Genomic DNA, 45,250 nt, shown 5'->3' with positions numbered 1-45,250 from the left:
GCGGAGCCGCTGTACACCCGCGCCGACGGGCGCGAGGCGGCCCCCGGTTCCGGTGGGGCCGGCGGCGGGGGCTGACCGGCGGGGCGGCCGCCNNGTGGGGGCGACGCGCGGCGTCGCCCCCACCACTCGTTTGGCGGGCTGCGGGTCGGGCCGCGCTCCCCTGCCGCCTGTGCCCCGGGGCGGCGGCGACGGCGCTCGGCCTAGGCCTCGTGGCCCATCGGCCTGTCGGCCGCTCCCGCCTTCGGGGCCTCAGTCCTGGGCGCCCTCGGCGAACAGCTCCAGGAACTCCTGCTTGTCGAACATGCGGGCCGCCTCGATGGCCGAGGGGGTTCCCGCGGCCGCGTCGGCGCCGTGGCGGACCAGGGTGCGCACCACCTGGTCCTCGCCCTTGAAGACGGCCCCGGCCAGCGGCGACTGGCCGCGGTCGTTGAGGCGGTCGACGTCGGCGCCCCGCTCGCACAGGGCCTGCACCGCTTCGTGGTGGCCGTGGTAGGCGGCCAGCATCACCAGGGTGTCGCCCTTGTCGTTGGTCAGGTCCACCGGCACGCCCGCGTCCAGGTAGGCGCGCAGGGAGCCGCTGTCGCCGGTGCGCGCGAAGTTGAACACGCGGGTGGCCAGTTCGATCACGTCGGGGTCGTCGGTGGGGTCCGGGCCGGACCGCTGCGGGTCGTTGCTCACGCCCACCAGCCTAAAGGGCGCGGGGCCGGTGGCCGCTCAGGCGGTCCAGGGGGCGGGGCGGCCGTGTTCGAGGTAGACGGTGGTGCCGGCGTCCTGGGCCTGCAGTGCGCGGGCGGTGCGGCGGGCCAGGTCGGCGGGCAGGCGGTCGGCGGCCTGTTCGGGGGTGAGGAGTTCGGCGGCGGCCAGCTCGTCGGGCGGGAGGCGCAGCCGGTCCAGGGCGCGGGGCGGGAGCAGGCCGCCGAAGACGTGGATGAGGGCGGGGCGCCGGTTGGGGGTGGTGTGCGGGGGGATCCAGTCGACGGCCACGAGCGTGTCCAGCCGGGGGTGCAGGCCCAGTTCCTCGGCGCATTCGCGGATGCAGGCGGCCAGTGGGGACTCCCCCTCTTCGACGACGCCGCCTGGCAGGCCCCAGCCGGGGCGGTAGACCGGGTCGACGAGCAGGACGCGGCCGCCGGGGGCCTCGCGCAGCAGGGCGGTGGCGGCGCCGCGCACCCGCGGCAGGCTCTCGTAGAAGGCGGTCTCGGCGGCGGGGTCGGCGCCGGGGGCCGGGTCGGTCTCCCGGGGCGGAGCGTCGGGGGCGTCACCCATGGGGGCAGGCTACCGGTCGGAGGGGCTCTGGGGTGTTGCGGGCCGGGGGCCCGCGCCGGGGCGGGGTTGGTGCGGGGTTCGTCGGGATGGGGATTTTCGGCGCTCGAAGTCGGGACTTGGGGCCCGGGGCGGGGCCCGTTGGCGGTCGGTGCGGGCGGGGCGGAGGCGGCAGGGGGTCGTCGTACAGGCGGCAGCGCGGGTTCGGCGGGTTCGGCAGCCCCGGGTGGCGGTTACCGTGCGTGGTGCGGGCCTCGGCGCGCTCAGGGGCGACAGCGTCGGCTGAGCGGGCGATCGGGGCCGCGGCGGGACTCGTTCGCGGTCGGTCTGCTGGTCACTCCCGGTGTCTGAGATGCCCAAGACGCCGCGAATGTCGCTATGGTGCAGGCTCGACTTCGAGAGGAGCTGTTCCGTGCGCCACTTCGTCGGATTCTTCGTCGGCCTCCTCCTCGCCCCGCTGGTCGTGTTCGGCGTCGGGTGGGCCCAGCCCCGCCTGGCCGCGCTCAACGGGGCCGGAGGGACCTTCGCCGGCCCTGCGGGCGCGGTCACCGCCGGCGGCCTGTGCGCGCTGGCGCTGGTGGTGGCCGTGGTCCTGGTCGGGCCCCGGCTGACGCCCCTGCTGCCGGGGATCGCGGGGCTGACCCTGATGGCCGCCAGCGCCACCGCGGTGCTGCGCCCGGGGCTGGCCGACCGGGTCCCCGGGTGGGTGCCGGGCCAGGAGGGCGCGCTGTCCCTGCTGGAGCTGGGCGTGTTCCTTCCGCTGGCGGTGCTGCTGGTGGCGCCCCTGATGGTGCCCTCCCGGTGGGTGCGCGAGGAGCACGGCGGGGTCAGCCCGGACGAGTACTTCGACGGCCTCTACGACGAGGACTACGAGGACGGGGGCGCCGCCGGCGCCCAGCGCCGCCCCGCCGTCTGAGGGGCCTGCCCGCACCCGGCGCGGCCGCCCACCGCCCCAGGGCGGGCGGTGGGCCCTCCCCTTCGCCGGACAGGGCCGACCTGCCACGGCCGGCCGCTCACCCCGCGGGCGGCCGCCGATCGGCGCGGCCGCCATCGGCACGCCGGCACCGGGCGGAGGCGGACGAGTCACGCCTGACCCCGTAATCACCGCTGGTCCGAGTGGTTCTTCGGTGTCCGGGTGAGAGGCGTTTCAGTGTCTCCGGTCGCGATTCAGCGAAGCCTCGCGCGCACCGCCTGTATCCCCGGCTCAGGAAGCTCACCTCGGCGCGAACCCTCCACCGGACGGCTGCGTGCTCCCCCTCGGCCGATGAGGGCGCCCGAGGTCGCGGTTCGACCACGTGCGGCGCCGCCCGGAGCCCGGAGCTGTCCGAGCACCGGCGCGCGGCTCAGGCGGGCCCTCAGCGCCAGGTGGGGCCCCAGCCGGACTTGTTGGAGACGCCCGGGGGCAGCGGCGGCATGATGCGCTTGCCGGGCGGTCCCTGCTCGGGCTCCTCCCGGGAGGCGCGGGACTCGTCGTAGGCGCGCAGCATCTCCTCGGTCAGCACCGGGATCTGCTCGGTGGCCGCGGCATGGGGCTCGGGAGCGGGCTCGGGCTCCTGCCGCCCCTCCTCCCGGCCGTCCCGGGCCTCCGCATCGCCCTCGGGCTCGGGGGCGGGCTGCTCGGCGGCCGGGCCCTCCCCGTGCCGGTCGTGCCGCCCGGTGTCCTGCCCGTCCGCGGGCTCCTCTCCCCCGTCGGCGCCGGCCTCCCCGGGCTCGGGCGCTGGGGGCACCGGAACCGGGTCGGGCACCTGGTCCCCTGTGGGGTCCTCGGCCCCGGCGCCGGTCGCCTCGCCGTAGCCGGGCCAGGGGCCCAGCCCCGATTCGACGGGCCCGGTTCCCGGCAGCGGCGCCTCGGGGACGCGCTCGGGCCCGGGGGCCTGCTCCTCGGGTACTGCGGGGCCGGAGGCCTGCTCCTCCCCTCCCCCGGGGACGGGTGCGGGGACGGCCGGCTCCGCCGGCTCGGGCGCTGGCGGGCGGCCGAAGGCGTCGAAGGAGCCCGAGGCGGTGTCGGAGGGCGCGGAGGCGCGGGCCCACCACTGCTCGGCCTCCTGGGCGTCGAGCTCGGTGTCGACCTCCAGCCAGCCGTTGACCTGGGGGTGGCGTCTGCGGGCGTTCCAGGAGCGCGGGAAGGGCTGGGGGTCCAGGACCAGCACGTGCTCGCCGTCGTGGGTGGGGATGTCGGCGGGGACGCCCTCGTTCCACACCCAGGAGCCGTCCAGGGCCACCATGTTCCACCAGCCCTTGACCGGGCCGGCCGCGGGGTCGGGTTCGGCGTCTCGGAAGGCCGCGGTCCAGCGGGGGTCGGGGCGGTGCCCGGGAAGTCCCTGGCCCTGCTCGCCCACCAGGGCGTCGGCCAGCAGGGTGTGCAGCTGGAAGTTGTCGCCGATGCCCTCGAAGAACACCCGGAAGCCGCGTCCGGTGGCCCGGTCCAGGACCAGGGCCGAGGTGGCGCCGGTCATCCGCAGCAGCGCCCGCATTTCGGCGAACTCCTCCAGGACCGCCGAGAGCTGGTTGGAGATGGCGATCAGCTCGGCGCTCAGGGCGGTGTCGGCGCGCACGGCGGCGCGCACGCGGTGGTCGGCCATCATGGTGGCCGCGGCCAGCACGTGGCGGCGCACGGTCCACCAGCAGATGGTGGCGGTGGCGGCGGTCTCGCCCAGCTCTGCGGCCACGGCCTGCTCGGCCAGGGCGGTGACCTCGTCGGGGTCGGGGACCGCTCCGGCGCCGGCGGAGTTCCAGGCGTGCAGGAACACGGCCGCGCCCTGGCCCATGGTGCGCAGCAGGCGCACCACGGTGGTGCCGGTCTCGCCGGGGAGGGCGCCCGACTCCACCAGGGCGCCGGCCACCACGCACAGGTCGGCGGTGATGCCCGGGCCGGTGTGGCCGCCGGAGAGCAGGGTGCCCAGGGCCTCCAGGGCCAGCTCCTGCTCTTCGGTGGGGACGTGGTGGGCCAGGTTGTAGACGCGGTGCACGGCTTCGGGGAAGCGCTCGGTGTCGGATGCGACGGAGGCGTCGATCAGCTCCTGGAATGCCGCGCGAAACTCATCGATCACCCCGGCATCCTTGCACATAACAGACACGGGGAGATCACAGTCCGAGGCGGGTCACGGCGTTGTCTTCCAGCGGATTCGCGGTGCGGATGTAGGCGTGGACGGTGCGGGGGTTGGTCCAGCGGCCCTGGCGCATGATCTCGCGGTCGGCGGCCCCGGACAGGGCGGCCTGGGTGGCGAATCCGGCGCGCAGGGAGTGGCCGCCGAAGGCCTGGGGGTCCAGTCCGGCGCGGTGGGCGTAGCGCTTGACGAGTTCGGCCACGGCGCGCCCGGAGACGGGGCGGTCGCCGATGCGGCCGTGCCGGTCCACGGGCGGGAAGAGGGGGCGGGCGGTGCCGTCGGCCAGGTCGGTGCCGGTCCAGGTGTGGCAGCGGTGGGCGGGGCGGGGGTCCTGTTCGCGTTCGGCGCACCCCTCCAGGGCCCGGCGCAGGGCCGCAGGGCCGCCGTCGCGCAGGGCGGTACGCAGCTCGGCCCAGTCGGCGAAGGCGCACACCGGGCAGGTGGCCCGGTGGCGGCCGCGGGGCAGGGCGACCTGCTGGTCGCGGCGGGCCTCCTGGTCGGTCTTGGTGGCCTGCAGGCGCAGCACCAGCAGGGGGTCGCCGGTGCGCGGGTCGGTGTCCACGGCCGCGTCGTCGAAGGTCAGGGCGGCCAGTTCGCTGCGGCGCAGGGCGCCGGCGAATCCGGTGAGCAGCAGCAGGGTGTCGCGGGCGCGGGCGGCGCCGGTGGGGTGTCCGGGCTCGGGGCGGTGGTCGAGCAGGGTGGCCAGGGTGTGCAGCAGGACGGGGCGTTTGCGGCTGGGGGCGGCGCGGCGCCGGCGGCGGATGCCGCGCAGGGTCAGGCGCACCACTTCGGACCGGGTGGGCGAGGGCAGGCCGTGGGCGCCGTGCACGGCGGCGATGGCGGCGGCCTTGCGCTCCAGGGTGGAGGGGGACAGCGCCCAGCGCGCGGGGTCGTCCCGGCGGACGGTGTCGGCGGCGGCGGCCAGGTAGACGGCGACGTCGACGGGGTCGGCGGGCAGGCTGGTGCGGTGCTCGGCCATGCACCAGGCGGTGAAGGCGACCCAGTCGGTGCGGTAGGCGCGCAGGGTGTTGGGCGACTGGGCCGAGGCCAGGTAGCGGGCCAGGGCCCCGGCCTGGTCGGCGTCGAAGCGGCGGCGGACCTCGTCCAGGGCGCGGGTGTCGACCAGGACGCTGTGGGCGACCTGGTCGAGGCGGTGGCGGACCTCGGCGGGCACGGGCAGCGCCTCGGGCTCTGGTCCCGGTTCGGCGCCGGGGCCGTGGTCGTCGGGTTCGGGGGGGTTCTGGTCCGGTGTCGTTGCGCCCACGGTGGTCCATGATGGCGTATTCGCGGCGCGCGGTGTCCCGGGCGCGCCGCGGGCGGGGCGGGTGCGGATCAGGCGCCTCCCAGGCCGCCGCGCAGGGCCTGGAACAGCTCGGCCGGGGAGGCCAGGGTGAACAGGGCGATGGCCGATGCGGCGGTGGCCAGGACGAACAGGCCCGCGGCGATCTTGCGGCGGATCAGGGCGGCGGTGGCGGCGCCGGCGAGGGGGACGGCCAGGGCGCACACGAGCATGCCGGTCAGGTACCAGGCGGTGGAGCGCAGGGAGGCGTCGGCCACCTCGGGGTCGTCCATCATGGCCAGGCCTTCGGCCAGGACGAGGATGAAGAACAGGGCGGTGCCGCCGAGCCAGGCCAGGGTCAGCAGGGTCCACAGGGCGACGGGCCAGCGGGCCTTGGGCTCGTCCAGGGGCACGGGGGTGCGGCGCCGGGAGGCGGCGGCGGTGCCGGCGGGCGTGCGGGGGGCCTGCTCGGCGGTCTTGCGCTTGTTCTTGTTCTTCTTCTTGGGCGACATGCCCCTCCCCCGCTGCCCCGTGGTGTGCGCCTGGTCGGCGCCCACCCTAGTGGCCGGTCGGGCCTGGTCGGGCCGTGTGGAGAGCGGCCCCGGGGTGCGACGGGCCGGGGGTCAGGCGGGGCCGGGGGCCAGGTGGACGGCGGCGATGTAGACCGGCGGCCAGGCCAGCAGGGCGATGCTGCACAGGGCGGCGCGGCGGTCGCCGGCCACGGTGGTGATGGCCGCGGCGAGCAGGGGCAGTCCGGCCGAGGCGGCGAAGCCCAGGGTGTACCACTCGGCGGCCGAGTGGGCGCCGGCCGAGACGCCGTTGACATAGCCGACGGGGCCCAGGACCAGGGCTGCCACGGCCAGGACCGCGGCGACGATGCGGATTCCGGCGGGGTGGCGTGTGTTGGTGCCGGTGGGCAGGCGGCGCGGGCGGTCGCCGTTGTCTGTGGGACGCACGGTGTCGCGGGTGCCTTTCAGGCGGTGCGGCGGGCGAGGGAGGCAGACGGAGGCGGGCTCGGTCGGCCCGCCTGGCGCTGGTAACGCATGGTACCCCTGCCGCGCGGCCCTTCCGCCCGCTGCGCCCGCCGGACGGGGGCCGCCGCGGTGAGCGGACGGTGGCCGAGGGGGCCGCGGCCGCCCGCCGCACCTGGCGGGGGAACGGGCCGCGCCGGTCGGCCCCGTTCCGGGACCGATCGCCCTCAGGGCATCCCGGACGGCTCGCCCACCGTCGCCGGGCAAAGGATGTGCGTCCGGGCAGGGCCCGCCCTTCGGCGACGCTGCGCGTTCGGGCATGTCACCGGCTTTGAGGCGGCGGGTGCGGAGGGGGTGGGGCGCTCGTCGGCCCGATCACGCGTGACCGGGGGGCACGAGGGCGGTCGGGGACGGTGCGGGGAGCACCTGAAGTAAAACACCCCTGGGTAGGCGATGCATCACGTAGAGTGCATGGCGTGGGCGCCCGGGATGACGGCTCCCCCTCCATCCCGGGGCCCGCTCTTCGGCACGGCCGCAGGCGCGGGCGCTCGTTCACCGGCCGTGCGCCTCGGGGTCGTGTGCCGACACGGTGCGCCCACCGCCCGGGGGCCGTGGCGCCGGGCGAGAGCAGGTGCACGATGGCCGCCGCCGGGGACCGCGAACGCCCCGTCCGTCCGGGCCGCGCCGGTCACCCGGCCCTGTCCGGCGGCGCGGTGAAGGCGACCTCTGCGCCGGGGAGCACGCGCACGCCTTCGGCGCGCAGGTCCTGCTCCGTGGCCCGGGAGATGGCGTGGGCGTCCTCGTCCTCGTCGTAGGTGGCGTGCGCTCCGGCGACCAGCACGGTGTCCAGGCCCTGCCCCAGGGCGCCGCGGGCGGTGGCGGCGACGCAGTACTGGCTCTGCATCCCGGCCAGGACCGCGGTGCGCACGCCGGCCCGGGACAGCAGGCCGGCCAGGTCGGTCCCGGCGAAGGCGTCGCACTCGCCCTTGCGCACCACGTGCTCACCGGGCTCGGGGGCGTGCACCAGTTCCCAGCCGGGGGTGTGGGGTTCGTCGGGCTCGTCGGGGCCGCCGTCGTTCTGGACGTGGACCACCACCGCCCCGGCGGCGCGCGCCCGGGCGAGCAGGTCGGCCAGTGCCGGGCCGACATCGGGTGCCGAGGGGACCGCTTCGTCGCCCACCAGCATGTTCTGCTGGGCGTCGATGAGGACGAGGGCGGTGGTCACTGCTGCCTCCCAGGGGGTCGGCCGCCGGTGCGGGCGCGGGTCTCGAGGGGAAACGTTCCTATCAGAGGGAGCCGACAGGAGGGCGGGGGAACGGGCAGGCCGGATGCGGCCGCTCTGCCCGCTGGGCCCTTCTGCCCCTCGCCGGGGCGCGTGAGCTGGTGTGTTAGCGCGCGGGAAGCCGAACGAAACCGGCGCCGCCGATGCTGGGGGCGGCCGGCGATCCTTCGAGGGTGGACGCGCCGGGGCGCGGAAAGGGCGGGGGATCGTTGGGGATCCCCCGCCCTCTCATGTGCATGCCGGGGCGGACGGCGTCGGACGGGTGCGGACCTCCTCTCCGGGCGTTCCCGGGGGTCTCCGGCGGCCTGACGGAGGCCGGGGCACCTGTTCCCTGAGGCGGGAAGGCGAAGGGCGGACACCGCGCCGATCGAGGCCGGCGCGGCCGTGATCCTCAACGATGGGCGGCCGCCCCTTGGATCGTTGTCGGGGGCTGCTGAAGCGCGTGCGGCCGCTTCCGAGGTCCTTTGTCCCCCGGGCACGGGCGGACCCATGGCAGGAACGGTGGCCGGGCCGAGGCCGGCCGGCGCGCTATTCGGCGGGCGGCGGCCAGGGGTCGGCCTGGGCGCACAGGCCTGCGAAGCCCGACAGCACCCGCAGCTCCTCCACGGTGCGCGGCGCCGCCTGGGGCAGGCGCGGGGAGTACACCAGCACCGCCACCACCTGGGCGCGCGAGAGCGCCACGTTCAGCCGGTTGCGGGAGAGCACGAAGTCCAGGCCGCGGGCCAGGTCGGCGCCGCTGGAGGCGGTCATCGAGCAGATCACCGCGGGGGCCTCCTGGCCCTGGAAGCGGTCGACGGTGCCCACCCGCACCTGCTCCAGCCCCGCCTCGGCCAGGGCCCGGCGCAGGGCGCGCACCTGCATGTTGTAGGGCGCCACGACCAGCACGTCCTCCCCGGCCAGCTCGCGTTCGGCGCTGGCGCCGGGCTCGCGGACCGTGCGTCCCACCAGGTGGGCGGCGGCCTCCACCACCGCCTCGACCTCTTCGGGGCTGTGGCTGGTGCGGCCCTGGTGCTCCACCGTTCGGGCGTACAGGCCCGGGCGCACCCCGGCCACGGTGCGCTCGGCGGCGCTGGGGTGGGCGTGCAGCAGGCCGCGGTAGGCCAGGCGGGAGACGGGGGCGCACACGGCGGGGTGCATGCGCCGGGTCTGGTCCAGGAAGTAGCCCAGGGCGGGGTCGAGGATCTCGGCCCCGCCCACCAGGTGCTCCAGGGCCGAGGCGGCCGCGCCCTCGCCGTGGGAGCCCTGGACGACCTGGGGCAGCTGCTGGGGGTCGCCCAGCAGCACCAGGTTGCGGGCGGCGGTGGACACGGCGAGGGTGTCGGCCAGGGCGAACTGCCCGGCCTCGTCGATGACGAGCACGTCGAAGGGGTCGGCGGCCAGGGCCTCGTTGGCGAAGTTCCAGGCGGTGCCGCCGACCAGGTGCGCCCCGGGGTTGGCGGCGCGCCAGGCGGCCAGGGCCTTGACGGTGGCCGGCTGCTCCCAGCGGGCGTCGGGGTCGGGTTTGCCGGAGGGGCGTTTGGCGCACGGCAGGTCCAGGCCCTGGCCGCGGGCGGCGTGCAGGGCGGCGGTCAGGACGTTCTCCACGGCCTTGTGGCTGGTGGAGCACACGCCCACGGTGCGGCCGGTGGCGATGAGGTGGGCGATCAGCCGGGCGGCCAGGTAGGTCTTGCCGGCCCCGGGCGGGCCCTGCACGGCCAGGTAGGAGTCCTCCAGGGCGTCGACGGCGGCGATGGCGGCGGCCACGGTGTCGCCGCCGGTGTCGGCGGGGCGGGGCAGTGCGGCGCCGCCGGCCAGCCGCGGGGGGCGGCGGCGCAGCAGGTCCGGGCCGGGGCCGGCGGGCAGGTCGGGCAGCTCGGGCAGGACCTGTTCGGTCAGCGACCACAGGGCGGCGTCCTTGGGGGCCGAGCGCACGGGCGGCCCGGGCAGGACGGCGGCGGGGGCGCGGGAGTAGGTCTGCTGGGGGTCGCTGGTCTCCTCCAGGGTGAGCGATCCGGCGTCGGCGGCGGTGACCTGGGCGTCCACGGCGTCGGCGGGGCGTCCGGGGGCGGCGGGGTAGAGCAGGCGCACCCGTTCGCCGGGGGTGAAGGGGTGGGGGCGGGCGGGGTCGGCGCGGGCGTGGATCTCGCGGCGGGACTTGCGCCGGCGCCCGGTGGGCTCGACCCATGCGCCGGTGCGCACGCGCAGGGGCACCAGGCAGTCGCCGTCGGCCTCCAGCTCCTCGATGGGGGCGGACAGCCGGCGGAAGAAGTCCCACCAGGCGGGGTTCTCCTCGCGGCGGTAGTAGCCGGCCAGGGCGGCGAGCAGGGCGCGGGCGTCGTGGTGCTCTCGGCGTTCGCGGGGGTCCTGGGGCACGTCCTGCAGGAGGGGGGCGGTCAGGGCGCGCAGGCGCTCCTCGGCCTCTTCGCGGCGGCGCCGGTTCTCCTGGGCGCGTTCGTCGGCGTCGTCGGGGGCCAGTTCGCCCTGGGCGCCGGGGCGCTGGTCGATGCCGTGCTCGCGGCGCAGGTCCTCCAGCCAGTCGCGCAGGCGGGCGGTGGAGGCGCAGTCGTCGTGGTTGTAGTCGGCGATGTCGGCCAGGACCTTGGCGGCGCGGTCGGCGTCGCCCTCCTGGGCGGCCAGGGCGTAGTCGGCGTAGGCGTCGATGCTGGAGACGGCGCTGGTGACGTCGCCGCTGCGGGCCTGGGGCAGGTAGAGGGGTTCGAGGTACTTGATGGAGTAGGAGCGCTGGGAGACGCGCAGGCTCTTCTTGACCACGGTGTACAGGTCGATCAGGCGGCGGTCGCGCAGGAGTTCGTCGACCTGGGCCTCGCGGGTGCCGAAGGCGGCGGCCAGGAGTTTGAGGCGGTCGGCCTCGTAGGAGGCGTAGTGGTAGACGTGGGCGCCGGGGTCGCGGTCGATGCGCTCGCACACGAAGTCGACGAAGTCCTCGAAGGCGCGTTTCTCCTGGGCGCGGTCGTGGGCCCAGAAGGCGTGGAAGCGCTCGGGGCCGGGGGCCGCGTCGGCGGGGTCGGCGGGGTGGTCGGGCAGGTCGCGGGCCACGGCGCCGAACAGGTACTCCAGTCCCCTGCCCTGGGGGCCTTCGTAGTAGGGGTAGCCCTCCATGTCGAAGAAGACGTCGCCGGGGCTGGGGGCGGGCAGTGAGGCCAGGCCCTCGGGGGCGTGGACCTCGGCCAGGACGGTGCCGCGGGGGTCGTCGCCGGTGCGGGTGGCGTCCTGGCGGACCTGGAGGGCGGCCTGGGCGCGCAGGCGTTCGAAGGTGTGCGGGGGCAGGGCGGCCGGGCGGTTCTCGGGTTCGGCGGCGGCCAGGGCGTCGATGGTGGTGATGCCGGTGTCGGCGAGTTTGCGCGCCTGGTCGGTGCGGATGCCGGCGACCAGGGTGAGGTGGCGGGCCTCCTCTCGGCCGCGGGTGCACAGGGCGGCGTAGCCGCAGCCGTCGCAGGCGGGCTGGGGCGGGCCCCACAGGGGGTCGGGCAGGGCCACCGAGGCGGGGTCGAGGGGGCCGCCGCCGGGGGCGGTGAGGCGGTCGGCCATGCGGGTGCGCACCTGGTGCAGGACGGGCAGGTACTCGGCGGTGCGGTGGCGGTGGGCGGCGCCGTCTCCGGTGAGCAGGTGCATGTTCTCGGGTTCGGGGGCGCCGGTCTCGGCGACGGAGGCGGCGTAGGCGGCCAGCTGCAGGACGGCGCCGGGGCCGGGGCGGCGGGCGAGCTTGGTGTCCCAGGGTTCGTGGGTGTGCGGGCCCGGGGCGCCGGCGGTGCGGCCGGTGGCGGGGTCCACGGCGGTGCTGACCAGGAAGTCGGCGCGGCCGTGGAAGGCGACGCCGGGGCGCAGGGGGTGGTAGAAGGCGGCCTGGTAGACCACGGGCGCCCCCTGCTCCATGGCGGCGCGGGTGGCCTGGGCGGCGCGCAGCATGTCCTGGTGGGTGGGGCGGGGGTCGTCGATCTCGACCAGGTCGTCGCCGAAGAGGGCGCGCAGGCGTTCGAGCTCGGCGCGCTCGTGCTCGTGCCCCTGGCGGGCGATGAGGGGGTCGATGTCGGCGGGGGCGGGTGCGCCGGGGGCGCCGGCGGCCAGGGCGGCCTTGAGGGCGCTGCGGTGGTCGCACTCCATGGCGTCGACCAGGTCGGTGGGCGAGATGACCCACCCGTTCTCGTTGCGGAACACCTGGCCGCTCCCTCCCCGCTGGTTCTTCGCGGGGCATTGTGCCACGTCGGTGCGCCGTTCGACCGGTGTTCGCGCCGGGGCGGGCGGGGTGGGGGCGCCGCGGGCGGTCACGGTGGGGTGCGCGGGGCTCACGGGGCGTCGACGGCGCGGGTGACATGTTCCACAAACCGGGGTTTTCTGTTCTCGTTACCTCCTCGTGATGGTTAGGGTCGGTCCCCGTTGGTCCAGACCCCCTTTGCGTACACGTGACCAGCTCTTTTCGGTCGCCCCCGGATCCCGGGCGGCCCACCGCTGCGCCGGCGCGCCCCTCGGTCGCGGGAGGCGCCGGGCCCCAAGTCCCGGCGGTTCCAGGCCTTGCGCAGCCGACTTTCGTGTTCCCGTTCAAAGGACGATCAGCCGTGGGCGATCACCAGCCCGAAAGCACCTCCCTTCTCCAGCGCATGAAGACCAAGCGCGCCCTGGTGGCCGTGGCCGCCTCGGGTGCGGTCCTGGCCGCCGGCGGCGTGGCCGGCGCCGCGGTCGTCGGGGGCGCCCAGCCCCAGGACCTCAACAGCGCGGCGAAGGTGCCCCAGGCCCAGACCTCCGAGCAGGCCGCCGACGAGCAGGCCCCCGACCAGGAGCAGGTCGACAAGGAGCGCGAGCAGGCCCAGCAGGAGCGCGAGGAGGCCGCCTCCCAGGCCGAGGGTTCGGCCAGCGGCACCGCCGCCCAGGCCGAGGAGGAGAAGGAGGAGGAGCCCGAGCAGGAGTCCTCCTCCCAGGACGACTCCTCCGGCTCCGAGTCCGGCTCGGGCGAGTCCTCGGGGCTGACGCCCACCGGCCAGGGCGGCACCTGCGAGGCCTCGATGTACAGCGACCCCCAGCCCACCGCCAGCGGCGGTACCTTCGACCCCTCGGCGATGACCGCGGCGCACAAGGAGCTGCCCTTCGGCACCAAGGTGGAGGTGACCAACCCCTCCAACGGCAAGTCGGTGGTGGTGAGCATCAACGACCGCGGCCCCTACATCGCCGGGCGGTGCCTGGACCTGTCCACGGCCTCCTTCGAGACCATCGCCAGCGCCAGCCAGGGCGTGGTGGACGTGGAGTGGCAGGTCGTCGGCTAAGGCCGCCTCCCCTCCCCTGTTCTGCGCCGTGCGTGCGGCCCCGGCTCCGGCCGGGGCCGCACGTGTGCGCGGGGGCGGGGGCGCTCACTGCGGCCCGCCGGGCTCGGCGTCTCCGGGCGCGCCCGCTGCTGCGGCGCCGCCCGTCGGGGCGGGGGCCGTCTCGAAGCGCAGGAGGGCCGCCGTGCCGTCCTGTACGTCGGTCCCCTCGGGGAGCATCGTCAGCGCGGCGTCCTGGGCCTGGGCTGCGCGCAGGAGCAGGGCACCGGCGGGCGCGGTGAACGGCTCGCCCTCGCCCGCCAGGTCTTGGGGGGCCCAGGCCACCTGGGCGTGGTGGCCGGGCAGGGCCCACAGGAGGCGTTCGGCCGCCGCCGTGCGCTCCAGCAGCAGCCGGCCCACCTGTCCGCGCGAGAGCGCGCGGCACACGGCGTCGGTCCCGGCCACCGCCGTGCCGCGGGCCGCCTGCTCGGGCAGGTCCTCCAGTACCCGGGCGCGCAGCGCCCCGGCGGTCCGGTTCAGGGCGTCGTCGACGCGGGTGCGCAGGCGCTGCAGGTCGTCGGGGTCGGAGCGGCCGCCGCCCTCCAGCTCCACCAGCAGGCCGCGGGTGCGCGTGCTCAGGGCCCGGCGGATGAGGCCGACCGCGCGCTCGTCGCCGCCGATGAACACCGCGGCGGCGCCCACCGACTCCACGGCCTGCTCGATCTCGTGGGCGGAGTTCCCGGCGTTGATGCGCCAGATGTTCTCGGTGTTCTCCTGGTAGCGGCGCTGGCTCCACCCGCCGGCGGGGACCTTGGAGATGTGCAGGGAGGCGCCGGTGTAGTGGCGTTCGTCGACGGGGGCGCCGGTGGCCGGGTAGGCGTAGACGTCGGCGCCCAGCCGGTCGGCGGCCACCAGGGCGTAGGCGACCGTGCCGTCGGTGTCGGCGGCCAGGTCCAGGGGGTCGGGGACCGGGAGCCAGGCGCCCCGGTCCTGCGGGGGCGGCGCGGTCAGGGTGTAGGCGCCCAGCAGGCGGCCGCCGGCGGCGAACAGCGCCTCGCCCTGCGGGCCGGGCACGCCCTTGGCGCCGCCGGCGGCGGCGTCCAGGGCCTCGACGGTGGCCGGGTCGGCGCCCTGGGCCTGCAGCTGCTCGCACACCGAGCGGCGGCGCAGGCGGATGTGGTCGGGCGCGTCCTCTTCGGCCAGGGTGGTGTCCAAGTAGGCCGTGGCCACCGGGCCCGGCGCGGCGTACAGGTGCTCCAGGAAGCGCAGGTCCATGGTGCGCGGGCCCGCCCGGCCCGCCTCACCTCCCCCGGGTGCGCAGGGACGTCGTGGTCGGTCCCCTCCCGCTGACCGCGCCCGTCCCCGGCCATGCGTGCGCGCGGGGTCAGTCCCCCTGGTGCTCGCGCGGCGCGGGCGCGCCGTCGGGGAACAGGGCGGCGGTGGGGTCGGCGAGGTCGACGCCGTTGAGGGCGGCCGCGGCCCTGGACAGGGCGGGGGTCTTCAGGTGGCCGCCGGTGGCGCGGATGATCAGGCGCAGCGCCTCCACCACGTCGGCGCCGCAGGCCAGGGTGGCGTAGTGGGCGGCCACGGCGGGGGTGCGGGACTGCCCGGCCGCGCAGTGCAGCAGGACCCGCTTGCCCTCGGCGCGCAGGGCGGCCACCGCCCCGGCGGCCTCGTCGAGCACGAAGTGCAGGTTGGGGTTGACGCCCTCGCCCTGGGCGTCGGCCAGCCACACCTCGATGCGGTCGCGGGCGGGCAGGTGGGCGGGGGCGTCGGCCGGGCCGATCCGGTTGAGGGAGACCACCGCGTCCACGTCGGGGCCCGAGCGCAGGTGGGCCACGTTGCCCAGGAGCACTCCGGGGTCGTGGGGGTGGGGGGTGCAGAAGGGGGTGTTGACCGAGGGGGCCGCCCCGGTGGGCTGGGCGGGCGCCTCGGGCCAGGCGGCGGGGTCGGTGCCGCGGGCCAGGACGACGGCGCGCCGGACGAGGGCGCGGGGGGCGACGATGTCGGCCAGGCGCCGCTGCGCCTCAAGGGGGATGCCCGAGGCCCCCCACCGTGCTCCGGCCATGGCCCCTGCGTACATGGCCGCTTCGTCGCCCCCCGCGGCATAGGCCCGCCAGACCGCCTCCACCAGCTGGGAGCAGGGGAAGACCGCGCGGGCCGGCTCCAGGGCGGGCGCGGGCGCCTCGGCGGCGGCGCGCCAGCCGGCGCCCATGGGGCTGTGCGGGGGGACCACCGGTTCGGGCGCGGGGATGCGCCCTTCGGCGGCGGTGGCGCGCAGGGCCAGGGCCCAGGCGCGGTCGGGGAGGGTGTCGACGGCCTTGTGGACGGTGGCGGGGTCGGCCATGCCCTCCAGGGCGGTGGAGATGAGCCAGGAGAGCAGGGCGGGCCCGGCGCCGTCGCCGTCGGGGTGGGTGGCCTCTTCGGCCATGGCGGGCGGGGCGCCCACGATGCACGCGGCGGCGGCCGCACCGGTCCAGGCGCCGGCGCAGCGGTCGTAGCGGGGGTCGTCGCGGGGCCAGGAAGGGGGGTCGGTCCGGTCGTCGGCGGGCATGGAGGGGCTCCTCGGGGTCACTGCCGCGGCACGTTGTGTCTATGCCCTCTAGAGAGGCCTCTCGCCCGTGATAGCCGCATCCGGCCACGGATCCCCCAAGACGCCCCAATCCGGAAATCGATGATGTCCGAAAGCGGAACGGCGGGGGCGGGGCCGGCGGCGCGCGCAGCGGGACGACAGGGCAGGGGCGGGGGCGGGCCCCGACCGCCCTTCGGAGCACGGCGCCACGGCCCTTGGTCCCCGGCCCCGGACCCGTCCTTCCGCTCCGGGGATGTGGTCGGATCGGGGCCCATGGGTTGGTCTTCGGTCACCGCGGCGCTCGAAGGGGCCGTGCTTGTGTCCCCGGTGTGGGTCCTGCTGTTCGCCGTCCTGGTCCGGATCGGCAGGCGCCGGCGCGCCGATCGGCTCCCGGCCGTGCTCGACAGCGCGGCCGACGTGCTCTGTGCGGTGTCGGTGCTGGGGATCGTCTCGCTGACACTGCTCAACCCCGGGACCGTGGGCGGGCTGGTGCTGGTCCCCTTCAGCGTCACGGCCTCCTCCGGTCCGGGAGTGACCGGCCTCTGCCAGAACGGCGGGAACGCTGCCCTGTTCCTGCCCCTGGGAGCCTTCCTCCCGCCGGCCCTGGGGCGCCGGCCCGCGGACGGCGCCGGTGGCCGATCCGGGCCCCGGGCCCTGAGCGGCGGGCCCCTCCGGCTGACCACGGCGCTGTGACCGAGCGCGCCTCGCGGTGGTGCTCACAGCCGTCGGCGAGCTGCCGTCCCGGCAAGGGAGTGCTTTCACGTCGGCCTGCACCACGCGCCGACGGGAGTGCGGACGGCCGCCCGGGAACTGTTCGCGCAAGAGCGCGGCGACGAGGCCCGACCGGGCCGACCGACCCCGCACGGGGTGCGCTCCTGCGCAGCGCGGCCGCGTCGTGCAGCGATTCCGCGCCCGCCGATCGAGGAATGGAGGAGTGCCGTGGGCCTGCGAGACCTGCTCCGTCCACAGGAACGGGCACGCCGCGCCGAAGCCGCGCGAGCGCGCCGCGAACGCCAGATCCGTATCACCCGCGAGGACGTGGAAGAAGTGAAGGGCGTCTGCGACTCGGCGCTCAAAGCCGCCCGCTCGGCCGTCCCCGTCGAGGAGTCGCGCACCGGCGTCACCGAGACACGGATGACCCGCGGCGGCCTCATCGTCCGCGGTCAGGTCGTCGACGTCCACGGCCGCTCCAGATCGGGGAAGCGAACGATGCGCGCCCAGCTCGGGGCGGTGGGCTATGTGGCCGACGAGGACTTCGGTGCCGACGGGGTCGTGGTCACCGGCTGGGATCCGGAGCACTATCAGGGCCCGCAGCTGACCGTCGAGCGCATCGACGCCCGCATGGAAGAGCTCCTCGACGTCCGCCGGCGCCTGCTGGAGGAGCAGCAGCAAGGCGGATGAGCGCGGCCGTCCGTCCCAGGCCGGGATCACCGAGCGTGGTGTCCTCTCCCCCGCGGCCGGTGCCGGCCGCGACCCGACCCGGCGGCCACCGCCTCGACCGCGGAGTCGACGCCGTCGCTCGGCATCCGACCCCCGACCAGGATGCCCGGGGTGCCGACGGGCGCGGTCAGCGCGTCGCCGACGCCGCCAGGGGGCGTTCCTGCGCGGTGGACACGGTCCGGACGTAGCGGTCGGCCAGGACCCGGGCCACGGCCGGGTGCGGGCACAGCGGGCCGGCGACCGTGTCGGCGCCCGCCTCGGACAGGCGCGCCTGGAACAGGCCCGGGGCCAGCAGCCAGGAGGCCACCGCCACCCGGGCGGCGCCGCGTGCACGCAGGGCCGCGACGGCCTCGGCGACGGTGGGGGCGGCCGTGGCCGCGTATCCGGTCACCACCGGTGCGCCCACCATCGGCGACAGCATCCGGGCGGCCCGCTCGACCTCGCCCAGGGCGCGCCGGTCCGAGGACCCGGCCCCGGCCAGCACCACCGGCTCCCCCGCGCGGTGCCCGGCCCGGGCCAGCCGGGCGGCCGCGGCCGCCACCAGGCGCCGGTCGGCGCCCAGGGCCGGCGCGACGGGCACCTCCGCGCGCCCGGCCCGGGCCAGCTGCTCGGGGATGTCCACCCGGACGTGGTAGCCCGAGGCCAGGAAGGCCGGGACCACCACCAGGGGGCCTGCGACGCCGGCGGCGACCTGGCCCACGTCGGGTTCGAGCACGTCGGCGAAGGCCAGCCGGACCGGGGCTCCGGAGGCGGCGGCGGTGGCGCGGGCCAGGGCGCGGGCGGTGCGCGCCCCCTCGGAGTCGCGCGTGCCGTGGACGGCCAGCAGCAGGGTGGGGGTGGGCGGGACGCTCATCGGGGCCTCCTATGCCAGTGGGCGGACCGGAAGGGGTCGGCCGGGCCCCATTGCCCGGGAGGGAAGCGGTGGTTCAGAGGTCGTGGCCGGTGCCGCCGGTCATGCCGCCGGCGGGTGGGGGCCGCGCTGCGCGGCCCGGGTCCGCGGCGCCCCGGCGGCGGATCCGCCGGTGCGGCTCACTCGCACGGTTGGGCGTCCAGGGCGAGGCGGTAGCCGCGCTTGACCACGGTCTGGATCATCCGCGCGTCCCCCAGGGCCGCGCGCAGGCGGGCCACCGCCGTCTCCACCGCGTGGGCGTCGGCGTCCGGGCCCAGGGCCGCCAGCAGCTCCGAGCGGTGGCGCACTCGCCCCGGGCGGGCGGCCAGCTCGCGCAGCAGCCGCATCGGCGCCGGGGTGAGCGGGCGCAGCTCGCCGTCGACCTCGGCGGCCCGCCCGCNCCCAGCCGCAGCCGCCTGCCGGCCACCGGCAGCTCCGGGCAGGTGCGCGGCAGCTCCTCGGCCAGGCGCCGCACCAGCGCCCCGATGCGCCCGCGCGCCGGCCAGACCGTGGGCACGTCGTCGGCGGCCAGCGGCGCCGCCGTCACCGGGCCCACGCACATCGCCATCGGCCGCCCCGCGCGCAGCGCCCGCACCAGCGGCCGGTAGGCGCCGGTGGTGCGGGACCGCTGCAGCAGACCGGCCGCCGCCGGGGCGCTGGTGAAGGTCAGCGCGTCGATGCCGCCGCCCACCGCCGCCTCGATCAGCCGGTCCAGCACCGCCGGGTCCTCGGGCCCGGTCCACCGGTAGACCGGCACCTGCACCACCTCGGCCCCGGCCATGCGCAGCGCCGCGCAGAAGTCGGGCAGCGGCTCGCCGTGCAGCTGCACCGCCACGCGCAGCCCGCTCACCCCGCCCTCCAGCAGCCGGTCCAGCACCTCGGCCGAGGACTCCGAGGGCGGCGACCACTCCTCGGTCAGGCCGGCGGCGCGGATGGCGCCCTTGGCCTTGGGCCCGCGGGCCAGCAGCCGCGAGGAGCGCAGCGAGGCGGTCAGCGGCTCGGCCAGCCCCCAGGTCTCGCAGGCCTCCAGCCAGCCGCGGAAGCCGATGCCGGTGGTGGCCACCACCACGTCGGCGGGGCGGTCGATGAGCGCGCGGGAGACGTCGGTCAGGCGCTCGTCGTCGCTGAGGGGCACGATGCGCAGCGCCGGGGCGCACACCACCTCGGCCCCCTTGCGGCGCAGCATGGCCGCCAGCTCCTCGGCGCGGCGGCTGGCGGTCACCCCGACGGTGAAGCCCTCCAGCGGCGCCGGGTCGGAGGGGCCCGGGCCGGGCTCCGGCGGGGCCTGGGGCCGGGAGGAGGCGGTCGCGGCGGGCGGGCTCATCGCAGCGCCCCGGCGTCGATCTCGACCCGCCCGTCGCTCTCGCGCACCGGGTAGCAGGCCAGGCCCGGCCCCTCGGCGTCCAGGGGGCGGCCCGTGCGCAGGCTGAACACGTGCTTGAGCAGCGGGGAGGCCACGGTCGGCTCCCCGGCGCGGTCGCCCATGATGCCGCGGGCGATGACCGCGGCCCCGGTGTAGGGGTCGATGTTGGAGACGGCGTACAGGCCGCCGGCGGCCGAGCGGAACACGGCGGCCTGGGCGCCGCCGGGCAGCAGCACCGCCGCGCCGCGCTCGGCGGCCAGCAGCGCCGAGGCGCACACGGGGGTCCAGGTGTCCGGGGCGGCCGGGGCCGGGGTCTCGGTGATGGCGGTCATGGTCAGGCCTCCACTGCGGTCGCGGTCTCGGGCATCCCCAGCAGCACGGGCTCGGCCGGCACCGGCTGGTCGCGCACCGTGTCGAAGGAGATGGTGGGGTCGGGGGTGTGGGGGGCGTTGGCGAAGGAGACGAACCGGGCGAGCTTGTCGGGGTCCTCCAGCACCCCGCGCCACTCGTCGGTGTAGGCGCCGATGTGCGCGGCCATGTCGGCCTCCAGGTCGGCGGCGATGCCCAGGGCGTCGTCGACGACCACCTCGCGCAGCCGGTCCAGCCCGCCGTCCAGGGACTCGATCCAGGCGGAGGTGCGCTGGAGCCGGTCGGCGGTGCGGATGTAGTACATGAGGAAGCGGTCCAGGTAGCGCACCAGGTCCGCCGAGTCCACATCGCCGGCGAGCAGTTCGGCGTGGCGGGGGGGGAAGCCGCCGTTGCCGCCCACGTAGAGGTTCCAGCCCTTGTCGGTGGCGATCACCCCGAAGTCCTTGCCGCGGGCCTCGGCGCACTCGCGGGCGCATCCGGAGACCGCGCCCTTGAGCTTGTGCGGGGAGCGCAGGCCCCGGTAGCGCAGCTCCAGGTCGATGGCCATGGTCACCGAGTCCTGGACCCCGTAGCGGCACCAGGTCGAGCCGACGCAGGACTTGACGGTGCGCAGCGCCTTGCCGTAGGCGTGGCCGGACTCGAACCCGGCCTCCACCAGGCGGCCCCAGATCGCCGGGAGCTGTTCGACGCGGGCGCCGAGCAGGTCGATGCGCTGGGCGCCGGTGATCTTGGTGTAGAGCCCGAACTCGCGGGCCACCTCGCCGATGACGATGAGCCGCTCGGGGGTGATCTCGCCGCCGGGGATGCGCGGCACCACCGAGTAGGTGCCGTTGCGCTGCATGTTGGCCAGGAAGTGGTCGTTGGTGTCCTGCAGCCCGGCCTGCTCGCCGGAGAGGATGTGGCCGTTGCCCAGGGAGGCCAGGATGGAGGCGACGGCGGGCTTGCACACGTCGCAGCCGGCGCCGGTGCCGTGCCGGGCGATCAGCTCGGAGAAGGTGGTGATGCCGGTGGCGCGCACGATCTGCATCAGGTCGGCGCGCGAGTGCGCGAAGTGCTCGCACAGTGCCCGGGACTGCTCCACCCCCGCCTCGGCCAGCAGGGTCTTGAGCATGGGCACGCAGCTGCCGCAGCTGGTGCCGGCGCAGGTGGCCGCCTTCAGGGCGGGCACGTCCGCGGCGCCGCCGTCGATGGCCGAGCCGATGTCGCCCTTGGTGACGGCGTTGCACGAGCAGATCTGGGCCTCGTCGGGCAGGGCGCCGGGGCCGGCGGCCGCGCCCGGGGAGGCCGGGGAGATCATCTCCAGCGGGTCGCCGGGCAGCTCGCGCCCCACCAGGGCGCGCAGCGTGCCGTAGGAGGAGGCGTCGCCCACCAGCACCCCGCCCAGCAGGCGGGAGGCGTCGTCGGAGACCACGAGCTTGGCGTAGCGGCGTGAGGCGGCGTCGTTGACCACCACCTCCAGGGCGCCTTCGGCGCGGGCGTGGGCGTCGCCGAAGCTGGCCACGTCCACCCCCATGAGCTTGAGCTTGGTGGAGGTGTCGGCGCCGGTGAAGGCGGCGGTGCCGCCCAGCAGGGCCTGGGCGGCGGTGTCGGCCATGGCGTTGGCGGGGGCGACCAGGCCGTAGACGGTGCCGTCGTGGCTGGCGCACTCGCCCACGGCGTAGATGTCCGGGTCGCTGGTGCGGCAGGCGTCGTCGACGGCGGCGCCGCCGCGCGGGCCGATCTCCAGCCCGGCGGCGCGGGCCAGGTCGTCGCGGGGGCGGATGCCGGCGGAGAAGACCACCACGTCGGCGGGAAGGACGCGCTCGCCCAGGTCCAGCCCGTCGGCGCGGCCGTCGGGGCCCGAGCGCACGGCCGAGGTGGCCGCGCCGGTGTGGCACCTCACGCCCAGGTCGGCGACCATGCGGGCGAGCAGGGCACCGGCGCCCTGGTCGACCTGGGCGGGCATCAGGTGCGGGGCCAGTTCGACGACGTGGGTGTCCAGGCCCAGCAGGCGCAGCGCGTTGGCGGCCTCCAGGCCCAGCAGGCCGCCGCCGACGACGGCGCCGGTGGCCGCGCCCCGGGCCGAGGCGGTGATGGCCTCCAGGTCCTCGATGGTGCGGTAGGCGTGGCAGCCGGGCAGGTCGGCTCCGGGGACCGGGGGGATGAAGGGGGTGGAGCCGGTGGCCAGTACCAGGGCGTCGTAGGCCAGGACGGTGCCGGCGTCGGTGGTGACGGTGCGGGCGGCGCGGTCGATGGCGGTGACGCGTTCGGACAGGCGCTGGTCGGCGCGGTCGGTCAGGTCGCCCAGCAGCAGGTCGTCCGCGCTCGCGCCGTCGAAGTAGCTGGAGAGGGCGACCCGGTCGTAGGCGGGGCGGGGCTCCTCGCCGATGACGGTGACCTGCCAGGCGCGGCCGGTGTCGGCGCGGGTGAGGGTGTCGACCAGCCGGTGGCCGGCCATGCCGTTGCCGATGACGATGAGTCGTGCCATGGCTCGGGGGTCCCCTTCCTGTGGGTGGCGGACCGGGGTGGGCCTCGGGTTCGCCCCCCACGTAACCGAGTACGCGTTTCTGGTCGGTCAGGCGTTTGTGACCGGGGTGTTTCGTTGTCCTGTCACCGCTGTTCAGCAGTGAGTGAGACGGGCGGCGCCGGGTGGTGGGGGCGTGTGCGCAGGCGGGAGGGGGCGTCGCGGCCGAAGGCCGGCGCGCGGGCACGGCGGCGTGGCCGGGCGGGGCGGGGATTCGGCCGCCCCGATCTGCGGACTCTTCCGCATTCGTCTGCGGATCGAACACGGGTTCGCCAAGCTGGCCGCCATGGATTCGGGGAGGCAAGATGAGTGTCATGAGCATCGGGGAGTGGACGCCGCCGGACCGGCCGTTGACGGCGGACGACTTGGTGCGCATGCCCGACGACGGCAGGCGCTACGAGCTGGTCGACGGGCGGCTTGACGTGTCGCCCGCACCGGTCAGCGACCATTCCACGGTCGAACACCGTGTCAGCTGGTGGCTTGAGGCCAATGCCCCCAAGGGCATGCGGGTCTTCGGCGCCGTCGGGATCAACCTGAACGGGGACCGGACCCACCACCGGATCCCCGACTCGGCGGTCGTCCGAAGCAAGGACTTCGAACGCCCCTACCTCACGCGCCCCCCGCTTCTGGTGGTCGAGGTGCTGTCACCGGAGAGCGCATTGCGCGACTTCAACACCAAGCGGAGGGAGTACGCCCGGTTCGGGATCCCGTCCTACTGGGTCGTCAGCCCGTCCCAGGAGCAGCCGGGGATCGTCGAGTACCGCCTCGCAGGCGACGCCTATGAGGAGAGGTCGATCGTCTACGGGACGGACCTGTTCACCACTGAGGAGCCGTTCGGCGTGTCGCTCGTACCCCATTGGCTCGTCGCCGACGATGACGACTGGAAGGACCACGTCGGCGGCCCCGCCTCAAACGGGGCCGCCGACTGACGGTGCACCGACGGTGCGGGGGCGCGGCTCAGCCCACCTTGGCCGCGCCCTTGCCGTCCATGGCCTTCAGCAGGGCGTCCACGTCGCGGGTGCACCCGCCGCAGCCGGTGGTGGCGCGGGTGGCCTGGGCGATCGCCGGGCGGGTGCGGGCCCCGTCCAGCCAGGCCTGCTCGATGTCGGTGCGGGTGACCGCGTTGCACCGGCACACGTGCGCCTCGCGGCCGCCCGCGCTCCCCTCCCCCTCGGCGCCGGCCTCCTCGGGCCGGCCCTGCAGCAGCCCCAGCCGGTCCTCGGGGACGGCCGCCCCCTCGTCGAACAGCCGCGACACCTCGGGCGAGGCCTCGGGGAACCCCAGCAGCACCGCCCCGCTGACCCGCCCGCCGGCCACGTTGAGCTTGGCGTAGCGGCGCTTGGCGGGGTCGCTGACCACCACCGACTCGGTTCCGGGCTCGGCGGCCTCGTCGTCGGTGGCGCCCATGGCGGTCAGGTCGATGCCCTGGGCCTTGAGCCGGGTGACCGGCCGCGCCCCGGTGTAGCGGGCCGCCGGGTCGGCGCCGGTGAGCAGGTCGGCCAGGACGCGGGCCTGCTCGTAGCCGGGCTGGACCAGCCCCGCTCCCCCGCCGGGGTGGGATGCGCAGTCGCCGATGGCGTGGATGCGCGGTTCGCTGGAGGCCAGCCGGTCGTCGACCACCACCCCGTGCTCGACCTTGACGCCCGCCTTGTCGGCCAGCTCCACGGCCGGGCGCACCCCCGCCGTCACCACGATGGCGTCGCCCGCCAGCACGGTGCCGTCGTCGAGCACCAGGCCGCTGCCGGGCGCCCACCGGTCGGCGACCCGCCAGGCGTGCACCCGCACCCCCAGGTCCTCGTAGGCCCGGGCCAGCACCTGGGCGCAGGCGCGGTCGATCTGGCGGCGCATGATCCAGGGGGCCGCCTCCACCACCGCGACCCGCACCCCCGCGCCGGTCAGCGCCCGGGCGGTCTCCAGCCCGAGCACGCCCCCGCCCAGCACCACGGCCGGGGCGCCGGGACGCACCAGGTGGGCCAGGCGGCGCTGGTCGGCCAGGTCGCGCAGGGCGGTCACGCCCTCGGCGGGGGTGCCGTCGGCGGCGGCCAGGCCGCGCAGCGGGGGCAGGGCGGCCCGGGCGCCGGTGGCCAGCACCAGTTCGTCGTAGTCCAGCCGCTCGCCGGTGTCCAGGTCGACGGTGCGCTCGCGGGGGTCGATGCCGGTGGCGGCGGTGCCGCGCAGCCGGGTGATGCCCGCGGTCTGGGGCTCGGGCAGGGCGATGTCGCGGGGGGCGTAGGCCCCGTCGATCAGCCCCGGCAGCAGGACGCGGTTGTAGGCCGGGCCGGGCTCGGCCCCCACGAGGGTCACGCGGACGCGCCGCCCGTCGGGGTCGCGGCGGGCGGCCTCTTCGGCGAAGCGCGCCCCGGTCATACCGTTGCCGACCACGACGATGCGGCGGGCGGGAAGGGTGCTGCGGCGGGTCACGGGTCGAACCTCCAGGGCGGGGACGGCGTTCGCGGAGCGGGGGCGCCGGGCGCGGCGAGGGGGCGGGGCCGCGCCCGGCGGGTCAGTCGGGGGCGGCGGCCCCGGCGGCCGCGGGCGCCGCTCCGGCCGGGGACGGGCCGGGCGCCGCGGGTTCGATACGGGCGGCCGCGACCTTGAACTCGGGCATCCGGCTGAGGGGGTCCAGGGCGGGGTTGGTCAGGTCGTTGGCGGTCTGGTCCCCGCCGAAGTGGAAGGGCACGAACACCGTGTCCCGCCGCGCCGTGGGCACCAGGCGCACCCGGGCGAGCATGGTGCCGCGGCGGGCGGTCAGGCGCGCCCACTCCCCCGGGGCCAGCCCGTGCTCGGCGGCGGTGTCGGGGTGGACCTCCACCCACGCCTGCGGGTCCGCGGCGGCCAGCTCGCCGATGCGGCGGGTCTGGGCGCCCGACTGGTAGTGGCCCATCGTGCGGCCGGTGGTGACCACCAGGGGGTAGTCGGCGTCGGCCTGCTCGGCGGCGGGGGTGTGGCCCACCGGGCGGAACCGGGCCCGCCCGTCGGGGTGGGCGAAGCCCTCCAGGAACAGGCGCGGGGTGGAGGCGCCCGGGGCGGGGGCGGGCCAGTGCACCGCCTCGCCGTCCTCCAGGCGCTGGGCGCTCACCCCGCCGTAGTCGGCGGCGCCGCCGGCGCTGGCGCGGCCCAGTTCGGCCAGGACCGCGTCGGGGTCGCTGGGGAAGCGGCCGGCGGGCTGGCCCAGGCGCTCGGCCAGGCCGGCCAGGACCTCCAGGTCGGTGCGCACCCCCGGCGGCGGCGCCAGGGCCCTGCGGCGGCGCAGGACGCGCCCCTCCAGGTTGGTCATGGTGCCCTCCTCCTCGGCCCACTGGGCCACCGGCAGCACCACGTCGGCCCGCGCGGCGGTCTCCGACATCACGAAGTCGGCGACCACCAGCAGGTCGAGGGAGTCCAGGCGCTCGCGGACGCCGGCGGCGGCGGGGGCCGAGACGGCCGGGTTGGAGCCGAAGACCAGCAGCCCCTTGGGGCCCGAGGGGGTGCCCAGGGAGTCCAGGAGCTCGTAGGCGCTGACCCCGGCGCCGGGGATGTCGGCCTCGTCCACCCCCCACACGCCGGCGACGTGCTCGCGGGCGGCCGCATCGGTGATCATGCGGTAGCCGGGCAGCTGGTCGGCCTTCTGGCCGTGCTCGCGCCCGCCCTGGCCGTTGCCCTGCCCGGTCAGGCAGCCCCACCCCGAGCCCTGGCGGCCCGGCAGGCCCAGGGCCAGGGCCAGGTTGATCCAGGCCGAGGCGCTGTCGGTGCCCTTGGCGTGCTGCTCGGTGCCGCGGCCGGTGAGCACGTAGGCGCCCTGGTCGGCGGCGGCGGTGCCCAGCAGGCGGGCGGCGGCGCGGATCCGGGAGGCGCTCACCCCGGTCTGCAGCTCGGTGCGCTCGGGCCACCAGGCGGCGGCCTGCTCCCAGGCCGCCTCGAAGCCGGCGGTGCGCCCGGCGATGTAGCCGGTGTCGAGCAGGCCCTCCAGCCGGGCGGCGTGCAGCAGGCCCAGCGCCAGCGCGGTGTCGGTGCCGGGCCGGGGGGCCAGGTGCAGGCCGCCGCCGTCCAGGGCGGCCTGGGCGGTGGCGGTGCGGCGCGGGTCGACGACCACCAGGGCGGGCGCCGTCAGGTGGCCCATCAGCGGCGGCATGGTCTCGGCGGGGTTGGCACCGGCCAGCAGCACCGCGCCGGCCCCCGACAGGTCGGACACCGGGAAGGGCAGGCCGCGGTCCAGGCCGAAGGCGCGCACCGCGGCCGCGGCGGCCGAGGACATGCAGAACCGGCCGTTGTAGTCGATCATGCGGCTGCCCAGGGCCAGGCGGGTGAACTTGCCCAGCAGGTAGGACTTCTCGTTGGTCAGGCCCCCGGCGCCGAACACCCCCACCCCGTCGGGGCCGTGCTCGGCCTGCAGGGCCCCGACGCGCTCGGCGACCAGGTCCAGTGCCTGCTCCCAGGTCGCCTCGGCGAGTTCGCCGCCGCGGCGCACCAGCGGGGTCCCCAGGCGCTCGGGCGAGGTCAGCAGCTCGCCGGCGGTCCACCCCTTGCGGCACAGCCCGCCGCGGTTGACCGGGAAGTCCCGGGGCCGGGTCGCCCAGCCCCCCTGGCCGTCGGGTTCGACGAACATCGCGCACTGCAGGGCGCAGTAGGGGCAGTGCGTGGCCGTGGCGCCCCGGCCGGCGGGGCTCACCGGGCCACCTGCGCGGCCGGGTCGGGCCCGGAGGAGGCGTCTGTGCCGGCGCCCGTGTCGGGCCGCACCGCCGTGGGGCGGCGCAGGTACACGGCCCAGGTCACCGCGAAGCACACGAGGTAGAAGGCCAGGAAGGCGGTGTAGGCCGAGACCGCCCCGCCGGTGGAGGCGAAGGACTGGCGGAAGACGAGGTTGATGCCGACCCCGCCCATCGCGCCGACCGCGCCGACCAGGCCCAGGGCGGCCCCCGACACCCGCCGGAAGTGCTCCTCGGCCCGGCGCCGCGGGGTGCCGCGGGCGGCCAGGTCGGCCGCGCGGGCCGCGTAGATCGCCGGGATCATCTTGTAGGTGGAGCCGTTGCCGATGCCGGTGAGCACGAACAGCACGATGAAGGCGCCGGTGAACACCGCCAGCGACCCCGAGGCCGAGGCGGCGATGATCAGGCCGGTGCCGGCGGCCATGGCCGCGAAGTTCCACAGCGTCACCCGCGCCCCGCCGAACCGGTCGGCCATCAGCCCGCCGACCGGGCGGATCAGCGAGCCGATCAGCGGCCCGATGAAGGTGACCGCGGCCGCCTCCAGCGGGCTGCGCCCGAACTGGTTCTGCAGCAGCAGCCCGAAGGCGAAGGAGTAGCCGATGAAGGAGCCGAAGGTGCCGATGTAGAGCAGCGACATGATCCAGAAGTCGCGGTCCTTGGCGGCGGCGACCTGGGCGCCCACGTCGGCCCGGGCGGTGCCCAGGTTGTCCATGCGCGTCCAGGAGACGACGGCGGCCACCAGCAGCAGCGGGATGTACAGGCCGGCCAGCGCCCAGCCCCCGGCCACCCCGACGGCGGCGATCACGCCCAGCCCGGCCAGCTGCACCACGGCCACGCCGACGTTGCCGCCGCCGGCGTTGAGGCCCAGTGCCAGGCCCTTCTCGCGCTCGGGGAAGAAGAAGTTGATGTTGGCCATGGAGGAGGAGAAGTTGCCTCCGCCCACCCCGGCGGTGGCCGCCAGCAGCAGGAAGACCCAGAAGGGGGTGCCGGGGCTCTGGATGAGCACCACCGCGATGACGGTGGGCACCAGCAGGGTCAGCACCGACACGACGGTCCAGTTGCGCCCGCCCAGCATCGGCACGGCCAGGGTGTAGGGCACCCGCAGTACGGCCCCCACCAGGGAGACCACCGACACCAGCAGGAACTTCTGGGCCGGTGAGAAATCGAACCCGGTCTCGGGGACCATGAACAGGGTGAGCACCGACCAGATGCTCCATACGGAGAATCCCAGGTGCTCGGCGAAGACGGAGGCCCACAGGTTGCGCCGCGCGATGCGGCGGCCCTGGTCCTCCCAGAACTCGCGGTCCTCCGGATCCCAGTGGGCGATCCAGCGCCCACCGGGGCGGTGTGCGGTGTCTCGGCTCGTCACGGCGCTGCCTTCCGGTCGGTCTCGGGCAATCTTCGGCGTCGCCGTCGACGCTAGGAACCCGCCGTTGCCGGAACATGTCATGCCGTAACGCAGGGGAAACAGTGACCTCACCGGGGGCCGGACGCGGCGGTGAGGCCGGGTCCCGGGGCTTACCGGGGCGGTGCGCAGGCGGGGGCCGCGGAGCGCCGGATCCGCTCCCCTGCCTGCCGTTCGGCGGTGGGGGCCGTGCCGCAGGAGCGGGCCACGCCCTCGGAGGCGCGGTGCCCGGGGGCGATGGCGGCGGTGATGCACCTCACGCCGTCGGCGGCCTGCCGGCCGGTGCCCGCGATCCAGGCCAGGGCGGCGCTGGGGCCGCTGTCGCCGGGGGTGACGGTGGCCTGCACCGTTCCGGCGGGTTCGGGGTCGCCGATGATCCGGTTCAGCCGGGCATGGCCCGGCTCCCCGGGGCCGGCGAGCATGGCGGTGTAGCGGCGGCGCAGCTCGGCCGGGGTGGGCGGCGCGCCGCCGATGCGGTGGTAGAGCCGGGGGTCGGCCAGGACCGCGGCCATGGGCGCGGCGTGGTCGGTGCGCAGTGGCCCCAGCAGCAGCCGCTCGGTGGCGATGGGTTCGGCGATCAGGCTCACGGTGGCCCAGCATGCGCGCGGGCCGCTTCGGCGGCAAGGGCCCGCGGCCGACCCGGGCCGTGGAAAACCCGTTGCCCGGCCGTGCGGGGCGGCGGAACGATCGGCCCATGCCCGGATTCCCCGAGCCGCCGCTGTCCCCGCCGGTGATCGAGCCGGAGGGCGGCGGCCTGGTGCTGCGCCCCTGGAGGGACGGCGACCGGCACATGCTGCGCGAGGCCGCCGTCGACCCCGCACTGGTCGACATCGGCGGTGTGCCCCGGCTCTCCTCCGAGCAGGCGGCGATGGGGTTCATCGCCCACCAGCGCCGCCTGGCCCGGGAGGGCGTGGGGTACCCGCTGGTCGTGGACGGGCACGGCGCGGCGGTGGGGGCGGTCGGGCTGTGGCGGGACCGGATGGACGCCGGGCGGGCGTCGGCGGGCTATTGGCTGCTGCCCGCCGCCCGGGGCCGGGGCCTGGCCTCGCGCGCCGTGGCGGCCCTGGCCCGGTGGGGCCTGGAGGAGCTGGGGCTGGCCCGGGTCGAGCTGCACATCGAGCCGTGGAACACCGCCTCCCTGCGCGTGGCCGAGCGTGCGGGCTTCGAGCGCGAGGGCCTGCTGCGCAGCTACCTGGAGCTCAACGGCCGCCGCCGCGACCTGGTGGTGTGGTCCGTGGTCGCCGCGCGGTGCACACCGTGATGCGTACCGGTCGACGCTCCCTTCACGGCTACTGCGCGAGTGACGGTCACCGTTCCCCAGGTCGTCGCGGACAAGGTGGAGAACGTGGCCGCCGAGCAGGGCGTCAGCGTGTCCTCCTACATCTGCCAGGCCATGATCGACCGGATGGCGGCCGACACCGCGGACGTCCTGGCGGAGTACGGGGCGCCGGGAGGCGGAGGAGCGCGAGGACGGCCGGCTGCGTACATGAGGGCGACGTCTACCGGATCGACCGCCGCCGCCGGAGCGAGGTCGTCGTCCTCGCCGGCGGAGCGCTGGAATACGGGTCCTCCCCCTTTATTGCGGTGATCCCCGGCGTCGACGGCCTCGGCGAGAAGGAGACCTTGTTCGCCGCTCGCATCAGCGGACCGGTCAGCGGAGTGGTGCTCGTACTGGACATGGAACCCGTCCACCGCGGACTCCTCGAAGAAGGAGAGCTGCTCGGTTCCATCTCGCCGGACGAACTCGACGCCGTGAAGTCCCTCTTGCGCATCGCCCACGACCTCGGCGCCCCCTGAGGGCCGAAGGCCGCGAGCCGGGGCGCCGCCTGCTCCTAGACGAAGGTGCGCAGGTCCAGCGGGGTCAGGTCCGGGACGGGCGGGAGGGGCTCGTGCTCGGGTGCCGCCTCGAAGGCCTGGACCACGAAGGCGGCGAAGCGCCGTGAGGCCGCCAGGCGGGCCGGGGCCGAGGCGGCGTGGACGCCGCGGTGGGCCATGAGCATCAGGAGCAGGTCCTCCACCGCGAAGTCGGGGCGCAGCCGCCCGGCGGCCTTGGCCCGCCGCGCCAGCTCGGCCAGGCACGCCAGCGCGTGGCCGCGCTCCTGGGCGAAGTCGACGGACCCGGGATAGGCCGCCAGGAAGGCGTCGGTGAACCCGCGGTCGCGCGCGTGCAGCTCGCAGATCCGCTCGATCAGCCGGCGGAGACCGCGCCAGGGGTCGGGGTCGGCCCGCGCCTCGTCCAGGTGGGCGCGGCACCGGCGGGTCTGCTCGGCGAAGGCCTCGGTGGCCAGGTTCTGCTTGGTCGGGAAGCGCCGGTACAGCGTGGCGGGGCTGACCCCGGCGCGCCGGGCCACCTCCCGCATGGGCACCTCCAGCCCCTCGGAGGCGAACAGCGCGCGGGCGGCCGCCAGGATGCGCTCGCGGTTGTCCCGCGCATCGGAGCGCAGGTTGTGAGGCAATCGCTCGGTCACCCTTTTCACTTTAGACAAGTGGACGGGGGCGTCCGCTTAGCGTTCCGGGGGTGGAGGCCTGCGGGGCCGTCTTCGCGGCCCGCCGTCCGTCCTCCCGTGTTCCCATCGGTCCCGATTTCTCCAGGAGACGGCGATGAAAGCGGTCGCGATCCAGCGGTTCGGAGCCCCCGAGGGCCTGGCGGTCATCGACCTGCCCGAGCCGCGCCCGGCGCAGGGACAGGTCCTGGTCTGCGTCGAGGCCGCAGGCGTCGGCGGGCTCGACGCCCTGGCCGTGCGCGGAGACCTCGCCGGCTACGGCCTCAGGGAGGGCCACGTCCCCGGCAGCGAGGTGGCCGGCACCGTGGCCGCGGTCGGGCAGGGCGTGGACGCCTCCTGGGTCGGCCGCCGCGTCTGGGCGCTCACCGGCAGGGGCGGCGGGTACGCCGAGCAGGCCCTGGCCGCGGAGGAGGAGGTCGTGCCCCTGCCGCCGGGGCTGTCGGCGGCCGGCGCGGTCACCCTGGGCGGGTCGGGGGCGGTGGCCCACTTCGGCCTGGCCCGCGCCGGTCTGGCCCCTGGCGCCTCGGTGCTGGTGCGCGGCGCGTCGGGGAGCATCGGGATCGCGGCGGTGCAGTTGGCGGCCCGCGCCGGTGCCGCGTCGGTGGCGGTGACCGCCTCCTCCGCCGAGCGCGGTGCACGGCTGCGGGAGCTGGGCGCCACCAGTGTCCTGGACCGCTCCGGCGCCGGGGAGGGGCCCACGGGGTTCGACGCCGTCGTCGACGTGGTGGCCGGCCCGGACCTGCCCTCCTTCCTGGCCCGGCTCAACCCCAACGGGCGCCTGGTGGCCGTGGGCATCGTCGGCGGCATGCCGCCGACGGACTTCGGCTCCGCGCTCATCAGCGGGTTCCTCAAATCGGTCTCGTACGCGTCGCTGAGCCTGGACACCGTGCCCGCGGCCGAGCGGGGCCGGGTGGCGGCCGGCCAGTTCGCCGACGCGGTCCGCGGGGAGCTGCGCACGGTCGTGCACGAGGAGATGCCCCTGGAGCAGGCGGTCCGGGCCCACACCGCGATGGCGGCCGGCGAGGTGTTCGGCCGGGTCGTGCTCCGGCCGTAGCCCCGGGGCCCTGCCGTGCAGCGGGCGGCACCGGGGCGCGGACGCCATGAGGGCGGGGCCAGGACCGCCGACCCTCTGACCACCTCAGCAACGCCGGGGGTCTTCGACGGCTCCCCGTGGTGTCTGTGCCCTTGCCCTGGGCACGGCACCACCCGCCCCCCGGGCCCCGCAGAAAGGCTGCGGGGCCTTAGAAGAACTCGTCCAGCAGCCGGTAGAACGCCAGCCGGTCGGGGTCGATCAGGTGGTCGCCGTAGTGGTGGGCGAAGGCGCGGGCGAAGTTCGGGCCCCAGGCCGGGGCGCCGTCCAGGTCGCGCAGGGCCACGGCCAGGTCCAGGTGGCGGTCGGCCCGGCCGAGGCGCCCGGTGTCCACCACGCCCGTCCACTCCAGTGTCGCCGGGTCCACCAGCGCATTGTCGGGGGTCAGGTCGCCGTGGCAGACCACCCGGTCCGGCCCGGGCTCGGAGGGCGCGGTCCGCTCCAGCTCGGCCAAGGCCTGCCCGGGGGCGGTCCCGGCACGCTCGGCGTCGAAGTCGCCCGCCTCGACCAGGTTCCGCCGCACGCGCTCGCGGGCCTGGGGCACCGTGTGGTCGAGGCCGCGCTCGAAGGGGCACTCGGCGGCCGGCAGGTCGTGCAGGCGCCGCGCCAGCCGGGCGAAGGCCGCCACGACCGGGGCGCGCAGGTGCGCCGGCCACTCCCCTGACACCGGTCGGCCCGGGACCGCCCGGGAGACCAGCCACCCCGTGCCGTCGTCCTCGCCGGACTCGACCGGTTCGGGGGCGGCCACCCCCTGGGACCGCAGCCATTCGGCGCGCTCGGCCTCGGCGCGCAGGGCGGCCGGGTCGGCGCCGATCTTCACGTACAGGCCCCCGCGCCCCGACAGGTGCCACACCCGGTCCCCGGAGGCCCCGGACGACACCGGGGTCCAGCGGTGGAGCAGGTGGCGGCGGCGCAGCCGGCGGCGGACGGAGTCGGTCACCCCGGCAACACTACCGGGCGCCGGAGATCGGGCCGGGCGCAGCGATGAGTTCGGCGCACGGCCCGGGTCTGAAGGGGTGAAGGCGGCGCCCGGCCCGGCGCCGCCGCTCGCGGAAAGGACACCGGCCGATGACCACCACCCCCTCCCCGGAGGCCCCGGCCCCCGGCGGGCGCGTCACCGCCAACGGCGTGGACATGTACTACGAGGTGCACGGGCAGGGCGACCCGCTGGTGCTGCTGCACGGGGCCCTGACGGGCATCGGGTCCGGCTTCGGGGCGCTCCTGCCCGAGCTGGCGCGGCAGCGGCGGGTCATCGCGGTGGAGATGCAGGCGCACGGCCGCACCCCCGACATCGACCGCCCGCTGCGCGTGGAGCACCTGGCCCGGGACATCGCCGCCCTCATCGGCGAGCTGGGGCTGGGGCGGGTGGACGTGCTGGGCTACAGCATGGGCGCGGGCGTGGCCCTCCAGCTCGCCCTCGACCGCCCGGGGCTCGTGCGCCGGCTGGTGCTGGTGTCCATGGCCTTTCACTCCGAGGGCATGTACCCCGAGGTCGTGCAGGGCATCGAGCACCTGTCGCCGCAGGACCTGGAGGGCACCCCCTTCCACGAGGAGTACACGGCCCTGGCTCCCGACCCCGGCGGCTGGGCGGCACTGGTGGAGCGCGTCAAGGACATGGACGCCCCCGGCAACGCCCCGGAGTGGACGCGCGGGCAGGTGCGCTCGGTGGCGGCCCCCGTCCTGCTGGTGACGGGCGACGCCGACATCGTGCGCCCCGAGCACGCCGCCGAGATGTTCCGCCTGCTGGGCGGGGGCGTGCCCGGAGACCTGGCCGGGCTGCCCGACGCCCGGCTGGCCGTCCTCCCCGGCACCACCCACACCGGTGCCGTGCACCGCGAACGCTACCTGGCCCCGATGGTCGCGGAGTTCCTGGCCGCCGCCTGACCTGCGACGCCGCCCCCGCCGGCGTCGCCCCCTTCGACACGAGTACTGGCAGGAGAGCAACGATGGAATTCGCCACCTCACGCGACGGCACCCGTATCGCCTACGAACGCCGGGGCTCGGGGCCGGCGCTGATCCTGGTCGACGGAGCCCTGGGCCACCGGGCGTTCAACCCCTTGGGGGCGGCGCTGGCCGACCTGCTCCAGGACTCGGCGACCGTCTACACCTACGACCGGCGCGGCCGCGGCGACAGCGGGGACAGCGCCCCCTACGCCGTCGGGCGCGAGGTCGAGGACCTGGACGCGCTGGTGCACGCCGCCGGCGGGCGGGCGCGCCTGTTCGGCCTGTCCTCGGGCGCGGTGCTGGCGCTGGAGGCCGCCGCGCACGGGCTGGCGGTGGAGGCGCTGGCGCTGTACGAGCCGCCGTTCATCGTGGACGCCTCCCGTCCGCCGCTGCCGCCGGACTACGCGGTCCGGGTGGGGGCGCTGGCGGCCCAGGGGCGCCGGGCCGAGGCGGTGGAGTACTTCATGACCGCCGCGGTGGGCCTGCCCTCCGAGTTCCTGGCGCCCATGCGCGAGGACCCCTCCTTCGCGCAGATGGAGCAGGTGGCCCACACCCTGGCCTATGACGCCGCGGTGATGGGCGGCACCATGTCCGGGGTGCCGCTGCCGGCGCACCGCTGGGCCGCGGTGCGGGCGCCGGTGCTGGTGGCCGACGGCGGCAAGAGCGAGCACTTCTTCGCCGACGCCGCCGACGCCCTGGCCGCGGTCCTGCACGACGTGCGCCGCACCACCCTGCAGGGGCAGGGCCACGACGTGGACCCCCGGGTGCTGGCCCCGGTCCTGCGGGACTTCTTCGGGCGCTGAGCAGGCCGGGGCGGGGCCGCGGCCCCGCCCCGCCGCTCAAGGCGCGCTGGCCGGGTCGGCGGGCTCGCCGGTGCGCCGGGCCTGCCGCGCCCGCCGCAGCGCACCGGCGGCCACCCCGTGGCGGGGGGCGAACAGGTAGGCCAGGGCGAAGGCGCAGGCCTGCACCGCCACGACCGCCCCGCCGGTGGCCGCGTCCAGGTGGAAGCTCAGGTAGGTGCCCAGCACCGAGGCGGTCACCGCGACCGCCACCGCGATGGCCAGCATGCGCTCGAAGCGGTCGGTGAGCAGGTAGGCGGTGGCACCGGGGACGATGACCATGGCCACCACCAGGATGATGCCCACGGCCTGCAGGGCCACCACGACGGTGACCGCCAGCAGGCCCAGCAGCAGCGCCTCCAGGCGGCGCGGGTTCAGGCCGATGGCGTGGGCGTGCACCCGGTCGAAGGCGTACAGGGTCAGGTCGCGGTGCTTGACCAGCACCACCGCGAGCACCACGGCGCCGGCCGCCAGCACCTGGGCGATGTCGGCGTCGGAGACCCCCAGGACGTTGCCGAACAGGATGTGCATCAGGTCGGTCTGGCTGGGGATCTTGGAGACCAGCAGCACGCCCACGGCGAACAGGGCGGTGAAGACCACCCCGATGGCGGCGTCCTCCTTGACCCGCGAGGTGCGGTTGACCACCCCGATCAGGGCGACCGACCCGGCGCCGAAGACCAGCGCCCCCACCGCGAAGGGCAGGCCCAGCAGGTAGGACAGGACCACGCCGGGCAGCACGGCGTGGGAGACCGCGTCGCCCATCAGCGACCAGCCGATCAGCGTCATCCAGCAGGACAGCACCGCGCACACCGCCCCGGCGACCACGCTGACCAGCATGGCGCGCCACATGAAGTCGAACTGCAGCGGCACGGTGAACCACTGGACCAGGGCGTTCAGCGCCTCCATGCCGCCTCCTGCCCGTCGTGGCGCGGTCGGGCCGAGGCCCCGGGGGCGGTGATGCCGAAGACCTCGGCCAGGCGCTCGGGGGTGAGCACCTGCTCGGGGGCGCCCTCGGCGAGCACGCGGCGCTGCAAGAGCACCGCGCGGTCGCACAGCTCGCCGGCGCCGGCCAGGTCGTGGGTGGACACCAGCAGGGTGCGGCCCTCTTCGCGCATGCCGTGCAGGACCTCGGTGATGGTGGCCTCCGAGCCCTTGTCGACGCCGGCGAAGGGCTCGTCGAGCAGGAACAGGTCGGCGCCCTGGGCGATGCCGCGGGCCACGAAGGCGCGCTTGCGCTGGCCGCCGGACAGGGCGCCGACCTGGCGGTGGGCCAGGTGGCTCAGGCCGGTGCGCTCCAGGGCCTCGGCGACGGCCCGGCGGTCGGCGGCGCGGGGGCGGCGCATGGGGCCCATGTGGCCGTAGCGGCCCATCATGACCACGTCGACGACCCGGACGGGGAAGGAGTGGTCGATGCGCTCGCTCTGCGGGACGTAGGCCACCAGGCCCGCCTTGCGGGCGCGGTCGGGGGTGCGGCCGTGCAGCAGCACCTGCCCACCGGCCAGGGGCACCAGCCCGATGAGGGCGGAGAAGAGGGTGGACTTGCCCGAGCCGTTGGCGCCCAGCAGGGCGCAGACGGTGCCGGACTCCACGCGCAGGTCGGCGGCGTCCAGGGCGAGCACGTCGCCGTAGCGGACGGTCAGGCCGCGGGCGTCGATGGCCGGGTGGCCCGTGGCAGGGGCCTCGGGCGCGCGGGCGGGCGCGGTCACGGTGCGTCCTCCTCGGGGTCGGCTTCGGGCTCTTCGCCGGTCAGGCCTTCGACGATGGTGCGGGCGTCGTGGCGGAGCAGGTCCAGGTAGGTGGGCACGGGGCCGTCGGGCTCGGACAGCGAGTCGACGTAGAGGTCCCCGGCGAAGCGGGCGCCGCTCTCCTGGGCGACCTGGCGCTGGGCCTTGTCGTTGACGGTGGTCTCGCAGAAGACGGCGGGCACCTCGTTGTCGCGGACGAACTCCACGGCCGAGGCGATCTGGCGGGGGGTGCCCTGGGAGTCGGCGTTGACCGGCCACAGGTACTTCTCGCGCAGGCCGGTGTCGCGGGCCAGGTAGGAGAAGGCGCCCTCGCAGGTGACCAGGGCGCGCGCCCCCTCGGGCAGGGCGTTGAGCTCGGTCTCCAGGTAGTCGCCGACCTCGGCGACCTCGGCGGTGTAGGCCTCGGCGTTGGCGGCGTAGTCCTCGGCGTGGCCGGGGTCGAGCTCGGAGAGGGCGTCGCGGATGTTGGCGATGTAGACGGCGGCGTTGTCGGGCGACATCCAGGCGTGCGGGTTGGCGCGGCCCTCGTACTCGCCGGCGGCGATGGGGATGGTCTCCACGCCCTCGGTCAGGGTGGCGGTGGGGGCGTCGATGCGGTCGGTGAACTGGGAGAACCAGGCCTCCAGGCCCAGTCCGTTGTCCAGGATCAGGTCGGCGTCCTGGGCGCGGACCAGGTCCTCGGGGGTGGGCTCGTAGCCGTGGATCTCGGCGCCGGGGCGGGTGACGGAGGCGACCTCCAGGTGATCGCCGGCGACGTTGCGGGCCATGTCGGCCATGACGGTGAAGGTGGTCAGCACCTTGGGGCGGCCGTCGCCCCCGTCGTCGGCGGGGGCGGCCGAGCATGCGGCGGCGCTGAGCAGCGCGGCGGCGAGCCAGGCGGCACCCCAGGGGCGGAGTGAGGGCCGGCTACGGCAAATGTTCGGCATGCCTAACTTCTATCACAGGTGGACTGAACTAGGTGTTTCGGTCCGTATACCTTCCCCATTGCACCCCCACCGCGGCCCGGCGGCAGGGTTCCGGGTGTCAGGTCCCCCGGGAGGGCCGGGCGTTCCTCGTGTCCTCTGCCGCACGGCACGACGAACGCGGTTCCGGGGTCCCGCCCCTTTTCCTCCCCGCGGCGGACCGGTGGAGCAGACAAGGGCGGCGACCGGACGGCTCGCGGGCCCAGGAGGCGTTCATGGACGGCCGCCCGCTCGTCCGTGAACGGCTGCTCGTCGAAGGCCCTGGGGTGTGCGCGGGGCGCGGGGACGGGTGAGCGGGGCGTCGGCCTNGCCGCCGGGGGCCGCCGATCTAGGCTGGCCTGGCCGAGGGCGAGGCCCCGCGGGGCACCGACGACGGGAGGAGCCGACGATGGCCGAGACCGCCGCGTACGCGGTCCTGGACCGGGCGCTGGACGAGGCCGCCGGGATCAACGCCTTCTTCGAGGTGGTGCGCGCCCCCGCCGGACAGGTGCGGCCGGCGGCCGACCTGTGGACCGACGGCGCCTTCCTCGCCTCCCGGATCGCCGCGGTCCGCGAGCGCCTGGCCGGGCGGGCCGGCCGCCACCTCGACGACGTCGAACCGCGTGTAGCCGCCTCCATCTTCTTCCAGGGCATCGCCTCCCGGGTGCTCTCCCCGGCCGCCGCGGCCGCGCTGGCCGGCGGCGTGGTGCCCGATCAGCGGGCGCTGGGCTGGTACACGGAGGGGGCGGGCCTGCTCCTGGCACGCACCGGCGGCCCAGGGGTGCCCGTCGGCCCGGAGCCCGGCGCGGCCGCTGACGGCCTGGCCGAGCACGTGCTTCAGGGCATGCTCGCGCCCCTGGCGGGGGCGGTGCGCGCGCAGGTGAAGGTGGCGCCGCGGCTGCTGTGGGGCAACGCCGCCTCCTCCCTGGGCGGCACGGTCGCGGCCCTGGCCTCGGCCCGCCCCGGGCTGGCCGGCGCGGCCGCCGGGCTCGGCGCGGCGCTGATGGCCCGCCCGCCGCTGGAGGGCCTGGGCGGGCCCGGCCGGCCCGGCGCGACGATGGCCGACTCCTTCCGGCGCAGCACCTGCTGCCTCTACTACCGCATCCCGGGCTGCGGCACGTGCGGCGACTGCGCCCTCGCGGGGCGCTGACCCCCGAGGGCCGACGCGCAGGGTCCGGGCAGGGAGGCCGCTGTCCATGCACCCGTGGGACCGGTTGTCGATTGTGTCGATTGTGCGGGTTTGAACCTCACGCAGCGTGAGGCCCTAGCGTCATCGGCGACACAGGAACGGGGCGCCGGAGCGGCGCGGACGCGAACGGGGGCGGGCATGGAGGGCGGAGGCCACGTGTGGAAGGTCGGCGAACTGGCCAGGGCGACCGGCCTGACGGTGCGGGCCCTGCACCACTACGACGGCATCGGTCTGGTGCGGCCCTCCGAGCGCACCGCCTCCGGGCACCGGCTCTACACCGAGGCGGACGTGCGTCTGCTCTACCGCGCATTGGCCCTGCGTGATCTGGGCCTGCCTCTGGAAGAGGTGCGCTCGGTCCTGCAGGGCGGGGGTCCGGGGCTGGACGAGCTTCTGACCGGGCAGTTGGCCCAGGTCGAGCGGCGCATCGCCGCCCTCGGGGGACTGCGCGGACGGTTGTCGGCGGTCCTGCAAGCGGCGCGCGGCGGTTCGGCGCCCGAATCCGAGCGCCTGATGCGCGTGATCGAAGGGATGAGCAGCGTGGACGAGACGGTGAGGGCCTACTTCGGCGAGGAGCGGCTGCGGGAGCTGCAGCGGCGCCGACACGAGCGCGGGGAGGAGGCGGTGGGCGCCGACATCGCCGCCTGGCCGGAGCTGATCGCGGCGGTGGGCCGGGCGGTGGAGGACGGAACCGACCCGGCCTCGGACGAGGGGCGGGAGCTGGCCCGCCGGTGGATGGCGCTGCTGGAGTCCTTCCACGGCGGCGACGACGGATTGAAGGAGTCGCTGTACCGGATGCGCGAGGGCAGGGCCGAGGAGATCACCGCCGGGCACGGCGGCCCGACGCAGGAGATGATCGACTTCGTCGCCAGGGCGAACGAGGCGCGGAACGCCGGGTAGGGCGCGGGCCGGGGCACTGCGGCGCCCCGGCCCGCGGTGGTCAGTCGTCGAAGAGCTCCTCGGCGGAGGAGACCGTGGCCGCGCGGCGGACCCAGGTGTCGAGGCGGTCGATGTCGGTGCACGAGGTGATGCGCTCGCGCGCGTCCTCGGTGACCTCGATGCCGCGGGCCCGGAGGAAGGTGATGATGTCGTCGGCCTTCCCCGCGGCCTTCCCCGCGGCCATCCCGGCGTCCCTGCCGTCCTGGAATGAGCGGCGGAAGAGCCGGGTCTTGTACTCGTAGGTTCCCGTTCCCATGATCTCCTCCAGGTACTTTCGCGCCGCACGCGGCAGCGCCGCCAGCACGTAATCAGAATACAGACTGGTCACCGACTGATCGATGGCCTCCAGGGCCGCCGGAAGGGCGTCCAGCGCGGCGCGGTCGCGCGCGTCGTTGTGGGCGGCCGCGATGATGGCCAGTTCCGGATGGGCCCGCGCCTGCTCAGGGTCGGTGATGGGCGCGACCGACCCCATGAGGAGCGGCACGGGCCGGACCTCGCCGCACCCCAGGTCGATCGGGGTGGCGCACCACTGGCAGACGCTCGCCTTCGGCACCAGCACCAGGAGCTTGACGGGGCACCTCAGGCGGGCACGGAGGGTGCTGACGTAGACGGGCCAGCTGAACTCCTTCTCCCCGTCCTTCTTCAGCTGGTTCTCGACGATGATCGCCATTTGCGGGACATCGTCCTCTTCGCACACGACCGCGGAGTCGATGCGGTATTCCGTCGCCGCGGTGGTCGTTGCGTCGCCCGATTCGCAACGCGTGCGGGAGTATTTCGGTACCGGCACCTGCTGGGCGGCTTCGAGGAGCTCTACGGCGACCTCGGGGCGGTGCCGGATGATGTCGAGGGGGAACTCGTGTTCGAGTGACGGCATGCGGAGAACATAGCGGAGGGGGCGGCGGCGCGAGAGGGGAAAGAGAGAACGCGGGGATTTGCGGAATTGTGCGGGCCGCCGCCCCTTGTCAGAGGGTCCGGGAAGAGATCAGCGGATCAATTCCTCGGCCAGGAGGTCCATCAGCAGACCGTCGTGGAATGTGCCGTCGTCGCCGCGCTCGTAGCGCCGCAGGACGCCCACGGGGCGGAAGCCGACCTTGATGTAGGCGCGGATCGCCGCGGTGTTGTCGGCCGCGGGGTCGATGGTCAGGCGGTGGTGGCCCTCCTCGTCGACCAGGTGGGCCGCCAGTGTGCGCACCGCATCGGTGCCCAGGCCCTTCCCGTGCACGGCGGGGGCCAGGTAGACGTCGATCCCGGCGTGCCGGTAGTCGGGGTCCTGTTCAGCCGCCCACTGGATCGCGCCGACGGTGCGGCCGTCGTACTCGACGGCCAGCGTACGGGTGTCGGGATCGGCCAGGTCCCGGGAGACCTCGGCGTCCATGTCCTCGGCCGCGCGCCACCAGGCCCGCACCTCGGGGGTGCGGCGGATGGCGGCCAGTGCGGGGACGTCGTCGTCGGTCGCGGGTCGCAGGGTGACGTAGGTACCACGCAGCACGGTCATGATCACCGAACCTATAGGGCCCCGCACCGCCGGGACAGAGCCGGGCCCGCGTTCCCGAGGGACACGGGGCACCCCGGAGGAATCCCCCGGGCGGGGCCGCCCCGTCCCCCTCGCGGGGGATCACCGGGGCGGGCGCGGAGCGCCAGGCTGGGCCCATGGACACCTCAGCGCGACTCACCGTTGCCGGCGGGTGGAGCATGGCGGCCATCGCGCTGCTGCACACCCTCTTCTTCCTCCCCCACCCCTACTGGGGGGAATGGTTCTCGGGCGAGCTGTGGAGCCACGGGACGTCCACGGAGTCGATGCTGGGCTTCTGGGCGCTGCCGGGCGGCTTCGTGGTCCCCTTGGCCGTGCTCGGCCTCCTCGTGGCCAGGACGGGGCGCCGCGGCGAAGCGGTGCCGGCCTACGCGGGATGGGCGATCGGCCTGTGGGCCCTGGGTTGCGCGGCGCTGGTCGGCCCCAGCGGGTTCCTGCTGGGGCTGGTGCCGGCGGGCCTGCTCATCGGCGCCGGCCTGGCGCGCCGGTCGGGCGACCGGCGCCGCGCAGCGGAGGCCTGGCGCGCCTAGCGCGCAGGGGCCGCTCGCCTGAGATGTGCGGTCCGCCCTTCCCGCCGGGAGGGCGGACCGCGCCCGTTGCACGGGAACGGGGCGGCAGGGGTCAGTCGGGCGCGATCCACAGCGCTTCGGCGGCCATCAGGCCCAGGGAGCGCTCGCAGGCGTCCTCCCCCGAGCCGATGCGCACGATGAGCGAGCCGCCGTAGGGCTGGCGCTCGACCACCTCCACGTGCATGCCGATGCCGATGCGCTGCTCGGACAGGTAGCGCAGCAGTTCGGGGTCGGTGTCGTTGACCCGGACGATGGTGCCGACCGCGCCGGCCTCGGCGTCCGAGAGCAGGCCGGTGGCGCGGTTGACCACCCGGCCGTCGCGGGTGGGGATGGGGTCGCCGTGCGGGTCGGCCACCGGGTCGCCCAGGCGGGCGGAGATGCGCTCGACGAACTTGTCGGAGACGACGTGCTCCAGCTCCTCGGCCTCGTCGTGCACCTCGTCCCAGGAGTAGCCCAGCGCCTCCACCAGGTAGGTCTCCAGCAGGCGGTGGCGGCGCAGCACCGCCAGCGCGGCCTTGGTCCCGGTCTCGGTCAGGCGCACCGACCCGTACCGGCGGTGGTCGACCAGGCCCAGGTCGCCGAGCTTGCGCAGCATCCCCGAGACCGAGGAGTTGGACACCGACAGCCGCTCGGCCATCGCCGAGATGGTGACCGGGCCGCTCCCCCTCTCCTGCAGGTCGTAGATGACCTTGACGTAGTCCTCGACCGAGGTGGACGGCCGCTCCGCCGGTACTGACTCCATGCCTTCAACGCTACCGTGAATCGCCTGTGCGCCCCGTTCCCGCGGCTCAGCGCGGTGGACGCGCTCCCTGAGGGGCCGCGGCGGTCAGGCCTCTCCGGGAGCGCGGCGGCGCTCCTCGCGCAGCAGGAGCAGCGCGGCCACGGTGGTCCACCCCAGCAGGCACACGATGGACGCGCGCTGGTACAGCCCGGCCAGGTCGACGAGGCCGGGGGCCTGCTCGAAGCCGGTGCCGGCGAGGACGAAGAAGACGACGCCCGCGACCGCGCTCAGCAGGGAGTAGGCGGCCGCGGCCCACCACCGTGCGCGCAGGGCGCGTACGCCGAAGACGACGCAGGCCACGGGGAGCCCGATGAAGACCAGCATCGAGAACGCGTCGTGGGCCACCCCCGCGGGGGTGTAGACGATCTCGTCGGGGCTGCCGGGCGGGTAGCCGCTGAGCGGGTCCCCGGGGAAGACCCCGGCGCCCGCCAGGCCCACCCCGGCGGCGCCGACCGCCCACGGGGCCGCGCCGGTGCGCCCGCCGACCGGCACCCGGCGCATCCCCGCGGCGAGGAGGACCAGCAGCCCCCCGGCCAGCAGGAAGTTCGCCGCCTGCACCCACCCGTCCCCGGTGAGGGCGAGCGAGCTGACCGGGTGGCGGAGCGGGTCGTAGTCGGGGCGCAGGGCGCCGGCGGCCGTGAACACCGCGACGAACAGGGGGCCGGCGGCCGCGCCGCCCACCAGGAGCCGGCGCGTCGGCGCGCCGCGCGGTACCGCCATCGGGGGCCTCCTCCCGTGGGCGCCGCCCCGCCGCCGACCGGGGCCGACGGATGGGCGTGTGCGCCGCATCGAAGGCCGACGCTACCGGTTGCGGCCCGCCTGGCCCCCACCGTCCCCCTGGCCGTTTCCGGACTGTTCGCTCAGCAGGTTCTCGATCCGGGCGAGCCGCTGTTCCAGGGCCCGGACCTGGCCCGCCGTCGCCGCGCGCTTGCCCTGGCGCAGCTCCACGAGCAGAGTGCCGTCCGGCTCCAGCATGACGCGCTCGGCGTCGCCCACCCCTGAACCGCCGTCCCGGCGCACCACCTGTTCGACGTCGGCCTTGCGCACCCCGAGCCGCCACATGGTGCGCCGGTCGTACCGGCCGTCGCGCACCAGGACGCTGGTCCGGCCCTCGAACAGCCGCCAGGCCCACCACCAGCGGGTGCGCAGCCGCACCATCGCCCAGTCGGCCGCCATGAGCACGACCGCGCCGACCACGCCCCCGGTGACCGAGAAGTCCTGGCCGATGACGGCGTTCTGCACCACGTTGGACAGCAGCAGGACCACGACCAGGTCCATGGTGTTGAGCTGGGCCAGGTCGCGCTTCCCGCCCAGCCGCAGAATCAGGTACAGGGCCAGGTACACCAGGACGGTCCGGACGGTCTTCTCGGCTGTGGGTATGTCGGGGACGAACATGTCGTGCCACATGGTGGGGCCCTCTCCGCTTCCGCCCNCGCGCGGCCCCCCGCCCCGCCGCGTCCGCTCCCATGCTGCCCGGCGGCGCCCCGGCGCATCGGCCGGACGCGCCGGGGCGGGCGCCCGTGCCTCTTTCGGACACCGGGAACCCCTGCGGCTGCGGGCCTCCCTGCCGCCGCTCCCCCCTCTTCTCCCAGGTCACAGGTGCACCTAAGGCACCATCTGCGCTAGTATTCGTACAGAAGTTCGATTTCGGCCCGTCTTCCCCGTCGTGTGCCGGTGTGAGCGCTCTGGGTGGTTCGCCGCCGGGGCCGCGCCGCGCCCGGGCCGCGCGCCCGTCCCGGGCGCCGATCCGCGAGGGGGAGGAGCGCGATGCCGGTGCGGCCGCGGGCGGAACGGGCACGAAGGGGGCACCCGTGACCGCGCCCGCCCCCTTCGTCCACCTGGACACGGCCTCCTCGGCCTCCATGCGCCACGGCACCTCCCACCCCGCCGCGCTGGTCGAACGCGCCGCCGAGCTGGGCATGGACATGCTCGCGCTGACCGACCGCGACGGCGTGTACGGTGCCGTGGCCCACCTCAAGGCCTGCCGCGACGCCGGCATCCGCCCGATCCTGGGGGTGAGCCTGGCGGTGGCCGCCCCCGGCGGCGGCCGCATCACCCTGCTGGCCCGCGGCGCCCGCGGCTGGGCCTCCCTGTGCCGCCTGGTCACCCGCGCCCACGCCGCCGCCGGAACCGACCCCTCGGCCGTGCCCGCGGTCTCCCCCGAGGCCGTCGCCGCCCACGCCGAGGGCCTGGTGGTCCTGCTCGGCCCCGGCTCCGACGTGGGGCAGGCCGTGGCCCGGGGCCACGGCCTGCGCGCCCTGAGGCTCCTGGAGGGCTGGCGCGCCGCCGCCGAGACCGCCGTCGAGGTCGTCGACCACCTGGGCCCCGGCCAGCGCCGCCGCGCGGCCGCCCTGCTGGCCCTGGCCCGCCGGAGCCGCACCCTTGCGGTCCTCGGCAACGCCGTGCGCTACCCCCGCCCCGAGGACGCCGAGGTCGCCCAGGTCATCGACCAGGCGCGCCGCTGGCTCCCCGGGGGCGGCCCGCCCGCCGAACCCGCCGGGACCCAGGCCTACCTCAAGGGCACCGCGGAGATGGCCGAGATCGCCGAGCGGGTCTGCGGGCCCGACCGCACCGAGGCCCGCCGCCTGCTCGCGCACACCCGCGCCCTGGCCGCCTCCTGCGCCCTGGACCCCGAGGCCGACCTGGGCCTGGGGCGGCCGCACATGCCCCGCGTACCCGGCGCCCGCGAGCGGCTCTGGCGCGCATGCGAGGAGGGCGTGGACCGGCTGGGCCTGCGCGGCGACGAGCGCGCCCGCTCCCGCCTGGCCGCGGAGCTGGAGATCATCGAGCGCAAGGGGTTCTCCCCCTACTTCCTGACCGTC

General features: G+C 76.1%; 42 protein-coding genes and 1 pseudogene (1 of these 43 running past the window's edge). 15 read left to right on the top strand and 28 right to left on the bottom strand.

From position 1 onward, the window contains the following. Positions 1–249: 249 nt before the first annotated feature. Both D450_RS0105680 and D450_RS0105675 read right to left on the bottom strand, forming a co-directional pair. Positions 250–684 (bottom strand): ankyrin repeat domain-containing protein, encoded by a 435-nt coding sequence (locus tag D450_RS0105680; RefSeq protein WP_017537711.1) that lies wholly within the window; start codon positions 682–684, stop codon positions 250–252. A gap of 30 nt (positions 685–714) precedes the next feature. After that, a complete protein-coding gene (locus tag D450_RS0105675) occupies positions 715–1,266 on the bottom strand; it encodes an NUDIX domain-containing protein (RefSeq protein ID WP_017537710.1) in 552 nt (183 codons plus the stop codon). Positions 1,267–1,675: 409 nt separating this feature from the next. Between D450_RS0105675 and D450_RS0105670 the strand changes: the two genes are divergently transcribed. Then, a complete protein-coding gene (locus D450_RS0105670) occupies positions 1,676–2,179 on the top strand; it encodes a hypothetical protein (protein ID WP_017537709.1) in 504 nt (167 codons plus the stop codon). A gap of 439 nt (positions 2,180–2,618) precedes the next feature. On the opposite strand, the gene D450_RS0105665 is transcribed toward D450_RS0105670, so the two are convergent. The 6 genes from D450_RS0105665 to D450_RS0105640 form a co-directional block, all read right to left on the bottom strand. Further along, entirely contained in the window at positions 2,619–4,313 is a 1,695-nt protein-coding gene (locus tag D450_RS0105665) for a hypothetical protein (protein WP_017537708.1), read from the bottom strand. Positions 4,314–4,347: 34 nt separating this feature from the next. Continuing rightward, positions 4,348–5,634: a site-specific integrase gene (locus D450_RS0105660; protein WP_017537707.1), complete on the bottom strand. Its 1,287-nt coding sequence runs from the start codon at positions 5,632–5,634 to the stop codon at positions 4,348–4,350. A gap of 68 nt (positions 5,635–5,702) precedes the next feature. Next, a complete protein-coding gene (locus D450_RS0105655) occupies positions 5,703–6,161 on the bottom strand; it encodes a hypothetical protein (RefSeq protein WP_017537706.1) in 459 nt (152 codons plus the stop codon). A 111-nt stretch (positions 6,162–6,272) separates the two neighbouring features. Then, complete coding sequence (locus D450_RS0105650; protein WP_017537705.1) at positions 6,273–6,605, bottom strand: hypothetical protein; 333 nt, start codon at positions 6,603–6,605, stop codon at positions 6,273–6,275. Positions 6,606–7,308: 703 nt separating this feature from the next. Then, the gene (locus tag D450_RS0105645; RefSeq protein ID WP_017537704.1) at positions 7,309–7,845 is read right to left on the bottom strand and encodes an isochorismatase family protein; all 537 of its coding nucleotides are present in this window, start codon (positions 7,843–7,845) and stop codon (positions 7,309–7,311) included. A 585-nt stretch (positions 7,846–8,430) separates the two neighbouring features. Next, complete coding sequence (locus tag D450_RS0105640) at positions 8,431–12,057, bottom strand: TM0106 family RecB-like putative nuclease (protein ID WP_017537703.1); 3,627 nt, start codon at positions 12,055–12,057, stop codon at positions 8,431–8,433. Positions 12,058–12,455: 398 nt separating this feature from the next. Between D450_RS0105640 and D450_RS31710 the strand changes: the two genes are divergently transcribed. After that, entirely contained in the window at positions 12,456–13,157 is a 702-nt protein-coding gene (locus D450_RS31710; RefSeq protein ID WP_051063554.1) for a septal ring lytic transglycosylase RlpA family protein, read from the top strand. Positions 13,158–13,241: 84 nt separating this feature from the next. On the opposite strand, the gene D450_RS29535 is transcribed toward D450_RS31710, so the two are convergent. Both D450_RS29535 and D450_RS0105625 read right to left on the bottom strand, forming a co-directional pair. Then, positions 13,242–14,408, bottom strand: a complete 1,167-nt coding sequence (locus D450_RS29535) for a baeRF2 domain-containing protein (protein WP_017537702.1) — start codon at positions 14,406–14,408, stop codon at positions 13,242–13,244. Positions 14,409–14,517: 109 nt separating this feature from the next. Next, the gene (locus tag D450_RS0105625; RefSeq protein ID WP_017537701.1) at positions 14,518–15,687 is read right to left on the bottom strand and encodes a protein-tyrosine phosphatase family protein; all 1,170 of its coding nucleotides are present in this window, start codon (positions 15,685–15,687) and stop codon (positions 14,518–14,520) included. Between the two features lie 291 nt (positions 15,688–15,978). Between D450_RS0105625 and D450_RS0105620 the strand changes: the two genes are divergently transcribed. Both D450_RS0105620 and D450_RS0105615 read left to right on the top strand, forming a co-directional pair. Then, a complete protein-coding gene (locus D450_RS0105620; RefSeq protein ID WP_017537700.1) occupies positions 15,979–16,398 on the top strand; it encodes a hypothetical protein in 420 nt (139 codons plus the stop codon). A gap of 246 nt (positions 16,399–16,644) precedes the next feature. After that, entirely contained in the window at positions 16,645–17,106 is a 462-nt protein-coding gene (locus tag D450_RS0105615) for a hypothetical protein (RefSeq protein ID WP_017537699.1), read from the top strand. A 166-nt stretch (positions 17,107–17,272) separates the two neighbouring features. Here D450_RS0105615 and D450_RS0105610 read toward each other — a convergent pair whose 3' ends face one another. The 4 genes and pseudogenes from D450_RS0105610 to nirB all read right to left on the bottom strand — a co-directional run bounded on the left by D450_RS0105610 (position 17,273) and on the right by nirB (position 22,233). After that, positions 17,273–17,998, bottom strand: a complete 726-nt coding sequence (locus D450_RS0105610; RefSeq protein WP_017537698.1) for a sirohydrochlorin chelatase — start codon at positions 17,996–17,998, stop codon at positions 17,273–17,275. A 176-nt stretch (positions 17,999–18,174) separates the two neighbouring features. After that, positions 18,175–19,358, bottom strand: a pseudogene (locus tag D450_RS29530) (uroporphyrinogen-III synthase). Continuing rightward, a complete protein-coding gene (gene nirD, locus D450_RS0105600) occupies positions 19,355–19,729 on the bottom strand; it encodes a nitrite reductase small subunit NirD (RefSeq protein WP_017537696.1) in 375 nt (124 codons plus the stop codon). Before nirD ends, D450_RS29530 begins: the two are co-directional and overlap by 4 nt. Positions 19,730–19,731: 2 nt before the next feature. Beyond that, positions 19,732–22,233, bottom strand: a complete 2,502-nt coding sequence (gene nirB / locus D450_RS0105595) for a nitrite reductase large subunit NirB (RefSeq protein WP_017537695.1) — start codon at positions 22,231–22,233, stop codon at positions 19,732–19,734. Positions 22,234–22,574: 341 nt separating this feature from the next. Between nirB and D450_RS0105590 the strand changes: the two genes are divergently transcribed. Then, the gene (locus D450_RS0105590) at positions 22,575–23,198 is read left to right on the top strand and encodes a Uma2 family endonuclease (RefSeq protein ID WP_017537694.1); all 624 of its coding nucleotides are present in this window, start codon (positions 22,575–22,577) and stop codon (positions 23,196–23,198) included. Positions 23,199–23,226: 28 nt separating this feature from the next. Here the strand turns inward: D450_RS0105590 and D450_RS0105585 are convergent, their stop codons facing one another. From D450_RS0105585 to D450_RS0105570, 4 genes are all read right to left on the bottom strand, one after another. Then, a complete protein-coding gene (locus D450_RS0105585) occupies positions 23,227–24,690 on the bottom strand; it encodes an FAD-dependent oxidoreductase (RefSeq protein ID WP_017537693.1) in 1,464 nt (487 codons plus the stop codon). 82 nt (positions 24,691–24,772) lie between these two features. Beyond that, on the bottom strand, positions 24,773–26,917 hold the full coding sequence (locus tag D450_RS0105580) for a molybdopterin oxidoreductase family protein (protein ID WP_017537692.1): 2,145 nt from the start codon (positions 26,915–26,917) through the stop codon (positions 24,773–24,775). Continuing rightward, a complete protein-coding gene (locus D450_RS0105575; RefSeq protein WP_017537691.1) occupies positions 26,914–28,323 on the bottom strand; it encodes an MFS transporter in 1,410 nt (469 codons plus the stop codon). Before D450_RS0105575 ends, D450_RS0105580 begins: the two co-directional genes overlap by 4 nt. A 149-nt stretch (positions 28,324–28,472) precedes the next feature. Next, positions 28,473–28,946 carry a GNAT family N-acetyltransferase gene (locus tag D450_RS0105570; protein WP_017537690.1) on the bottom strand — a complete coding sequence of 158 codons (474 nt, stop codon included), beginning with the start codon at positions 28,944–28,946 and terminating at the stop codon, positions 28,473–28,475. A 107-nt stretch (positions 28,947–29,053) separates the two neighbouring features. Between D450_RS0105570 and D450_RS0105565 the strand changes: the two genes are divergently transcribed. The 3 genes from D450_RS0105565 to D450_RS0105555 are packed head-to-tail and all read left to right on the top strand — an operon-like array spanning position 29,054 to position 30,156. Further along, positions 29,054–29,620 carry a GNAT family N-acetyltransferase gene (locus D450_RS0105565; protein WP_017537689.1) on the top strand — a complete coding sequence of 189 codons (567 nt, stop codon included), beginning with the start codon at positions 29,054–29,056 and terminating at the stop codon, positions 29,618–29,620. Between the two features lie 39 nt (positions 29,621–29,659). Continuing rightward, on the top strand, positions 29,660–29,947 hold the full coding sequence (locus tag D450_RS0105560; RefSeq protein WP_017537688.1) for a hypothetical protein: 288 nt from the start codon (positions 29,660–29,662) through the stop codon (positions 29,945–29,947). A 35-nt stretch (positions 29,948–29,982) separates the two neighbouring features. Next, positions 29,983–30,156 carry a hypothetical protein gene (locus D450_RS0105555; protein WP_241483068.1) on the top strand — a complete coding sequence of 58 codons (174 nt, stop codon included), beginning with the start codon at positions 29,983–29,985 and terminating at the stop codon, positions 30,154–30,156. Positions 30,157–30,191: 35 nt separating this feature from the next. On the opposite strand, the gene D450_RS0105550 is transcribed toward D450_RS0105555, so the two are convergent. Then, complete coding sequence (locus D450_RS0105550; protein WP_017537686.1) at positions 30,192–30,815, bottom strand: TetR/AcrR family transcriptional regulator; 624 nt, start codon at positions 30,813–30,815, stop codon at positions 30,192–30,194. 145 nt (positions 30,816–30,960) lie between these two features. Here D450_RS0105550 and D450_RS0105545 point away from each other — a divergent pair, with 145 nt between their 5' ends. Then, positions 30,961–31,917, top strand: coding sequence for a zinc-binding dehydrogenase (locus D450_RS0105545; protein WP_017537685.1), 957 nt, complete (start codon positions 30,961–30,963; stop codon positions 31,915–31,917). A gap of 187 nt (positions 31,918–32,104) precedes the next feature. On the opposite strand, the gene D450_RS0105540 is transcribed toward D450_RS0105545, so the two are convergent. Then, on the bottom strand, positions 32,105–32,893 hold the full coding sequence (locus D450_RS0105540; RefSeq protein ID WP_017537684.1) for an APH(3') family aminoglycoside O-phosphotransferase: 789 nt from the start codon (positions 32,891–32,893) through the stop codon (positions 32,105–32,107). 128 nt (positions 32,894–33,021) lie between these two features. Between D450_RS0105540 and D450_RS0105535 the strand changes: the two genes are divergently transcribed. Both D450_RS0105535 and D450_RS0105530 read left to right on the top strand, forming a co-directional pair. Continuing rightward, positions 33,022–33,837 (top strand): alpha/beta fold hydrolase, encoded by an 816-nt coding sequence (locus D450_RS0105535; protein WP_017537683.1) that lies wholly within the window; start codon positions 33,022–33,024, stop codon positions 33,835–33,837. Between the two features lie 62 nt (positions 33,838–33,899). Further along, positions 33,900–34,700 (top strand): alpha/beta fold hydrolase, encoded by an 801-nt coding sequence (locus D450_RS0105530; RefSeq protein ID WP_017537682.1) that lies wholly within the window; start codon positions 33,900–33,902, stop codon positions 34,698–34,700. Between the two features lie 36 nt (positions 34,701–34,736). On the opposite strand, the gene D450_RS0105525 is transcribed toward D450_RS0105530, so the two are convergent. The 3 genes from D450_RS0105525 to D450_RS0105515 are packed head-to-tail and all read right to left on the bottom strand — an operon-like array spanning position 34,737 to position 37,407. Continuing rightward, positions 34,737–35,642: a metal ABC transporter permease gene (locus D450_RS0105525; RefSeq protein ID WP_017537681.1), complete on the bottom strand. Its 906-nt coding sequence runs from the start codon at positions 35,640–35,642 to the stop codon at positions 34,737–34,739. After that, positions 35,630–36,442 (bottom strand): metal ABC transporter ATP-binding protein, encoded by an 813-nt coding sequence (locus D450_RS0105520; RefSeq protein ID WP_017537680.1) that lies wholly within the window; start codon positions 36,440–36,442, stop codon positions 35,630–35,632. Before D450_RS0105520 ends, D450_RS0105525 begins: the two co-directional genes overlap by 13 nt. Further along, on the bottom strand, positions 36,439–37,407 hold the full coding sequence (locus D450_RS0105515; protein WP_017537679.1) for a metal ABC transporter substrate-binding protein: 969 nt from the start codon (positions 37,405–37,407) through the stop codon (positions 36,439–36,441). The genes D450_RS0105520 and D450_RS0105515 overlap by 4 nt, the downstream gene beginning before the upstream one ends. A 424-nt stretch (positions 37,408–37,831) precedes the next feature. Here D450_RS0105515 and D450_RS0105510 point away from each other — a divergent pair, with 424 nt between their 5' ends. Continuing rightward, a complete protein-coding gene (locus tag D450_RS0105510; protein ID WP_017537678.1) occupies positions 37,832–38,572 on the top strand; it encodes a (2Fe-2S)-binding protein in 741 nt (246 codons plus the stop codon). A gap of 177 nt (positions 38,573–38,749) precedes the next feature. Beyond that, positions 38,750–39,508 carry a MerR family transcriptional regulator gene (locus D450_RS0105505; RefSeq protein WP_017537677.1) on the top strand — a complete coding sequence of 253 codons (759 nt, stop codon included), beginning with the start codon at positions 38,750–38,752 and terminating at the stop codon, positions 39,506–39,508. Between the two features lie 40 nt (positions 39,509–39,548). On the opposite strand, the gene D450_RS29525 is transcribed toward D450_RS0105505, so the two are convergent. Further along, positions 39,549–40,421 (bottom strand): hypothetical protein, encoded by an 873-nt coding sequence (locus D450_RS29525; RefSeq protein WP_026128401.1) that lies wholly within the window; start codon positions 40,419–40,421, stop codon positions 39,549–39,551. Positions 40,422–40,529: 108 nt separating this feature from the next. Beyond that, positions 40,530–41,042, bottom strand: a complete 513-nt coding sequence (locus tag D450_RS0105495) for a GNAT family N-acetyltransferase (protein WP_017537674.1) — start codon at positions 41,040–41,042, stop codon at positions 40,530–40,532. 155 nt (positions 41,043–41,197) lie between these two features. Here D450_RS0105495 and D450_RS0105490 point away from each other — a divergent pair, with 155 nt between their 5' ends. Further along, positions 41,198–41,608 (top strand): DUF6463 family protein, encoded by a 411-nt coding sequence (locus D450_RS0105490; protein WP_239647232.1) that lies wholly within the window; start codon positions 41,198–41,200, stop codon positions 41,606–41,608. A 91-nt stretch (positions 41,609–41,699) separates the two neighbouring features. On the opposite strand, the gene D450_RS0105485 is transcribed toward D450_RS0105490, so the two are convergent. The 3 genes from D450_RS0105485 to D450_RS0105475 all read right to left on the bottom strand — a co-directional run bounded on the left by D450_RS0105485 (position 41,700) and on the right by D450_RS0105475 (position 43,823). Continuing rightward, entirely contained in the window at positions 41,700–42,389 is a 690-nt protein-coding gene (locus D450_RS0105485; protein ID WP_017537672.1) for a metal-dependent transcriptional regulator, read from the bottom strand. 84 nt (positions 42,390–42,473) lie between these two features. Then, on the bottom strand, positions 42,474–43,148 hold the full coding sequence (locus D450_RS0105480; RefSeq protein ID WP_017537671.1) for a DUF998 domain-containing protein: 675 nt from the start codon (positions 43,146–43,148) through the stop codon (positions 42,474–42,476). Between the two features lie 81 nt (positions 43,149–43,229). Next, the gene (locus tag D450_RS0105475; protein ID WP_241483067.1) at positions 43,230–43,823 is read right to left on the bottom strand and encodes a DUF421 domain-containing protein; all 594 of its coding nucleotides are present in this window, start codon (positions 43,821–43,823) and stop codon (positions 43,230–43,232) included. Between the two features lie 416 nt (positions 43,824–44,239). On the opposite strand from D450_RS0105475, the gene D450_RS0105470 reads away from it, so the two are divergent. Continuing rightward, a protein-coding gene (locus tag D450_RS0105470) for a DNA polymerase III subunit alpha (protein WP_017537669.1) crosses the window boundary here: on the top strand, positions 44,240–45,250 show its beginning. 2,373 nt of this gene lie beyond the right edge of the window; 1,011 of the gene's 3,384 nt are visible here — the first part of the coding sequence; it begins with the start codon at positions 44,240–44,242; its stop codon lies off the right edge, out of view.

This window comes from Nocardiopsis halophila DSM 44494, assembly GCF_000341245.1.
GTDB lineage: Bacteria > Actinomycetota > Actinomycetes > Streptosporangiales > Streptosporangiaceae > Nocardiopsis_A > Nocardiopsis_A halophila.
Note: the sequence above shows the minus strand (reverse complement) of the source record. Positions and strands in the feature narration are given on the sequence as shown.

Bases quoted from the DNA above. Each gene is read 5' to 3' on its own strand.
- D450_RS29525 (WP_026128401.1), bottom strand. From the start codon at position 40,421: ATGCCGTCACTCGAACACGAGTTCCCCCTCGACATCATCCGGCACCGC.
- D450_RS0105505 (WP_017537677.1), top strand. From the start codon at position 38,750: ATGGAGGGCGGAGGCCACGTGTGGAAGGTCGGCGAACTGGCCAGGGCG.
- D450_RS0105480 (WP_017537671.1), bottom strand. From the start codon at position 43,148: ATGGCGGTACCGCGCGGCGCGCCGACGCGCCGGCTCCTGGTGGGCGGC.
- D450_RS0105490 (WP_239647232.1), top strand. From the start codon at position 41,198: ATGGACACCTCAGCGCGACTCACCGTTGCCGGCGGGTGGAGCATGGCG.
- D450_RS0105510 (WP_017537678.1), top strand. From the start codon at position 37,832: ATGGCCGAGACCGCCGCGTACGCGGTCCTGGACCGGGCGCTGGACGAG.
- nirD (WP_017537696.1), bottom strand. From the start codon at position 19,729: ATGACCGCCATCACCGAGACCCCGGCCCCGGCCGCCCCGGACACCTGG.
- D450_RS0105530 (WP_017537682.1), top strand. From the start codon at position 33,900: ATGGAATTCGCCACCTCACGCGACGGCACCCGTATCGCCTACGAACGC.
- D450_RS0105590 (WP_017537694.1), top strand. From the start codon at position 22,575: ATGAGTGTCATGAGCATCGGGGAGTGGACGCCGCCGGACCGGCCGTTG.
- D450_RS0105495 (WP_017537674.1), bottom strand. From the start codon at position 41,042: ATGACCGTGCTGCGTGGTACCTACGTCACCCTGCGACCCGCGACCGAC.
- D450_RS0105545 (WP_017537685.1), top strand. From the start codon at position 30,961: ATGAAAGCGGTCGCGATCCAGCGGTTCGGAGCCCCCGAGGGCCTGGCG.
- D450_RS0105485 (WP_017537672.1), bottom strand. From the start codon at position 42,389: ATGGAGTCAGTACCGGCGGAGCGGCCGTCCACCTCGGTCGAGGACTAC.
- D450_RS0105565 (WP_017537689.1), top strand. From the start codon at position 29,054: ATGCCCGGATTCCCCGAGCCGCCGCTGTCCCCGCCGGTGATCGAGCCG.
- D450_RS0105610 (WP_017537698.1), bottom strand. From the start codon at position 17,998: ATGAGCGTCCCGCCCACCCCCACCCTGCTGCTGGCCGTCCACGGCACG.
- D450_RS0105515 (WP_017537679.1), bottom strand. From the start codon at position 37,407: ATGCCGAACATTTGCCGTAGCCGGCCCTCACTCCGCCCCTGGGGTGCC.
- D450_RS0105525 (WP_017537681.1), bottom strand. From the start codon at position 35,642: ATGGAGGCGCTGAACGCCCTGGTCCAGTGGTTCACCGTGCCGCTGCAG.
- D450_RS0105475 (WP_241483067.1), bottom strand. From the start codon at position 43,823: ATGTTCGTCCCCGACATACCCACAGCCGAGAAGACCGTCCGGACCGTC.
- D450_RS0105675 (WP_017537710.1), bottom strand. From the start codon at position 1,266: ATGGGTGACGCCCCCGACGCTCCGCCCCGGGAGACCGACCCGGCCCCC.
- nirB (WP_017537695.1), bottom strand. From the start codon at position 22,233: ATGGCACGACTCATCGTCATCGGCAACGGCATGGCCGGCCACCGGCTG.
- D450_RS0105620 (WP_017537700.1), top strand. From the start codon at position 15,979: ATGGGTTGGTCTTCGGTCACCGCGGCGCTCGAAGGGGCCGTGCTTGTG.
- D450_RS0105625 (WP_017537701.1), bottom strand. From the start codon at position 15,687: ATGCCCGCCGACGACCGGACCGACCCCCCTTCCTGGCCCCGCGACGAC.
- D450_RS29535 (WP_017537702.1), bottom strand. From the start codon at position 14,408: ATGGACCTGCGCTTCCTGGAGCACCTGTACGCCGCGCCGGGCCCGGTG.
- D450_RS0105655 (WP_017537706.1), bottom strand. From the start codon at position 6,161: ATGTCGCCCAAGAAGAAGAACAAGAACAAGCGCAAGACCGCCGAGCAG.
- D450_RS0105535 (WP_017537683.1), top strand. From the start codon at position 33,022: ATGACCACCACCCCCTCCCCGGAGGCCCCGGCCCCCGGCGGGCGCGTC.